Source organism: Actinomadura sp. NPDC049753 (assembly GCF_040674655.1).
GTDB classification, from domain to species: domain Bacteria; phylum Actinomycetota; class Actinomycetes; order Streptosporangiales; family Streptosporangiaceae; genus Spirillospora; species Spirillospora verrucosospora.
The window spans coordinates 1-43,008 of the sequence record NZ_JBFARL010000051.1 but is presented as its reverse complement, the minus strand read 5'-3'; the positions used below and the strand labels follow the sequence as shown (position 1 = coordinate 43,008).

The window sequence follows — 43,008 nt, the reverse complement described above, 5'->3', positions numbered from 1 at the left end:
GCGTAGCCGCGGACCTGGACGTCGCGCTCCTCCAGCACGTTCAGCAGCGCGACCTGGATCCGCTCGGCGAGGTCGGGCAGTTCGTTGATGGAGAACCCGGACGCGCTGGGTGGTCGCCACCGTCGCCGTCGTGCTCGTCGCCGCGGGGGCGGGCGCCGCGGTCCTGCTCAAGGGCGGCACCTCGCTCGGCGGCGCCAAGCAGCCGCCCGAGCCGACGCCCGCGCAGAGCAGCAGCCCGCAGCCGACGCTGCCGGTCGGCGGCGTCGACCCCGGGCCGCTCATCGCCCGCATCGACCAGGCCGTCGCCAAGACGCCCGGCGCGGGCTTCAGCTACCGCCAGACCGGCTGCTGCGGCTTCCCGGTCACCGGCCAGGGCACGATCGAGCTGGTACAGGGCGGCGCCCCGTCCTACACCCTGACGCTGGCGGGGACGGGCTCGGCCCGCAAGCCCGTCCGGGCCGTCATCGTCCAGGACCGGCTGTACGTCCGCGCCGGGAAGAAGTGGCGGCAGTCGCCGCTCGGAGGCCACGGCTACCCGGCCGCCGGCGACCGGGTGCGCCAGGGCGGTTCCGTCGCGAACCTGACCACGCTGCTGCGGTCGGCGACGAAGCTCAGCAAATCTGGAGCGGTCTACGAGGGCGAGGCGCCCGCCGCGAAGCTGGCGCAGGCGCCCGGCGTCGGCCCCCTCTACGCGCAGATGGCGCAGGCGACCGGCGCGCAGCAGATCGCGTTCGCCATCAGGCTCGACGCCGGCTTCCGCCCCGTGAAGTTCTGGGTGCGCGCCGGACCCGAGGACGGCCGCAACCAGATGCAGCGCGGTTCCTACAGCGGCTGGGGCCGCAAGGCCCCCATCAAGGCGCCCCGCTGACGACCGCCGCGTGCGGCCGCCTCGCCGGCGAGGCGGCCGCATGAGCGGCTAGGCGTCCTCGCAGGCGTCCGAGAGGACCTCCAGGAGGCGCAGCGGGTCGGGCAGCGGGCCGCGGGACGGCGGGCGCAGCCACGCCGCCTCGCGCCCGTACGGCAGGACGGACGGCGGCGCGACGACGTAGCTGTCGCGGCAGTGCCACCGCATCCCCGGCGTCTCGGCGACGTCCTCCGGCGAGCAGTCCAGCTGGCAGGACCACCACTCGTCCTCGTCGACGGGCGCGCCGCGCGTGGCGACGAAGAACAGGTGCCGGTCGCCCCCGAAAGACGCGACCGGACCGACGGGGAGGTCGTCCCGTTCGATCCGGTCGAGGGCGATGGTCCCGGCCGCGGCCGGTACGTCGAACACGTCGAACACCCGGCCCGTCGGCAGGATGATGTTGGCCTGCGGCCGCTCCGCCCACCAGCGTTTGATCACTGCCGCGTCGACGCTCGCCTGGTGCGCCCAGGCGGCCGACACCGGATGCGCGCCCGGGTCGGGACAGCCGAGGCGGTCGCACGAACACGCCCGGTCACCGCCCACCGGGGGGTGGGCGCCGGGATAGCAGGGCCACCCCAGTTCGGCGTACTCCCGCGCCGCCGCGGCCATCCGGTCGCGTGCCGCCCGCTGCCGTCTGCTCCCCGAGACCGCCAGCATCTCCGCCCCCCAATACCCAAGGTCGCACGTGGGTTCCTGGTTAACGATGATGCCCGCCGGAGCGAACCCCGGACACGGCAACCCCGAGAAAACGACCCTAAGTGACTAGAGGGCCAGCCGGCGGGCCACCTCGGTGGCCCAGTAGGTGAGGACGATGTCGGCGCCGGCGCGGCGGATCGACACCAGCGACTCCATGATCGTGCGCTCGCGGTCGATCCAGCCCTTCTCGGCGGCGGCCTCGATCATCGCGTACTCGCCGCTCACCTGGTAGGCGACCACGGGGACGTCGACGGCGTCGCGGACGCGGCGGACGATGTCGAGGTAGGGCCCCGCGGGCTTGACCATGACCATGTCGGCGCCCTCGTCGAGGTCGAGGAAGACCTCGCGGAGCGACTCGTCGGCGTTGGCCGGGTCCTGCTGGTGCGTGGACCGGTCGCCGAACTGCGGGGCGCACTCGGCGGCGTCGCGGAACGGGCCGTAGTAGGCGGAGGCGTACTTCACCGAGTACCCCATGATCGCGATGTCGGTGTGACCGGCGCCGTCCAGGGCCTCGCGGATCGCGCCGACCTGGCCGTCCATCATCCCGGACGGGCCGACGACCGCCGCGCCCGCCTCGGCCTGGGCGAGGGCGATGGAGGCGTACCGCTCCAGCGTGGCGTCGTTGTCGATCTCGCCGGACTCGGTGAGGATGCCGCAGTGCCCGTGGTCGGTGTACTCGTCCAGGCACAGGTCGGTCATGACCACGGTCGCGTCGCCGAGGTCGGACCTCAGGTCGCGCAGCGCCCGCTGGACGATGCCGTCCGGGTCGTCGGCGGCGGACCCCGTGCCGTCCTTCACGGCCGGGACGCCGAACAGGATGAGGCCGCCGACGCCGGCCTCGGCCGCCTCGTGGGCGGCCTTTCGCAGGCTGTCGCGGGTGTGCTGGAACACGCCCGGCATGGACGCGACCGGCTGCGCCTCGGAGATGCCCTCCTTGACGAACACGGGCAGCACCAGATCCGCTGGGCTGAGCCGGGTCTCGGCGACGAGCCGGCGCATCGCGGGCGTGCGCCGCAACCGCCGCGGACGTGCGACGGGGAACTGTGCAGACATATCCCTCTGTGTCTCCGCTTCGGGGTCTACTTCCGGCGCCGGGCGCCCCGGCGCATCTGGCTGGGCTTGCGGAGCGGGTCGCCCGCCTCGATCTGGGCCGCCCTCCGTCCGGCACCGTACTCCGCGAGAGCCTCCGCGAGAGCCGACACCGACGGAGTCTCGGCCATGACGTCGACGCGCAGCCCGTACTCCTCCGCCGTCTTGGCCGTCTGCGGCCCGATCACGGCGATCACGGTCACGTTGTGGGGCTTGCCCGCGATCCCGATCAGGTTCTTCACCGTGGAGGACGAGGTGAACAGGACGGCGTCGAACCCGCCGCCCTTGATCGCCTCACGGATCGGCGCGGGCGGCGGCGCGGCGCGGACCGTCCGGTAGGCGGTCACGTCCTCGCACTCCCAGCCGAGCTCGGTGAGCCTGGCGATGAGCACGTCGGTGGCGATGTCGGCGCGCGGCAGCAGGACCCGGTTGATGGGGTCGAGGTCCTCGTCGTAGGGCGGCCACTCGCGGGCCAGGCCCTCGCCGGACTGCTCCCCGGACGGGACCAGGTCCGGGTGGACGCCGAACTCCACCAGCGCGGCGGCGGTCTGCTCGCCGACGGCGGCGACCTTCAGCCCGGCGAACGCGCGGGCGTCCAGGCCGTAGTCGGTGAACTTCTCCCGGATGGCCTTGACCGCGTTCGTGGAGGTGAACACCACCCACTCGTACCGGCCGGTGACCAGGCCCTTCACCGCCCGCTCCATCTGCTGGGGCGTGCGCGGCGGCTCGACGGAGATCGTCGGGACCTCGTCCGGGACGGCCCCGTACCCGCGGAGCTGGTCCGACAGGGAGGCGGCCTGCTCCTTGGTGCGCGGCACGAGGACCCGCCAGCCGAACAGCGGCTTCGTCTCGAACCAGGACAGCTTGTCGCGCCAGTTCACCACGTCCCCGACGATGATCAGGGCGGGCGCCTCCATGCCCTTGGTGTCGGACGCCAGCCTGCCCAGCGTGGAGACGACGGTCTCCTGCTCGGTGGTGGTGCCGAGGCTCGTCATCGCGGCCGGGGTGGAGTCGGGCCGTCCCGCCGCGACCAGGCCCTTGGCCAGCTCGGCGACCGCGCCCTCGGCGCCGAGGACGACCAGGGTGGCGTCCGGGGCGGCGAACCGCTCCCAGTCGACGCCGCCCTCGGAGGCGTCGACGACGCGGATCTCGCGGTTCGCGGCGTCGGTCAGCGGGATGCCCGCGTACCCGGGCACGGCGGTCACGGAGGACACGCCGGGCACCACCTCGAACGGGACGCCCGCCTTGGCCAGCGCACCGCCCTCGGCGGCGTAGTTGCAGGCCACTCCGGGGTCGCCGCGGAACAGCCGGACGACCCGGCGCCCCGCCTTGGCGGCCCGCGCGGCGAGCTTCACGGGGTCGCCGTCCGCCGTGTCGAGGATCTCGGCGTCCGGGCGGCAGTGGGTCAGGATCTCGGCCGGGCAGTGCGCGCGGCTCACGACGACGGTGTCGGCGCGCTCCAGCTCGGCGGCGGCGCGCAGGGTCAGCAGGCCGGGGTCGCCCGGCCCCATCCCGACGATCGCGACCGTCCCCGGGCCGGCCGTCCGGCGCGGCGCGGCCGGAGCCGCGCCCCTGGCGGGCCTGCCGGTCTTCGCGGCCTTCACGGGCCGGACGGTGCTGTCGGCGGTGGTCTCGTCGGCGGCGGTCGGGTCGGTCTTGCTCTCGTCGGCGGCGCTCTTCGCCGTGGCGCTCTTCGCGGCGGGGCTCACTCGCGTTCCCCCATCAACTGGTCGGCCCCCTGCGCGAGCAGCCGGTCCGCGAGATCGCGTCCGAGCTGCTCCGCGGCGTCCGGGTGGCCGCTTGCGGACAGCCGCACCTGCCTGCTGCCGTCGTACGCCGCGACGGTCGCCGTCAGATGCAGCCTTTCATCTACTTCGGCAGCGTATGTTCCCACGGGCGCGGAGCAGCCCGCCTCCAGCACGGCCAGCACCGTCCGCTCGGCCGTGACGGCGCGCCGGGTCGGGGCGTCGTCGATCGTCCCGAGCAGGGCGCGCAGGTCGTCGCGGTCGGCGCGGCACTCCAGCGCCAGCGAACCCTGCCCCGGGGCGGGCAGCATCTGGTCGGGGTCGAAGACCTCGCTCACGGCGTCCAGCCGGCCGATCCGCTTCAGGCCCGCGTGCGCCAGCACCACGGCGTCCAGCTCGCCGTCGGCGACCTTGCGCAGCCGGGTGTCGGCGTTGCCGCGGATCGGGACGATCTCCAGGTCCGGCCGGAGCGCCCGCAGCTGCGCCACGCGGCGCGGCGAGCCCGTGCCGATCCGCGCGCCGCGCGGCAGGTCGGCGAGCTTCGCGGGGCCGCACAGGGCGTCGCGGGCGTCGTCGCGGGCCGGGGTGGCCGCGAGAACGATTCCGGGCGTCTCGGACGTCGGCAGGTCCTTCAGCGAGTGCACCGCGAAGTCCACCTCGCCCGACAGGACCTTGTCGCGAAGCGCGTTGACGAACACGCCCGTCCCGCCGATCTGGGCGAGCAGGGCCTTGGAGACATCACCCTGCGTCGTTACCCCGACAAGCTCCACCGCATGCCCCGTGAGCCGCGACAACGCGTCGGCGACGCCCTGCGACTGGGTCGTCGCCATCAGGCTCTTGCGGGTGCCCAGCCGGAGCGGGCTCCTGCTCCCGGTACTCACGCTTCGTCTCCTTCGTGCGCCGGGACGGCGTCGCGGGCGCTGACCGCCCGCACGCTCGCGGCCTGCGCGTTCACCGTCTCGACGTTCACGCCGTCCGCGGGCGGCTCGGTCATCGCCTCGGACACGGCGTCGGGCATCGCCTCGGACAGGGCGTCGGGCATCGCCTCGGACAGGACGCCCTGCCCCGGCGCGGACGCGGGGCTGACGCAGTCGGCCTCCGCGCAGTCCGGACTCGGGTCCCAGGCCGTCGCGCCTTCGCGGACGTCGGCCTCTCCCATGTCCGCGCGGGCCACCGCCTCGGGGGCCTTCGGGTCCAGGTCGAACAGCTCGCGCAGCGCGTCGGCGTAGGAGTCGCCGCCCGGCGCCGCCGCCAGCTCCTTGACCTTGACGGTCGGCGCGTGCAGCAGCTTGTCCACCACGCGCCGCACGGTCTGCTCGATCTCCTTGCGGGCCCGGACGTCCATCTCCGGCACCCGCCCGCTCAGCCGGTTCAGCTCGGCCTCCACCACCCCGGCCGCCTTGCTGCGCAGCGCGACGACGGTGGGCGCGACGGCGGCGGCGCGGGCGGCGCTGAGGAACGCCTCGACCTCCGTGCACACGATCCGCCGCACGGCCTCGACCGCCTCCGGGCCCACGGCCTGCGCGGCCTCCTGCGCGGTCCGCAGGTCGTCCAGCCCGGCCAGCTCGACCTCCGGCAGGTTCCGGACGGCGCGCTCCACGTCGTGCGGGAGCGCCAGGTCGAGGAGGAAGCGGCGCCGTCCGTCCGTCCCGACCCCCTGGGCCGCGAGCTGCTCGGCGGTGATCACGAGGCCGGCGGCGCCGGTGCACGACACCACGAGGTCGGCCTCGGCGAGGGCCGCGTCCAGTTCCTCCAGCCCGATCGCGCGGGACGGGACGTCCAGCGACCCGGCGAGGCGCGCCGCACGCGCGGGGGTCCGGTTGGCGATCGTGATCTCGCGCGCCCCGGCGCGGCTCAGCGTCGCGGCGGCCAGCGAGCTCATCGAGCCGGCGCCGACCACCAGCGCGCGGACGTCCCGGAGGGGGCCGATGTGCCGGACGGCGACGTCCAGGCCCACGCTGACCAGCGACGCGCCGGCCTTGTCGATCCCGGTCTCGTGGTGGGCGCGCTTGCCGACCCGCAGCGCCTGCTGCAGGACGTCGTGCAGGTCGCGGCCGAGCGTGCCCTCCTCCTGGGCCAGCCGGAACGCCTGCCGGATCTGCCCGAGGATCTGCCCCTCGCCGACGACCATCGACTCCAGCCCGCACGCCACCGCGAACGCGTGCTGGACGGCACGCTCCTCGTAGTGGACGTACAGGTGCCGCGACAGGTCGTCCATCGGGACGCCGGAGTGCAGAGCCAGCAGCTCCGAGATCGCCGAGACGCCGCCGTGGAACTTGCCGACGACCGCGTAGATCTCGACCCGGTTGCAGGTCGAGACGATCGCGGTCTCGGCGACGTTCGGGGAGGCGTGCACGGCGTGCAACAACTTGACGAGATCGTCACCGGCGACCGCGGCCCGCTCCAGCACCGCCACGGGCGCGCTTCGGTGGCTGAGGCCTACGACCAGAATGCTCATTCGCCGTCTCCAGCATCTTCCGAGTCTCCGCCCACCCGCGCCGTGCGAGCTCCTGCTGAGAAGGGGCCGTCCGCGGTCCCTCGGTCCGCTCCACTCCTGGCCGTCGGTCGAAAGGGGGCGATCCTCCCCGCCCCCGCGCTTGTCCCCCTCATGCTTCCACCGTTTCCACGTAGTGCGCAGCACCGGCCGGCGTCTCGCCGGCCGCCAGCGGGGCGAAGCCGTCGGGCCCGCCCGCCTTGCGCTGCTCGTGGAACGCGAGGATCTGCAGCTCGATGGACAGATCGACCTTGCGCACGTCCACCCCGTCGGGCACCGACAGCACCACCGGGGCGAAGTTCAGAACGCTCGTCACGCCGGCGGCGACCACGCGGTCGCACACCCCCTGCGCCGCGCCGGCCGGGGTCGCGATCACGGCGATGGACACCCCGTGCCCGGCGATCATGTCCTCCAGGCGGTCGATGTGCTCCACCGTCATGCCGGAGATCTCCTGCCCGACGATGGACTCGTCGGCGTCGAGCAGGCCCGCCACGCGGAAGCCGCGGGACGCGAAACCGCCGTAGCCGGCCAGGGCCCGGCCGAGGTTGCCGACGCCGATGATGGCGACGACCCAGTCCTGGGTGAGGCCGAGCTCGCGGGAGATCTGGTAGACGAGGTACTCCACCTCGTAGCCGACGCCGCGGGTCCCGTAGGAGCCGAGGTGGGACAGGTCCTTGCGGAGCTTGGCCGAGTTGACGCCGGCCGCGGCGGCGAGCTCCTCGGAGGAGACGGTGGCGACGCCGCGCTCCTGGAGCCCGGTGAGGGCGCGCAGGTAGACCGGGAGCCGCGCCACGGTGGCTTCGGGGATTCCGCGGCCCGCGCGGTCGCGGTGCCGGTTCTGTCGAGGTGTCACGGCCTGCTCTTCGGCTCGACGGTGTGTCCCCCAGGTTAAGCCCTTGTGAATACGCGCACAAAGTGGGTCCCCGGTTCGGCGGACCGCGAGCGTTCGGGACGACGTCCCGGAAAGGACGTCAATCAGGGGCTTTTCAGCATACGGGCGAAGTGCTAGGAAGCAGCCGGGTGTGACCGACCAGACATGCCCGGGCACGCGCGCGGAGGGCGGCGCGGGAACGGTCCGGTGCGGGCGGCTAGCGAAGGTCCGCGATCGCCGCGCGCAGGCGGGCCTCGTCGACGCGCCAGAAGTCGTGCTGGACGCCGTTGATCAGGGTGACCGGGATCTGCTCCCAGTACTGCTCGGTGTCCTGCTCGGAGAGCGTGATGTCGCGCTCCTCCCACGGCACGTCCAGGTCGCGGGCGACCCGCTCGATCACCGCGCGGGCGTCCTCGCACAGGTGGCAGCCGGGCTTGCCGAGCAGCGTGATCATGATGTCGCGCGCCATGTCACCTCCCGGGGAACTCCGGCGCCGGGAGCGGCACCTTGGCGGGGCCGAGCTTCAGCTCGATCACGTTCGTGGCGATCACGTGGGTGCGCGACTCGGCCAGGAAGCGCTGCAGGTGCGGCCGGCGGCGGTGCGCGGCGAACGCGGCCTCGTCCCGGAACAGCTGGTAGAAGATCCGCTGCGTGGGGCCGCCGACCACCTCGTGGCAGGCGAAGATCAGCGTTTCGGGCTCGGCCGCCAGCGCGGCCTTCACCAGGTCGGCGGCGAGACGGTCGAAGGCCTCCTCGCGGCCGTCCAGGAGCGTGTAGACGGTGATCTGGCCGCACGCGTTCGCCAGGTCGCCGCCGAGCGCGCCGGGCTTGGCGAGACCGGCGAGCGGGGACCGGTCGAGCGGGCCGCCGAGGGGGCCGGGGAGCGGGCCGCCGAGGGGACCGTCGACCGACGTGGCGCCCGCCGGATCGGCGCCCGCCGGGAAGGCGGGCGGTGCCGGGATGCTGGTGTTCTCGGGGTAGCGCAGCTCCTCCGAAGCCGGCTCCGGGAAGCGCAGCTCGCCGCGCCGGGATTCGGGGGACGGGGTCGGCGCCGGGACGGGCTCGGCCTTGGCGCCCTGCGCGTAGCCCTGCTCCTCGTAGCCCGTGGCGGGCTCGTCCCCGTACTCGTCGTAGCCCTCGCCGTCCTCGTCGTAGACGGGGATCGTGCGCATCGAGCCGTACCAGACGAGGCCGGCGGCCGCGCCGAGCGCGATCACCGCGAGCGGCGCGGGCAGGAAGCCGCGGGTGCCGCTGACCACCAGGACGCCCGCGAGGGCGACCAGCGCCACCGGGATGAGCAGCTCGGCGGCCTCCTGGTCGCGCTTGCTGGCCAGCCAGGCGGTCACGCCGGTGCACCCCGCCAGCGCCAGCACGGCGACGACGTGCGCGCCGTCGATCAGCAGCAGCGGCAGCGCGTCGTAGGTGGCGCTCGGCTTCGGCAGGCTCTTGCCGAGCGTGCCCTTCAGCGGGTCCAGGATCAGGATCACGATCGCGACGACCGTGTAGGAGATCGTGAAGAGCCAGGCGCCGAACCGGACCTGCACGTACCGCGCGATCAGCTCGATCATGCCGAGCGCGAGCCACACCGGCCCGATCAGCGCGGCGCCGAGTTCCATGATGCGGAAGAAGGCGCCGTTGAACCCCATCATGAAGCCGAGGCTCATGGACAGCAGCGCGAGCGTGAGCCCGACCTGCGTGAACGACCAGGCGATCAGATAGAGCAGCCGGTCCTTGGAGGCGCGCTGAACCAGCAACCCGGTGGCCGCCAGGGCACCAAGGGTCGCCAGCAACGCGAGAAGAGCATCGACCATCGCGCACCCATGGTGCCCGATCCGGGGGGTTGACGGGTAACCGCGGCCAAGGAACGCACCATTGCCTCGCGTACCTTTCGGTATCTAGAGTGGCACTTCACGCCGGAGGTCGCGTAAGCCCCGAGGAGAACTGCATGAGCAGCTTGACCCTCGATGCCGGGGTCATCCCACTTCCTCGCCATTCCCGAGGCCCTCTCGCGCGTCCGGCCGACCGGGCCGGGGACCGCACCGCCGACCGCGCCGCCGACCAGGCCTCCGAGCGGGCCGAGATGCTCAAGGCGCTGGTCCTGCGGGCGCGGGACGGCGACGCCGAGGCGTTCGGCTCCCTCTACGACCACTACGTCGAGCTCGTCTACCGGTACGTCTACTACCGGGTCGGCACGCACCAGCTCACCGAGGACCTCACCAGCGAGACGTTCCTGCGCGCCCTCCGCCGCATGTGCGACTTCCACTGGCAGGGCAAGGACTTCGGGGCCTGGCTGGTGACGATCGCCCGCAACCTGGTCGCCGACCACTTCAAGTCCGGCCGCTACCGGCTGGAGGTCTGCACCGCCGAGCTGGTCGAGCCGGACCGCCCGCAGGAGGGGCCGGAGCGGGCCGTCCTGGACGCGATGACCAACCGGACCCTGCTGCGGGCCGTCCAGCGGCTGAACTCCGAGCAGCAGGAGTGCGTCGTGCTGCGCTTCCTGCACGGCCTGTCGGTCGCCGAGACCGCGTTGATCATGGGCAAGAAGCCGGGCGCCATCAAGGCGCTGCAGTACCGCGCGGTCCGCTCGCTGGCCCGCATGCTCCCTGACGACCTGCGCGGATGACCGGGTCGCCGCGCCCCTGCGGTGCCGCGCGCCCCTCGGATAGTTTATTAATGAACTTTCGGGCCGTAACCCGGCCCACCTACCGATCGTTCAAGCGGGCAGGAGCGCGCTCGCGCCACGAGTCCGCAAGGGAGCGGCCAGTGAGAACCCGGTGTTGACGAGGCGAGCGAAGATCGCGGAGCAGGGGACCGCGCTGGCCCGGCTGCGGGAGAGCGCCGCGGGGCCGGACCCGCGGTTCCGCGCCGTGCTGCGCGAGCGGCTGATGGCGGCCGCGAGCGACAGGAGTGAGGACTGTCGCAATCACGGCCGCGGGGAGGGCCGCGAAGAGGCGGTTGACTAGGCTTCGCCTCATGCGGCGATTCTGGCAGTCCGGATTCTGGGGACGCGGCAGGGACGAGGACCACAAGAGCGCGGGGCAGGTGGCCGCCGCCGCGGCGGCCGAGCCCGCCCCCCTCCCCGCCCCCGACCCAGCCGCGGCGGCGTTCTTCGACGTCGACAACACGATGATGCGCGGCGCGTCGATCTACTACTTCGCGCGCGGTCTCGCCGCCCGCAAGCTGTTCACCATGCGCGACCTCGCCATGTTCGCCTGGGGGCAGGCCGCGTTCCGGATGCGCGGCAGCGAGAACTCCGAGCACATCGGCAGCGCCAAGGAGGCGGCGCTCGCGTTCGTCGCCGGGCAGAAGGTCAGCGCGATCGTCAGGCTGAGCGAGGAGATCTACGACGAGGTGATGGCCGACCGCATCTGGCACGGCACCCGCACCCTCGCCCTCCAGCACCTCGACTCCGGGCAGCAGGTGTGGCTCGTCACCGCCACGCCCGTCGAGGTCGCCCGGACGATCGCGCACCGGCTCGGCCTCACCGGCGCGCTCGGCACCGTCGCCGAGACCCGCGACGGCCTCTACACCGGCCGGCTCGTCGGGAACCTGCTGCACGGGCCCGCCAAGGCGGAGGCCGTGCGGGCCCTCGCGCAGCGCGAGGGGCTCGACCTCGCGCGCTGCTCGGCCTACAGCGACTCGATCAACGACCTGCCGCTGCTGACCGCCGTCGGCCACCCGCACGCCGTGAACCCGGACGCCGAGCTGCGCGCCCACGCCCGGGACCACGGCTGGCCGATCCACGACTTCCGCACGGGCCGCAAGGTCACGATGGTCGCGCTGCCCGCCGCCGCGGGCGCCGGGGCCATCGCGGGCGGCGTCGCGGCCGGCATCGCGCTGCGCCGCCACTACCGGACGAGCTGACCGCCGTCCCTCCCCGCCGTCGAGCGGCGAACGCGACCTAACGCGTTCGTCCCCCACGTCCTACCCTGTCCCCGTGACCGTGGAGCTGAGGGTCCTGTCCGGGGTCGCCTGCCGGGGGCGGGACGTCACGAGCCCGCGCCTGCGCGGCCTGCTCGCGCTCCTCGCGGGCGAGCCGCGGGCGGGCGTGTCCGTCGCCCGGCTGGTGGAGGGGCTGTGGCCCGAGGAGCGCCCGGAGAATCCGGCCAAGGCGCTCCAGGTCGTCGTGTCCCGGGCGAGGTCGCAGCTGGGCGCGGACGTCGTCGCGAGCACGCCGACCGGGTACCGCATCGGCCTGGACGAGTCCGCGGTCGACGCCTGCGCGGTGGTGCTCGCGGCCTCCGCGAGCGCGCGCCGCTCCCGCGACGGCGACCACGCCGGCGCGCTCTCGCACGCCGAGGCGGGACTGGCGCTCTGGGAGGGTCCGCCCGAACCGGACGACGCGGACGACCCGGTGTCCGTCCTGCGCGCGGCCCGGATCCCGACCTACTGGACGCTGGCGCGAGCCCGCGCCCTGGCCCTCGCGCGGCTCGGCCGGCACGCGGAGGGCTTCGAGGCGCTCGCCCGCGCCGTCCGGGAGTACCCGCGCGACGAGGAGCTGTTCGCGGAGCTGCTGCGGTGCGAGGCCGCGACGGCCGGGCCGCCGGCGGCGCTGGCGCGGTACGAGTCCTACCGGCGCTCGCTGCGCGACGAGCTCGGCACCGATCCGGGAGGCGCGCTCCAGCGCGTCCAGCGGGAGCTGCTCCAGGACGAGGCGCCCGCCGTCCGGCGCGGCGTGGCGCACGAGCCGAACCCGCTGCTCGGCCGGGCCGGGGACCTCGCCGCCGTGCTCGACCTCGTGCGCGCGTCCCGCGTCACCTCGATCGTCGGGGCGGGCGGGCTGGGCAAGACGCGGCTGGCGAACGCCGTCGCGCGCGAGGCGCCGCAGCGGGCGGTGCACTACGTCCCCCTCGCCGGCGTCGCGCGGGACGAGGACGTGGCGGGCGAGGTCGCGTCCGTCCTCGGGGTGGGCGAGTCGCCGAGGGGCCACGGACGCGTCGGCGGGCCCTCCGACCTCGTCTCGGCGATCGCGGAGGTGCTCGGGCCCGGCTCGGTCCTGCTCGTGCTGGACAACTGCGAGCACGTCGTCGCGGGCGCCGCCGAACTCGCCGGCGCGCTGGTGGCGATGACGCGGGACCTGCGGATCCTCACCACGAGCCGCGCGCCGCTCGGGCTGTCGTCGGAGTCGGTGTACCCGCTGCCCGCGCTGGACCCGGCGACGTCGGCCGAGCTGTTCCGCAGGCGGGCGCACGCGGCTCGTCCCGGTGCCGGCCTGCCCTCCGGCGCGGTGGAGGAGCTGTGCCGCCGCCTGGACGGGCTGCCGCTCGCGATCGAGCTGGCGGCGGCGCGCGTCCGCGTCATGTCCGTGCCCGAGATCGCCCGCGGCCTGGACGACCGGTTCGCCCTGCTGCGCGGCAACGCGCGCGACGCGCCGTCCCGGCACCGGACCATGCGCGCGGTCGTGGACTGGAGCTGGAACCTCCTCTCCCCGCATGGCCGGGCGGCCATGCGGGCGCTGTCGGTCTTCCCGGGGGGCTTCACCGCGGACGCGGCCCGCCACGTCCTGGGCGGCGGCGACGCGCTGGAGGTTCTGGAGGACCTCGTCGACCAGTCCCTCCTGGAACCCGTCGAGGGCGGCCCCGGGACCCGCTTCCGGATGCTGGAGAGCGTCCGCGAGTTCAGCGCGGCCCACCGGGAGGCCGAAGGGGAGACCGGCCGCGCGGTGGGCGGCCTGCTCGCCTGGGTGCGGGAGTTCGGCGCGGCGCACCACGACGCCCTGTTCGGCGCCGACCCGTTCGCGCCCGTCGAACGGGTGCGGGTGGAGCAGGACAACCTCCAGCAGGCGCTCCGCCACGGCCTCGACCGCCGGGACGGCCCGGCCGTCGCGGCGGTGACCGCCGTCCTCGGCGGGCTGTGGACCCTGGAGGCGGCCTACAGCCGGCTGGCCGTCCTGGCGGCGGAGACCGCCGGGCTCCTGAGCCGCTTGCGCCCCGGTCCCGGGGACGTCGAGGTCACGCGGACGGCGCTGGCGCTCAACGTGCTCGCGACGGGCCTGCTCCAGGGGCCGCAGGCGACCCGCGCGCTCGTCGCGCTGCGCCGCCTCCCGCCCGCGCCGCCGGACGGCCTCGTCCCCGCGATGGCGACCGTGCTGGCCGCACTGCCGGAGATCCTCGCGCCCGGCGGCTCCGTTCTGGAGGAACTGTGCGGCCGGGACGAGCCTCTCGTCGCCGCCATCGCGAACTGCGCCGCCGGATACATCCGCGAGCGGGACGGGGACGTGGCGGGCGCGCTCGCGGTGACCGAGGCGATGATCGGGGCCACCTGCGCGCCGGACATCCCCTGGTGCCGGCTGCTCGCCCACTCGCGCCTCAGCGAACTGCTGATGCAGCTCGACCAGGCCGACCGGGCCCTGCACCATCTGCGGATATCGCTGGAACTGCTGGAGCGGTACCAGTGGCCCGACATGTTCGGGCTGATGTGGGCGCTCGCTTCGGCCCACGTCGCGGTGGGCGAGTACGACGAGGCCGAGCGGTGGCTCGACCAGTCGCTGGTCCACGGGCCGGACGAGTCCTTCGGCACGGCCACCTTCAACCTGGGAGCGCGCGCGGAGATCGCCCTCGGCCGCGGCGACGCCGACACCGGTCTGCGCCTCTGGCGGGAGGCGGTGGAGCGGCTCGCCGCCGAGGACCGCCCGATGGCACCGACCGGCCTCGACCCGTGGACGCTGGAGGCCCACTGCGTCACCGTCGTCGCGCACGCCCGGCACGGGCGCGTCGAGCTGGTCGAGGACATCGTCGCCGGGCTCCCCGCCAAGCTGGCGACGCTCGTCGACGGCCCGCCGTTCCCGATGCCCGCCTTCTACATGGACCTGCCGGTCACCGGCGGTCTGCTGCTCGCGCTCGCCATGGTCGACCTGGCCCGTCCCGGCGCCGCGCCGGACGTCCGCAGGCGGGCGGCGCGGGCGATCGCGCTGGCGCGGCGCCTCCACCACGTCCGGTCGTTCCAGCCGACGATGTCCTCGGCGGCGGCCGGCCGCGCCGCCGAGGAAGCCGACGGGCCGGCGTACTCCGACGCGGTGTCGGAGTTCGCCGGCCTGGGCCGTGCGGAGCTGCTGGCCTCCGCCCGCGAGCTTGCCCGCGGGTTCGCTCGGGGCCGGCGGGGCTAGCGGGGCGCCTTCCGGTCGAACAGCACCTTGGAGGAGGTGTAGCCGACGACGGCGAGGCCGACGCACCAGGCGACCGACACCGCCGCGTCCTGCCCGCTCGGGGTGCCGGCCAGCAGCCCCCGCAGCGTCTCGATCATCGGGGTGAACGGCTGGTACTCCGCGAACCACCGGATCCCGGCCGGCATCGACTCCGGCGGGACGATCGTGCTGCCGACGAACGGCAGGAACTGGATGATCAGCGGCGTGTTGCTGGCGCCCTCCGGGTTCTTGGCCAGCAGGCCGAGCATGACCGCGACCCAGGTCAGCGCGAACGTGAGAAGCACCAGCAGGCCGGCGGCCGCGAGCCAGTCCACCGCGCCGCCGCTCGTCCGGAAGCCCATCGCGACCGCGGCGGCGACCACGGCGGCCGTGCTCAGCAGCGTCTGGATCATGCTGCCCGCGACATGCCCGGTGAGCAGCGACGACCGTGAGATCGCCATCGTCCGGAACCGGTCGACGATGCCCTCGGTCATGTCCACGCAGACCGACACCGACGTCGCCATGCAGCCGGACGCGACGGCCATCAGGATGATCCCCGGCGCGACGTACTGGATGTAGTCGCCCTTGGCCGCGCCGCCGACCCCCTCTCCGAGCGCGTTGCCGAACACGCCGACGAACAGCAGCATGATCAGGATCGGCATCATCATCCCGGCCATCGTCAGCGACGGGTAGCGCAGCGCGTGCCGCAGGTTGCGGCGCAGCATCGTCGCGGAGTCGGCCGCCGCGTGCGTGAGCGTGGTCATCGCGAGGTCACCTTCTCGTGGTCCGTGCCGGTGAGGGCGAGGAAGACGTCGTCGAGGTCGGGCGTGTGCACGGACAGCTCGGCGACCTCGACCGAGGCCGCCTCCAGCCGTCCGAGAAGCGTCCGCAGGGAGGCGACGCCGCCGTCCCCGGGCACCTGGAGGGCGAGCGAGTCGTCGTCCCGCGTCACCGAGCCGAGCGTCCGCGCCGCCGCGTCGAGCGCGGCCAGGTCGGCGAACCGCAGCCGGACGTGCCCGCCCGGGACGAGCCGCTTCAGCTCCTCCGAGGTCCCCTCGGCGACGAGCCGTCCGCCGTCCAGGACCGCGATCCGGTCCGCGAGGTGGTCGGCCTCCTCCAGGTACTGCGTGGTCAGGAAGATCGTCACGCCGCCCCTGACCAGGCCGCGGATGAGCTCCCACATGGTCCGGCGGCTGCGCGGGTCGAGCCCGGTCGTCGGCTCGTCCAGGAAGATGATCTGCGGGGCGCCGATCAGCGTCATCGCGATGTCGAGCCGCCGCCGCATCCCGCCCGAGTACGTGCCGGCCTTCCTGCCGGCCGCCTCCACCAGGTCGAACCGCTCCAGCATCTCGTCGGCGGCCCTCCGCCCGGCGGCCTTGCCGAGCCGGTGCAGGTCCGCCATGAGGATCAGGTTCTCCCGCCCCGTCAGCAGCCCGTCCACCGCCGAGTACTGCCCGGTCACCCCGATGGCCCGGCGCACCCCGTCGGGGTCCCTCCGCAGGTCCCGCCCCGCGACGCTGGCCTCGCCGCCGTCCGCGCGGAGCAGCGTGGACAGGATGCGCACCGCCGTCGTCTTCCCGGCCCCGTTCGGCCCGAGCAGCGAGAAGACCGTCCCGCGCGGCACCTCGAAGTCGATCCCGTCGAGGACGGTCGTGTCCCCGAACGCCTTGCGCAGCCCGGTCACCTGGATGGCCGTCTGCCCTGCCTCGATGTTCATGCCCCGAAGCGTGCGCGCCTCCGCCTTCAGCCCGCTTTCACCCCGGTTTCGACCAGTCCGGGCGGCTGAAAGTCACCAGGCCAGAGGCAGTGTGTCCAGTCCCAGGACGAGGCTCGCGTGCTCGACGGGCTCGGCACCGGGGGCGACGCGGTAGTCCGGTATCCGGGCGTGCCATTCGCGTAGCGCGATCTGGAGTTCGAGCCGGGCCAGGTGCGCGCCGAGGCAGCGGTGCGGTCCGGCGCCGAAGGCGAGGTGGCGGGCCGGCGGGCGGTCGATGTCGACGGTGGAGGCGGCGGGCACGGCGCGGGGGTCGCGGGTCGCCATGGCGGTCGGGAGCATGACCATCTCCCCCGCCTTCATCGGGCAGCCGCGCACCTCGACGTCGCGGGTGAGCTTGCGGGCGGGCAGGACGGGCGCGTAGACGCGGAGGAACTCCTCGATCGCGTCCGGGATGGCGTCGGGGTCGGAGGCGATGCGGGCGCGGTCGGCGTCCTCCCTGGCCAGGTGCCAGAAGGTGTAGGACAGCTGGGCGGCGACGGTGTCGAGACCGGCCAGGAAGAGCAGGACGCACAGCTGGAGCAGCTCGTCGTCGGTGACGGGCCGCCCGTCGACGGCGAACCTGGTCGCGGCGCTGACCAGGTCTTCGCGCGGACGGGCGCGGCGGTCCCGGATGAGTTCGCCGAGGCAGGCCGTCAGCGCCGCCATGGCCTCGGCCCGGCCGCCGGTGGAGGGCCGCGAGTGCAGGATGGCGCGCTCCCACCCCAGGAACTCCTCCAGCCGCTCGGTGGGCAGGCCGACCAGTTCCAGGAAGATGGCGGTGGGGAAGAGGCGCGCGAAGTCCGTGACGAAGTCGCACGAGCCGCGGGACGCGAAACCGTCGATCAGGGCGGCGCAGTGCCGGGTGATCCGCTCCCGGAGCACGGCGGCGGCCACGGGGGTGAAGAACGGCCGCAGTAACCGCCGCCACGTCGTGTGCAGCGGCGGGTCCAGCATGACCGGGATCCACTGGTGCGCCGGGTCGGGGTCGATGACGGCGATCGCGCGGCTGGAGAACGTCGCCGGGTCCTGGAAGGCGGCGAGGATGTCGTCGTACCGCGTCAGCACCCAGAACCCCGTCCCGGCGGTGCTGCGGAACGCCGGACGCGTCTCGCGCAGCTCGTCCATCCGCGCGTGGGCCGTCCCGGCGGGCCGCGGCCCGGCGAACGGATCGAAGTCCACCTGCGGGCAGCCTGCCTTACCGCGTTCCGTCCCGTCCTGCATCACGGCCTCCCACGGAGTGTGTCCCGCAGGCCAGGATGACACGGGTCGTCCGGGACGGCCCGCCCGTCAGGAGGAGGACAGTTCGGCGGCGAAGAGGGCGCGGACGCGGGACCAGGAGTCCTCTGCCGCGGGCTTGTCGTACGGCTCGCGGCCGGGGAAGAAGAAGGCGTGCCGGGCGCCCGGGTAGACGACCTCCTCATGGCGGACGCCGGCCGAGGTGAGCCCGGCGGCGATCTGCTCGCGCTGCTCCGCGTCGATGACGTGGTCCAGTTCGGCGAAGAACATGACGACGCGGGCGCCGATCTTCCCGGCGGCGTCCAGGAGGGGCTCCGGACGGCTCAGCGCGGTGCCCGCGAACGGCAGCCAGCCGGGGTAGTAGACGGCGGCCGCGGCGAGGTCCAGGCGGGTGGCGGCGAAGAACGCGATGTGGCCGCCGAGGCTGAAGCCGAGGACGCCGGCCTTCCCGGTGGCGTCCTCGTGCTCGCGGACGTGGGCGAGGCAGGCGCGCAGGTCGGCCTCGACGCCGTCGCGGGTCAGCTGCGCGAGCAGCCCGAAGGCGCGCTCGCGGTTGGCGTCGCTCTCGGCCATGCCGTGCGCGGTGTCCGCGCCGAGGCGGTGGTAGAGGTCCGGTGCGATGGCGACGTGGCCGAGGGCCGCGACCTGCCGGGCGACGTCGCGGACCTCGCCGGTCAGGCCCCACAGCTCCGCGCAGACGAGGACCGGCGGGTGGCCGCTGGGCTCCGCGGGACGTGCCACGAACGCGGTCATCGGCGCGGCGCCGTCCACCGCGATCTCGACTTCGTGTGACGTGACTTCTTGCGACATATCAACCCCCGTCGTTGATCAACTCGGTGATCCTACGTCGGTGGCGCGGGCCTCAGCGCGGGACGGGCGAAAGAGGTGGCGAGGAGGAGGGCCAGGAGCGCGGCCATCAGGAGGAGGGTCCCCGGAATGCCCAGGGCCGGGGCGGCGAAGATCGTGAGGAGCACCAGGACGGCCGCGGCGACGAGGAGCCCCGGATGCGTGTTCATGCGCCGCATCGGGGCGTGCAGCGCCCACAGCATGACCAGGACGACGGCGACGGGGACGGCGACGGAGGCGGCCACCAGCCGGGGGCCCGCCTCGATGTGATGACCGGAGGAGGCCACCGCGGTCTCCAGGCCGGCGCCGATGGCGGCGAGCGCGGCGAAGACGAAGTAGTGGCCGTATCCCCACAGGAAGGACCGGTCGCGGCGCCGTTCCAGGCCCTCGCCCGCGGGCTCGGAGAAGTAGATCCACCAGAGCGCGAACAGGATGGCGAGCCCGGCGAGGGCGATCGTGACGAGCTCGCCGCCCACGCCGTGCTCCACGGCGTCCTGCACCGCGTTGGTGGAGGCGAGCACGCTCTCCCCCAGCAGGATGATGGTGAACAGCCCGTACCGCTCGGCGATGTGGTGCGGGTGCCAGGTCGTCATGCCGGGCCGCTCCGCGACCAACGGGACGGACAGGTCGAGCGCCGCGCAGACGAAGAACACCCACGTCGGGCCCTGGGCCGGCAGGGCGAGCCGCGACACCCAGAACACCTGGACGACGGACAGGCCGATCGCGTACCGCAGGGCCGTGGCCCGGCCCTCGGGATGCGCGGCGGCCGCGCGCAGCCAGAGGGCGACGAGGCCGACGCGCATGACGAGGTAGCCGATCGTCACGGTGGCGAAGTCGCCGTCGAACGCGTCGGGCACCCCGGCCGCGAGGACGAGGACGCCCGCCATCTGCACGAACGCCATGAGCCGGTACGGGACGTCGTCGACGTCGTAGGCGGAGGCGAACCACGTGAAGTTCATCCACGCCCACCAGATCGCGAAGAACGTCATGAGGAACGGCGCGAGCGAGTCGCCCACGTGGCCGCTCTCGATGGCGTGCGCGAACCGTCCGGCGGCCTGGGACACCGCCGCGACGAACGTCAGGTCGAACAGCAGCTCCAGGGGGCTGGAGACGCGGTGGGGTTCGCCCAGGTCGCGAGCGACCATACGGGTGCGGAGCGGCATGGCGCACACTCTAGGGCCGCCCGCGGCCGGTCAGAGAAAGGCGGGGCCCCGTCGCAGCAGCGTCTCGTAGAGCATGTGCTGGACGTTCTCGCGCACATGGTCAGTGATCTCGAAGACCGTCATGGGGTCGTCGGCGGCGTCCGCGTCGTAGCCGTCCAGCGTCATCGGCTCGCCGAACCGGATCACCCACTTGGACGGGAGCGGGACGAGCCCGGCGGGGCCGAGCAGCGGGAACGTCGGCGTGATCGGGAAGTAGGGGAGGCCGAGGAGGCGGGCCAGCGGGCGCAGGTCGGCGATCTTGGGGTAGATCTCCTCGGCGCCGACGATGGCGCAGGGCACGATCGGGACCCCGGCGCGCAGCGCGGTGCCGACGAAGCCGCCGCGGCCGAAGCGCTGGAGCTTGTAGCGCTCGGAGAAGGGCTTGCCGACGCCCTTGAAGCCCTCGGGGAAGACGCCGACCAGCTCGCCCTTGGCGAGGAGGCGGGCGGCGTCGGCCTGGCAGGCGAGCGTGTGGCCGGCCTTGCGGGACAGATGCCCGAGCAGAGGGATCTGGTAGACGAGGTCGGCGCCGAGCAGGCGGACCTGCCGGTCGGCGTGGTCGTGCAGGGCGACCGACAGCATGAGCGCGTCGAGGGGGATCGTGCCGGAGTGGTTGGCCACGAGGAGGGCGCCGCCCTCGGGGATGTTGTCCAGCCCGTCGAGCTCGACGCGGAACCAGTGCTCGTAGAGGGCGCGGGCCAGCGGCAGCAGGACGGTGGAGTTGAACTCGGGGTCGAAGCCGAACTCGTCGATCTCGTACTCGCCCGTCAGCCGGCGCCGCAGGAACGCCAGCCCGGACGCCAGGGCCTGCTCGAACCCGCCGCGCCCGGGCGGCCGGTCCTCGCCGGGCGGTTCCCCGCCCGGGGCGTCCTCGCGGACCGCGGCGAGCCGGATGACCTGCGCGCCCTCGTCGTCCCCGGGGTGCGCCTCGTCCGTCATCTCGGCTCTCCTCTCAGGCGGGTCCAAACGGGTCAGGTCCGTCCCAGCAGGGCCGTCAGGCCGCCGCGGACGAAGCCGCGGGCGGCGGCGAAGTCGGCGAAGGCGGCCTCGGAGCTGTACTTCGGGTGCCACGCGAGCTCGCGCTCCAGGGCGGTGGTGTCGAGGACCCGGCCGTAGGTCAGCCAGCGCAGCAGCTCGGGCGAGAACCCCGACAGGCCGGCGAAGCGGCGCCCCATGTCGCCGAGGACCGCGATGGACGGCGACGGGACCGGCAGGTAGGGCCGCCCGGCGCGGCGCAGGGCCTGCGACAGCAGCAGCACGCCGTCCCCGGCGACGTTGTAGCAGCCGGGGTGGTCCTCGACCGTCATGCGCCGCAGCACCTCGACGCCGTCGTCCTCGTGGACGAACTGCAACCGCGGGTCGAACCCGAGCACGGTCGGGACGACCGGCAGGCGCAGGTACCGGGTGAGGGGCGAGTCGACGCCGGGCCCGAGGAAGTTCGCGAACCGCAGCACCGACACGGCCAGGTCGGAGCGTCGCCGCATCAGCCCGCGGACGTAGCCCTCGACCTCGACGGCGTCCTTGGCGTAGCCGGACCTGGGCGCCTCGACGGGCTCGTCCCGCTCGGTGAACACGGCCGGGTCCATCGGGGAGGAGCCGTAGACGGCGGCCGACGACCGGACGACCAGCTTGCGCATGTCGGGCGAGCGCTGGCAGGCCGCGAGCAGCTGCATCGTCCCGATGACGTTCAGCTCCTTGACCTTCGCCCGCGGAACCGACGAGGACGTCACCAGGTTGAGGTGCACCACCGTGTCCACCGCGGCCGACGAGATGATCTTCGCGATGCCGGGCGTGCGGATGTCGACCCGGACGAACTCGGTGCGGCCGAGCGACTCGGCCGGCGGCACCGTGTCCACCCCGATGACACGCTCGATCCCCGGGTCGGCTTGCAGGGTGTTCGCGACCCGCGCCCCCAGGAAACGGGAGACGCCCGTGACGAGGACGACACGGGCCGCGGCGGCGGGCATGGACGACACTGGGCCCTACCCCTTCACGGCTGGACGGCCGGTGTGGTCGCTACTTCTTGTTGCGGCGCTGGATGCGCGTCTTCTTCAGAAGCTTGCGGTGCTTCTTCTTGGCCATCCTCTTGCGGCGCTTCTTGATGACAGAGCCCACGGAACCTCGCTCGGAGTCTCGGGTGATGTGCAGGAGACGGGCGTGCCGCCGGAGAGCGAGTCTCGGCAAGCGGGCACGGTCCGAGGCCCCAGGGTACCGCTGCGTGGGTGGAGATCATGCCGCGGCCTGCCCCGCGGCCTCGGGACGGCCGGCGCGGACGGCGGCCGGCACCGCGCGTCGCACGGCGCCGGGCACTGTCCCTTCCGGGCGGGCGTGGCCGCCGGCCATCGCCCGTCCGCTCGGTGTCCGGACCGTTCTGCCGGTCCTCGTCCTGCTTCCCCAGCTTCGGGACGGCCCCTCGGGGCCCTCCCGACGCCCCCTGCGCGGCCGGGTGCTGAGTTCGCGGCGGGGTCATGCCCCGCCCCTACCCGTTATCCGGCTTCGATGTACGCGTCGCGCAGGTAATCGTGGACGGCCTGCTCGGGAACCCGGAACGAGCGGCCCACGCGGATCGCGGGGAGCTCGCCCGAGTGGACGAGGCGGTAGACGGTCATCTTGGACACCCGCATCACCGCCGCCACTTCGGCGACGGTCAGGAACCTGACCTCGCTCAGAGGTCGCTCGCCTGAGGTCATCGGACGCCCTCTTCCACACGTGCCGCGCACCGGCCCTTCGGGTGACTTTGATCACGCACGTGTACTTCCTCCAGCGTAAATCGCGTACCGGCAGTCGCAAGAGGGGAGTTCCGCACATTTCCGTACCCGACCTGACCGCGGGGATACAGTGCTGATTCCTTACACAGGGTGGACGCGACGGCACCACGCGTGGCTCGACGAAAATTTGTCAACCGAAACCACGAAACGACCTTCGGTTCCGCAGTGTCAGATGTCTCTCGGCAAGCCCATGCGCCCCGTTACGGCAACCCTGTCACAGGGCGTGACAGGCGAGCGGTCGCCACCCAGGCGTCCCCACGGAGTAAGCCTCCGGATCGGCGCCTCAGCCGGACGGCCGCAGGCCCGCGCGATCAAGGATGTAGGCGGTCAGGGGCGCGTAGTGGTGCGCGGAGACACCGTCGTCGAGCGGGACGACCACGTCGATCTTGCCCTCGGCGGCCCCGGCGAACAGGGCCGGGTCGTTACAGTCCGCGAACCCCACGGTGTCGATGCCCGCCTGCCCGGCCGCTCCGGCCCAGCCGTGGTCGGCTATGGCCAGATCCGGCCAAATATCTGGTTTAGCTTCCGCATTTCTCCCGGACCCGCTATCGGCGAGCTCCCTGAGCATGGCCTCCATCGGGCGCGAGTCGTGCGTGTGGTGCGTGCGGAGATCCTCGCCCTCCAGCATCGCGACACCGGGGGAGGCGTAGACGATGCGGCGCAGCTCCGAGCCGCCGTACCCGGCGTCGACCTCGTAGGTCCAGCCGGCCGCGGGCGTCAGCACCCGGCAGCCCGCCTCCCCCAGCGCCCGCGCGACCGCCTGGTACAGCGGCGTCAGCGTGGACGGATGCCCGGTCGCGAGGAGCACGCGCTCCCCGCGCCGGGCCGCGAGGCCGATGCGCTCCCCCATCGCCTCCAGCGTGTCGAGCGTGATCTCGGGATCGATGGTGTCGTCCCCGTACAGGTGCATCGGATCGGGGTGGACGCCGCACCGCTCGACCATCATCTCCAGCACGGACCGCTCCGACCACGAAGGCTTCAGCTCCAGGCCGAACTGGTAGTACGGGTTGCCGTTGGCCATCCGCCGGTAGTGCAGCAGGTTGTTCTGGCGTGGCGTGGCCACGTCGCCGGCGATCATCGTCCGGACGAGGTGGGCGCGCAGTTCGTCCCTGGTCGGCACCGGACCCGCGGACCCGGGAGCGGGCCGGTTCACTCGTCGGTCATCGGGTCGAGGCCGTGCTCGGGGAACACCGCGCGGCGCGTCGCCAGCACCGCCTGGTCCACGGGGCTGCCGGGGTCGTACCCGTCCCCCCACCTGCTGATCTCCACCGTCTCCGTCCCGTCCGTCATGCGGCGCGGGGCGATCTCCTCGGTCCGCTGCCGGACGAACTCGCGCCAGTCGTCCGGGGTCGCGGTGCCCGGCGGGACGGGGCCGCCCGCCGCCTCGGCGAGCAGGTGCGTCCACGCCCGCGGGACGACCTGGACCAGCTCGTAGCCGCCGCCGCCGGTGAGCACCCACCGGCCGCCGGCCGTCTCGTGCGCCAGCCGGTGCAGCATCGAGTACGCCGTCCGCTGCCCGTCCACGCTGAGGATCAGATGGGCGAGCGGGTCGAGCGCGTGGCCGTCGGCCCCCTGCTGGGTGACGAGGACGTCCGGGCGGAACCGGCGCAGCAGCGGCGGGACGATCGCCTCGAACGCGCGCAGCCACGGCCGGTCGCCGGTGCCGGGCGGAAGCGAGATGTTGACCGAGGTGCCGTCCGCGCCGGTCTCGTCGGGGAAGCCGGTTCCGGGGAACAGCGTCCGCGGGGACTCGTGCAGGCTGATCGTCAGCACGCGCGGGTCGTCGTAGAAGGCGGCCTGGACGCCGTCGCCGTGGTGGACGTCGATGTCGACGTACGCGACGCGCTCGGCCCCGTTCTCCAGGAGCCACGCGATCGCGACGGCCGGGTCGTTGTAGACGCAGAACCCGCTGGCGGCGTCGCTCAGCGCGTGGTGCAGGCCGCCCGAGATGTTCGCGGCGTGCTCGGCGCGGCCCGTCCACACCGCCTCGGCGGCGGCCACCGACGCGCCCGTCACCAGGGCGGACGCCTCGTGCATGCCGAGGAACACCGGGTTGTCGGGGGTGCCGAGGCCGTGCCCGAGCTCCGGCAGCCCGGTGGCGCCGGAGTGCTTGACCGCCGCGATGTAGGACTCCTCGTGGACGAGCCGGAGCAGCTTGTCGTCCGCGGCCTCGAACGCCGAGACCCGCACGTTCGGGCGGTCCAGGACGCCGAGCCCGCGGGCGAGCGCCATCGTCAGCTCGACCCGCACGGGGTTCATGGGGTGGCCGGGGCCGAAGTCGTAGGAGATGAGCCGCTCGTCCCAGAAGATCTCCAGCCCGCAGTTCTCGGGACCGGCGGACTGGGACGAATCGGAACTGCTCATGAACTCACGGTATCGCGCAGGGCATGTGACCTGGCCCACAACGTCCGCCTCGCGGGCGCGGCGCCACCCCCCGCCCCGAGGCCGCCGCCCGCAACTTATCTGTGACGTGAGTTACATGCCGGAAACGGGCATACCGCCAGCAGGCATATATCTCCTCCGGGGGGTGCACATGGACGGCGACCCGAGCGTTCGAAGCCGAGCGATCAGCAACGCGCTCCGTCTGGGCGTCCGCCCGCTCCTGCACTACCTTCCCGGCCACGCCACGAGCATCCGCACCGCGCGCTCGACGGTGGACGCCGCGTCCCTGCTGCTGCGGCACAGCCCCCACGTGCGGGTCGAGTCGCTGAACTCCCCGGCGCCCGGGGACGACGGCGGCCTCCCGGTCAGGGGCGAGTGGATCGTTCCGCGCGACGCCGCGGAGGAGAAAGCCCCCGGAGCCGTCCTCTACCTGCACGGCGGCGGCTACGTCTTCTGCTCGCCCCGCACCCACCGCCCCATCACCTCGCGGCTCGCGCTCGACACGGGCCTGCCGATCCTCGCCCCCCGGTACCGGCTCGCGCCCGAGCACCCGTTCCCGGCACCGCTGGAGGACGCCGTCGCCGCCTACCGCTGGCTGCTCGCGCGGGGCGTGCCGGCGTCCGGCATCGTCCTCGCGGGCGACTCGGCGGGCGGGCACCTGTCCGCCGCGCTGACCGGCGAACTGTGCCGCCAGGGCCTGCCGGGCCCGGCCGGGCTCATGCTGTTCTCCCCGTGGGTCGACCTGACCTGCGAGCTGTCGATGGGCGCCCAGAGCCGCGCCCGCGACCCCTACATCAGCGCGTCGTCGGCGCGCCGGGTCGCCCGCCTCGTCGTCGGTCCGACCGGGTTCGAGGACCCGCGGCTGGCCCTGCTCACCTGCGCCTGGAAGGACATGCCGCCCGTCCTCATCCAGGTGGGCGGCGCCGAGGTCCTGCGCACCGAGGCCGAGGCGTTCGCCGACGCCCTGCGCCGCGCCGGCGCCCACTGCGACCTCCAGATCTGGAAGGGGCAGATGCACGTCTTCCAGATCCTCAACCGCGTCCTCCCGGAGGCGAGCGCCGCCATGCGGGACGCCGCCCACTTCGTCCGGACCGTCACGGGCGGGACGGGCAAGCACCCCCGGGCGAGGAAGCGCTCCAAGGCCGCCTAGTCCCGGCGGTCCCGCCGCTTCGCCAGGAGCCCGGCCAGCAGGGCGGCCGCGTGGTCGGCCATGAAACGCGGGACCCGCGCCCTGAGCAGCGCCCTGTGCAGGGCGGACGCCGGGAGCGGAGTCTCGCTCGGACGTTCGCGCCGTTCATCCATCCGGGCCCCCAGAAATCCAAGATCAAATCGATGGTAGCCGGGCGGGCCCGGCCATGCCGCCGAAATAGTGATCTTTTCCTACGCCGCGCACGGACCTCGTCACGCTCGGTCCGCATCGCGCGGCGCCACTCCGCAGGCTTTCCGCTCGGCGCGCCTTTCCGGTTCCCGCCCAGGCGCTCGCGGCTCAGGGTCAGAAGCGGCCGGCGGGCTCGGGGTCGAGGACCTCGTCGCCCGCACGGCGGCCGCGTCCGGCGGTGAGGAAGCCCACCAGCGCGGCCAGCGCCGCGCCGCCCTCGCCGGCGAGGCTGATCGTCTTTTCGAGGTACCAGACGGGTTCGTGCATGTCCGGCAGCGGGCCGAGCGCGCCCACGTCGACGTAGTAGTAGAGCACGACGGCACCCGCCGCACTGGCCGCGACGAGGAAGGCGAGCGCGTACGCCCAGCGGGTCCCGTAGGTGAGGACGATCACCGCGACCACCCCGGCGACCGCGGCCTGGACGCGGAACAGCAGGTCTCCGTCGACGGAGCCGCCCTGCACGAAGGCCATGTCGGGCGCGAACTTCCAGTGCACGATCGCGTCGGCCGCCAGCCCGGCGGCGACGATCAGGCGGAGTATGAGTCCCATACCTCTTACACGGACGCGGCTCCGGCCCGGCTCAATGCTCGGGGCATTCCCGGAGGCCGTCACGGGATCAGCCGCTCGCGAGCTCGCGCCCCCGGTTGCGGGCCGCCTCGATGGCCTCCAGGACGGCGGCCCTGACGCCGTGCCGCTCCAGCTCGCGGATCGCCGAGATCGTCGTCCCGCCCGGGGACGTCACGGCCTCCCGCAGCAGCACCGGGTGCTCCCCGGAGTCGCGGAGCATGATCGCGGCGCCGACCGCCGACTGGATGACCATCTCCAGCGCGGCGGCGCGCGGCATGCCGAGCAGGATGCCCGCGTCCACCATCGCCTCGACGAGGTAGTAGAAGTACGCCGGCCCGCTGCCCGACAGGGCCGTGGCGCCGTCCTGCAGCGACTCGGGGATGCGCAGCACCTTGCCGACCGGCGACAGCAGCTCCTCGGCCAGCTTCAGGTGCTCCTCGCCCGCGTGCGACCCCGGCGAGATGACGCTCATCGCCTCGTCCACGTGGACGGGCGTGTTCGACATGACGCGGACGACGGGCACCCCCTCCGGCAGCCGCGCCTCGACGAACCCCGTCGTGATGCCCGCCGCCATCGAGATCACCAGCCGGCCGGGCGGCACGTGCCGGCCGACCTCGTCCAGCAGGGCCCCCATGTCCTGCGGCTTCACCGCGAGGACCAGCGTCTCGGCCGTCGCGGCGGCCTCCGCGTTCGACACGACCTCGACGCCGTAGCGCTCCCGCAGCAGCGCCCCCCGCTCCTCCCGGCGCGCGGTGGCGATCAGCTCGGACGGGCGGCGGCCGGCCCGGAGCACTCCGGACAGCAGCGCCTCGCCCATCTTCCCGGCACCCAGAATCGCGATCATCGACATACCTTGACGTGGGGTTCCAAACGACCAGTCCAGCCTATCGCCGGGCCGGCCGGCGCCGCCCCGCGACCGGCCACGGGACCGCCCCCTGGGGCCGCCCTAGGACCGCCCCATGAGGGAGCGCATGAAGAAGCGCAGGTTGGCGGGCCGCTCGGCGAGCCGGCGCATGAAGTACTGGTACCACTCGCGGCCGTAGGCGACGTAGACGCGGACCTGCGCGCCCTCCGCGGCGAGGCGGCGCTGCTCCTGCGGGCGGATCCCGTAGAGCATCTGGTACTCGAAGGCGTCGTCGTCGCGGTCGTTCAGCACCGACAGCGCACCGGCGATCTCGATGAGCCGCGGGTCGTGCGTGGCGAGCATCGGGTACCCCTTGCCTGCCATCAGCACCTTCATGCACCGCACGTACGACCTGTCGACCTCCTCCCTGTCGGTGAAGGCGACCGCCGCGGGCGCCGCGTAGGCGCCCTTGCACAGCCTCACCCGCGACCCCTCGTAGGCCAGTTCCGCGCAGTGTTCCTCTGCGCGACGCAGATACGCCTGGACGACCGCGCCCACGTCCGGGTAGTCCCGCCGCAGTTCGTGGACGACTCCCAGCGTCGAGTCGACGGTCGTGTGCTCCTCCATGTCGAGGGTGACCGTCGTGCCGGCCGAGCGGGCGGCGGCGCACACCCGCCGCGCGTTCTCCAAGGCGAGGCCTTCGTCGAAGGTCCGCCCGATGGCCGACAGCTTGAGCGACACCTCGGCGCGCGTCCCGAGCCCGGCGGCGCCCAGCCGTCCCAGAAGCTCGACATAGTGCGCGGCGTTCGCCTCGGCGCGGCCCTCGTCGTGCGTGTCCTCGCCGAGGACGTCCAGGCTGACGAGCAGGCCCTCGCCGGTCAGCCCGCCGGTGACGCGCAGGGCGTCGTCGATCGTCTCACCGGCGACGAAGCGGCGGACCACGTCGCCGGTGAACGGCGCGGTCTCCACCACCCTGCGCGCGCCGCCGCTGCGCGACGCGACCAGCAACGCCTGACGAAGCACTGTGCGAACCCCTCGTCCCCTGGGCCTACCGTCCCAGGTTATGCCGCCGGGACCCGGGGGCTCACGACACGGTGCCGAGGCTGTTCCCGGCGCCGTACCGCTGCACGTACTCCTTCATCCGCGCGGTCTTGACCGCCTCGAAGAGGGCCTTCGCCTTCGCCCCGTCCAGGAACACGACGCTCTGCCGCTTGCGCATGCCGGTTCCCTTGTGCGGCAGCGTCATGAACATCACGTCGGACGCGCGGACGCTGCGCATGCTGAGCGCCAGCGAGCGCAGGTCGCCCGCCGACACCCCCTCGTCCACGCTGATCGACTTGGTGAGCGCCGACAGGAACCGGTCGAGCTTCAGCGGGTTGGTGAGCGTGCCCCGGTCGGCGGCCTGCTTGGCGAGCGCGCCGAGGAACGCCTGCTGCCGCTTGATCCGGTCGAAGTCGCCGTTCGGCAGGTTGTAGCGCTGCCGGACGAACAGCAGCGCGTCCTCGCCGTTCAGCTTCTGCCGTCCCGCCTCCCAGCGCTTCTTGCGCGCCGGGTCGTACACGCCCTGCTTGATGTTGACCGTGACGCCGCCGAGCGCGTCCGTCATCGACTTGAAGCCCTCGAAGTCGATCGCCCCGTAGTGGTCGATGCGGATGCCGGTGAGGTTCTCCATGGTCTCGATCAGCAGTTTCGGCCCGCCGAACGAGAACGCCGCGTTGATCTTCTGCGGACCGTAGCCGGGGATCTCCACCCACGAGTCGCGCGGGAACGAGACGATGTAGGCCTTCTTCCGGTCCGCCGGAAGGTGCAGCAGCATGATCGTGTCGGTGCGCTGCTGCCCCGGCTTCCAGACCTGATTGCCCTCGCCGGTCGTCGCGTCGGCCCGCGAGTCCGAGCCGACGAGCAGCCAGTTCTCCGTCCCCTCGACGTTCGCGCCCGGGCGGTTCGGGGAGTCGTCCGGCATCACGCCCTTGAGCCGGTCGATGTTGCCGTTGTAGGACGACTGCCGCTGCCACGCCAGCCCGCCGAGCCCGGCCACGACCAGCGCCACGAACACCCCGACCGCGATCAGGACGCGCGGCCACCGCCGCTTGCGCCGCGTCTCGCCGCCGCCGTCCGAGCCGCCGCCCCAGAACGCGGCGTCGGCGTCGCCCCCCGGGGCCTCCGGAGCGCCGGCCCCCGCGGGCGCGGGAGCCCCCTCGCCGGGCCGCGGCGGCACCTCGGGGCCGTGAAGATCTGGGGAGGTCATGGCGCGAAGCTACCAGCCGCACCGGGCAGGGATGGCCGACTTCGGCCCACCTGTCCGGTTGCGGCGTAACCGGTCGTCCGTGTAAACCCGGTCCCCCGTTCGGGGGTCGGACGCCGGGCGCTCACCCGCTCCGGCGGCGGAGGGTCACCGCCCCCAGCAGGAGCGCGACCACCACGAAGGCGGCGATCACGGAGACGTCCAGGGCGAGGGTGCCGGTGAAGTCGGGACTGGCGCTGATCTCCTGCATGCCCTCGACCGCGTAGGACAGCGGCAGCACGTCCGCGATCGCCTGCAGCCAGGACGCCATGTCCCCGCGCGGGACGATCAGGCCGCAGAGCAGCAGCTGCGGCAGGACGAACGCCGGCATGAACTGGACGGCCTGGAACTCGGTCCGGGCGAAGGCGCTGGCGAACAGCCCGAGGGCCATGCCGAGCAGCGCGTCCAGGAGGGAGACCAGGACGAGGGACGCCAGCGAGCCGTTCAGGTCGAGGCCGAGCCACGTCAGCGAGACGGCCAGCACGACGGCGACCTGGACGAGCGCGAGCAGGCCGAAGGCCAGCGCGTAGCCGAGCAGCAGGTCGAGCTTGCCGAGCGGCATCGTCATCAGCCGTTCGAGGGTGCCGCCCGTGCGCTCGCGGAGGGTGGCGACGCTGGCCACGACGAACATGACCGTGAAGGGGAACAGGCCGAGCAGCATCGGCCCGATCCGGTCGAAGACCATCGGCTGGTCGAACACGTACCGCAGCAGGATCATCAGCAGCGTCGGCACGCCGATCAGCAGGGCGAGCGTGCGGTGGTCGTGCTTGAGCTGCGCCAGGATGCGGCGCATCGTGGCGAACGTGATCGCGGCGCTCATGACGGGCTCCCGGCCTTCTCGTGGATCAGGTGGAGGAACGCCTCTTCGAGGTCGGCGGCCCCGGTGCGCGAGCGCAGGCCGTCCGGGGTGCCGTCGGCGAGGACCTCGCCCTCGCGCATCAGCAGCAGCCGGTCGGTGCGCCCCGCCTCGTCCATGACGTGGCTGGACACGACCAGGGTGGCGCCCCGCTCGGCCAGCTCGCGGAACAGCTCCCACAGCTCCTGCCGCAGCACCGGGTCGAGCCCCACGGTCGGCTCGTCCAGGACGAGCAGCTCGGGCGCGCCGAGCAGCGCCACGGCGAGGTTGACGCGGCTGAGCTGCCCGCCCGACAGCGTCGCCGCCGTCTGGTCGCGGCTGCGGCCGAGCCCGACCTCGTCGATGACGCGGGCCACGTCCGAGCGCGGGGCGCGCAGGACGGACGCGAAGTAGCGCAGGTTCTCGGCGACGGTGAGGTCGGCGTAGACGGCCGGCGTCTGCGTCGAGTACCCGACGCGGCGCCGCAGGCCGGGCGACCCGGCGGGCTCGCCGAGCACGCTCACCTCGCCGCTCCGCACGATCTGGACGCCGACGAGCGCCCGCATCAGGGTCGTCTTCCCGCAGCCGCTCGGACCCAGCAGCCCCACGATCGAACCGCGCGGGACGTCGAAGGTGATCCCGTGCAGCACCTCCCGGCCGCCCCGGTCGACCCGCAGGTCGCGCACCTCCACCGCGGCCCCGGACGCGCCCGCCGGTCTAGAACTCATCATGTGTTGAATTTAAGCGGACGCGAGGGCGCGGTCAAGGGGCCGAAGGTCCCGCCGGAAAGGGGAACGCCCCGCCCGAGACGGCGGGGCGGAGAAGGGTGAAGCCTCAGGAGGTGAGGTAGCGCTGGAGGGTCGGGGCCACCAGCTCGATCAGCTCGTCCTCGGAGGCGGAGGCCAGGGGCTCGACGCGCAGCACGTAGCGCAGGATCATCAGGCCGATCATCTGGCCCGCGGCCGCCTGGATCGCGAGCGGCGCCGCCTCCGTGGCCTGCGAGGCCCGCCCGAACAGCGCGGACGTGACGAACTCGCGCAGCAGCACCACCGCCCGCTCGTTCGTCATCGCCGAGCGGAGCATCGCGAGCATCGGGGCGCGGCGGTCCTCGTCCCCCCAGACCTGGAGGAAGATGCGGACCATCGCCTCGCCGATGCGGTCACGGGGGAACGACATGATGCGCGGCAGCAGCACGGACGGATCCACCGGAAACCGCATCGCCTCGACGAACACGCCCTCCTTGTTGCCGAAGAAATGGTGCACCAGCGCGGGGTCGACCTCCGCGGCGCGGGCGATGGCGCGCAGCGACGCGCCGTCGTAGCCCTTCTCGGCGAACAGGTCCCGCGCCGCGGCCAGGATCTTCTCGCGCGTCTCCGTCGGACCGGGCCTGCGCCCCGGGCCCCGCCCCCGCGCCCGGCCCTCCGGGTCGCTCACCGGCGCACGCCCCGGCGGGTGATCTCCCCGGCCGAGGTGACCTCCCAGGTGTGGGCGGCGGCGGCCAGGTGCAGGCGCGCGAACGCGAGGGCCTCGGCGAGGTCCTCCATCCGCTCGATCCGGCTCGACGCGCGCCGCGTGTTGACCTCCAGGACGATGTGCCCCTTGAACCCGCCCTCGGCGAGGTTCTCCAGCATCGTCCCGCACGGCTGGTTTCCCCGGCCGGGGACGAGGTGCTCGTCCTTGTTCGTGATGCCGACCCCGTCGGCGAGGTGGATGTGGCGCAGACGGTCGCCCAGGCTCCCCGCCATGTCGATGGCGTCCGACCCCGAGACGGCGGTGTGCGACAGGTCGAGGGTCACGTGCGGGTAGTCCTGGTCGACGGGGTTCCAGTCGGGCAGGTACATGCCCGCCTCGGCGCCGCGCGCCTTGAGCGGGAACATGTTCTCGACCGCGAACAGCACGTCCGTCTCGTCCTGCATGCGGGCGAGGCCCTCGACGAACTCCTTTGCGTAGTCGCGCTGCCAGCGGAACGGCGGGTGCACGACGACGACCTCGGCGCCCAGTTCCTCGGCGACGTCCTTGGAGCGCACCAGCTTGCCCCACGGGTCGCGCCCCCAGACCCGCTGGGTGAGCAGAAGGCACGGCGCGTGGATCGACTTGATGGGGACCTGGTGGTAGTCCGACAGCCGGCGCAGGACGTTCAGGTCCTGCGACGAGGCGTCCGTCGAGACCATGACCTCGATGCCGTCGTAGCCCAGCAGCGAGGCGATCTCGAAGGCGCTCGGGACCTTCTCCGGGTACACCGACGCTGTGGAGAGCGTGATCGGGGCGTCCGGTACGCGGAGCGCCGGTGAAGGGGCGCCGTTGTGCTGCGGGGCCAAGGCTTCCTCGCCATGAATGATCGCTCGACTGTGTCGTAGAAGAGAGCCTATGCCGCCGCGGCCGTGATGAAACACTCGCCGGGAGTGATCTCGCTTGCTCCGCCTGCGGCGCGGCTACCCTCTGTCTCCGTGGCCGAGATCGCGCGGGGCGCCGTGCCCAGCCCCAACATCTGGAACTCCCCCCAGGTCTACGAGCTGGAGAACCTCGCCGTCGACCCCGACGGCGTGCTGGCCGACGCCATGCGCGCGATCCGCCCCTGGGACGGCGCCGACGTCCTCGACGTCGGCTGCGGCACCGGCTTCCACCTGCCGTTCTTCGCCGAGGACGCGCGCCGGGTGATCGGCGTGGAGCCGCACGCCGGACTCGCCTCGGCCGCCGCGCGCCGCACGCGGGACCTTCCCAACGTCACCGTGCGCACGGGCGCCGCCCAGGCGCTGCCGCTCCCGGACGCGTCCGTCGACGTCGCCCACGCGCGGTGGGCCTACTTCTTCGGCCCCGGATGCGAGCCGGGCCTCGCCGAACTGGACCGGGTCGTCCGGCGGGGCGGCGCGATCCTCATCATCGACAACGACGCCACCCGCTCCACGTTCGGCCGCTGGTTCCAGCGGAGCCTGCCGAAATACGACCCCGCCGCCGTCGAGCGGTTCTGGACGCGGCGCGGCTTCCACCGGGAGCCGCTGACGATCCGGTGGGCGTTCCAGAGCCGCGAGGACCTGGCCGCCGTCCTGCGGATCGAGTTCCCCCGCGATCTCGCGGACGCCTGCCTGCGCGAACACCCCGGCCTCGAGGTGGACTATGCCGTGAATTTGTGGTGGCGTTGCCCCTGAGTTACCAGTCGGTTGGGAATTCGGGAGGAACGCACCATGGGTCGCGCCGCCGCCACGAGCCGAGTCACCGCCGGGAGGGCGCTCGGCGGTCTCCTCGCCGCCACCGCCCTCGGCGCGGCCGGCGCCGGCGCCGGGCTGGTCGCCCAGCGCCGCGCCATGCGCCGCCTGCAACTGCGCCCCGACCCGTTCGCGGGCGAGCCGTTCGGGTCGCTGCGCGGACGCCCGCTGCCCGTCCGCGCCGACGACGGCACCCGCCTGTACGCGGAGATCGACGGGGAGGACCGCACCGACCTCGCCGTCGTGTTCTGCCACGGCTGGACGCTCACCCAGGACTCCTGGCACTTCCAGCGCAAGGCCCTGCGCGGCCTCGGCCGCCTCGTCTTCTGGGACCACCGCGGCCACGGCCGCTCCGACGGCGGCGCCCGCGACGGCTACGCCGTCCCCCGCCTGGCCCGCGACCTCGGCGCCGTCATCGAGGCGACCGTCCCCGCCGACACCCCCGTCGTCCTGGTCGGCCACTCGATGGGCGGCATGACCATCATGCGGTACGCCGACGAGAACCCCGAGCTGGTCGGACGCAAGATCCTCGCGGCCGGGCTGCTGTGCACGTCGTCCGGCGGCCTCGGCGAGATCACGCTCGGCATGCCCGCGCTCATCGCCCGCACCACCCACCGCCTCATGCCCGCCGCCCTCGGCGCGCTCGGCGCCGGCTCGGGCGTCGTCGAGCGCGTCCGCCACCTCGGCCGCGACGCCGCCGCCCTCGTCGAGGACCTGGTCGCCTTCGGCCCGGACGCCAGCCCCGCCGCGGTCGCCTTCGCCGAGCAGATGATGACCGACACCCGCATGGACGCCTTCGTCGACTTCTTCCGCTCCATGATCACCACCGAGGTGATCAGCGAGTGCGCGTCCCTCGGCGGCGCCGACACCCTGGTCATCGGCGCGGAGAACGACATGCTCACCCCGGTCGAGCACAGCCTGAAGATCGCCTCCTGCGTGCCGTCCGGGCGGCTGGAGGTCGTCCCCGGCGCCGGGCACATGGCGATGCTCGAACGTCCGAGCATCGTGTCCGACCACCTCGGCGACCTGATCGAACGGGCCCGCAAGGAGAGCTGACCCACCTCATCCCGCGTGCGGGATGAATACTGTCGGTGCCCGGCTCTACGCTTCCGCGCATGGCGAAGGCGAAGACGGCCAAGGCCGCCTACCGGTGCTCGGAATGCGGATGGCAGACCTCCAAGTGGGTCGGGCGCTGCGGCGAGTGCCAGACATGGGGAACGGTCACCGAGGCCGCGTCGGCGACCCCCGCCCGGGTCGTGTCGGCCGGGCCGGTCAGCTCCCCGGCCCGCCCGATCGGGCAGGTCGACGTGCGGTCCGCGCAGACGCGCCCCACCGGCCTGGACGAACTCGACCGCGTCCTCGGCGGCGGCATCGTCCCCGGAGCCGTCCTGCTGCTGGCGGGCGAGCCCGGCATCGGCAAGTCGACGCTGCTGCTGGAGGTCGCCGCCCTGGCCTCGACGCCGTCCGCCGAGGCCGCGGGCTCCGAAGGGGGCAACGTCCTGTACGTCACGGGCGAGGAGTCGGCCGAGCAGGTCCGGCTGCGCGCCGACCGCGTCGGCGCGATCACCGACCGGCTGTACCTCGCGGCCGAGACCGAGCTCTCCGCCATCCTCGGCCACATCGAGTCGGTCGATCCCGGGCTGCTCGTCGTCGACTCCATCCAGACGATCGGCACCTCCGAGGCCGACGGCGCGCCCGGCGGCGTCACCCAGGTCCGCGAGGTCGCCGCCAACCTGATCAGGGTCGCCAAGGAGCGCGGCATGACCGTCGTGCTGGTCGGCCACGTCACCAAGGAGGGCTCGATCGCCGGGCCGCGCCTCCTGGAGCACCTGGTCGACGTCGTCCTGTACTTCGAGGGCGACCGGCACTCCCGGCTCCGCATGATCCGCGCCATGAAGAACCGGTACGGCCCCACCGACGAGCTCGGCTGCTTCGACCTGTCGGAGGTCGGCATCGTCGGGCTGCCCGACCCGAGCGGCCTGTTCCTCACCCGCCGCGAGGAGGCCGTCCCCGGAACCTGCGTCACCGTCACCCTCGAAGGGCGCCGCCCCCTCGTCGCCGAGGTGCAGTCCCTCGTCGCGAAGTCGCACCTGCCCGCGCCGCGGCGCGCCACCTCCGGGCTCGACACCTCCCGCGTCGCGATGGTCCTCGCCGTCCTCGCGCAGCGCTGCAAGATCTCCATGCACGAGCAGGACGTGTACGTCTCGACCGTCGGCGGCGTCCGGCTCGCCGAGACCTCCGTCGACCTGGCCCTCGGCCTCGCCGTCGCGGGCTCCACCGTCGAGCAGGCCCTTTCCACCAGCCTCATCGCGCTCGGCGAGGTGGGCCTCGCCGGAGAGGTCCGCATCGTGCCCGGCGTCCAGCGGCGGCTGGCCGAGGCGGCCCGGCTCGGGTTCAAGTACGCCGTCATCCCGCGCGGCTCCCTCGAACTGGCCGACGGGCCCCTCAAACGCGCGGATCCGCAGCTCAGCAGCTACGAGGGCATGAAGGTCATGGAGGTCGACAGCCTCCAGCAGGCTCTGCAGGTCGCGTTTACCGCGCCCTGACAGGCGTCCCGCCAGAGTATTACTTCACACAACGCACGCTTGCGACCTGGGGAGGAACCAGTGCGCGGCCCGCCTCGGTAAACTGGCGCCGTCCAGCGACCTCCGGGGGCCAGGTGCCATCACACGACAAGGGTCATGACGAACGACGCCGCGCCACACTGGCCGCGGTGGCTCCCGGCACCCAGATCCGGGACGGACTGGAGCGCATCCTGCGGGGCCACACCGGCGGCCTGATCGTGCTCGGCTACGACAAGCCCGTCGCGGAGCTGTGCACGGGCGGCTTCGAGCTCGACGTCGAGTTCTCCGCCACGCGGCTGCGCGAGCTCGCCAAGATGGACGGCGCGATCGTCCTCGACGACAGCCACACCCGCATCGTCCGCGCCGCCGTCCACCTCGTGCCGGACTCCACCCTCCCCACCGAGGAGTCGGGGACCCGCCACCGCACCGCGGAGCGCGTCGCCCGCCAGACCGGCCTGCCGGTCATCTCGGTGAGCCAGTCGATGCACATCATCGCGCTCTACCTCGACGGCATCCGCTACGTCCTGGAGGACTCGGCGGCCATCCTCTCCAAGGCCAACCAGGCCCTGGCGACGCTCGAACGCTACAAGCTGCGCCTCGACGAGGTGTCCGGCACGCTGTCGGCGCTGGAGATCGAGGACCTCGTCACCGTCCGCGACGTCAGCGCCGTCGTCCAGCGCCTGGAGATGGTCCGCCGCATCGCCGACGAGATCGAGGGCTACGTCGTCGAGCTCGGCACCGACGGCCGCCTGCTGTCCCTCCAGCTCGACGAGCTGGTCTCCGGCGTCGACGTCGACCGGCAGCTGATCGTCCGCGACTACCCGTCCGACGACACCCGCACCCGCGGCGTGGACGCCATCCTGTCGTCCCTCGACACCCTGTCGGCCAACGAGCTGCTCGACCTCTCCACGGTCGCCGAGGTGATGGGCTTTGCCGGCCCGGACGCCCTCGACCTGCCCGTCAGCCCCAAGGGCTTCCGGCTGCTCGCCAAGGTCCCGCGCCTGCCGAGCATGGTCGTCGAACGCCTCGTCGAGCACTTCGGCGGCCTGCAGAAACTCCTGGCCGCCAGCATCGACGACCTCCAGGCCGTCGGCGGCGTAGGCGAGTCCCGCGCCCGCAGCGTCCGCGAGGGCCTCTCCCGCCTGGCCGAATCATCCATCCTCGAACGCTACGTCTGACCCCACCGTCCCCAAACGGCCAGCACAACCAGCGGCGCGGGGCAGCGCAGGCCGCGGGAAGGCCGAGTGGCAGCGCGGGTCACCATATTCGGCGACGCGGGCAGCGCAGCACGAGGCAGCGCAGGCGGCGGGCAGCGCGGTTGCCGGCCTAGACCGGCCCAGCTGGGGGCGGGGTGGTTAGCGGAGGGTGAAGATTTGTTTTCTCGCCCTCGCGCCTTTCAGCGTGGCCACGTAGGTGCCGGGGCGGGCTCGGACGGTGTTCTTGCAGTCGCGTCGGCGGTCCCAGACGACGTCGTCGACGTAGGGGATGCCGCGCCGGAGCGTCGCCTTGGGGGCGTCGCCCTTGCGGCACTTGCCCGACGACCAGACGCGGTCCGCGCCGGAGGTGATGCGGACCTCCAGCGATCCCGTGTCGAACGCGCAGGAGCCGTCGCGCGTGCTGACGACCGTGACCCGGAACTCCGGACGCTCGGACCCCGCGTAGACGTTCTTCGCGGCGGACATGTTGACCACGAGGTCACCGCGGTCGCAGGGGCCGCCGTCGGCTTGCTCCGGCTCGGGCGTGGTCGTCGTGGTGACGGTGACCGTCGGCATCGCGCTCGGCGGCGGGGCGCTCGTGCGCTCGGCCGCGCCCGCGTCGCGGCCCGGCTTCTCCTCCCCGGCGCCTCCCTGGCACGCCCAAGCGAGCAGGCCCACGGCCCCGAGGACGCCTGCCAGGGCCCACACGCGCCGGCGCCAGTATTGATCGAGTCCGGAGCCGTCCTGGTCGCGCTCAGTGTTCGCCCCCATGCGGGCAGTATGCATTCACCCGGGCGGGAAGAGCGGGCGACCCGCCGCGTGCCACAATGGCGGCGCGCCATGAACACCGAATCCGCTCTCACCACGCCGATCCTCGCCTGGTACGACGCGAACGCACGGGACCTTCCGTGGCGGGCGCCGGACGCGACCCCCTGGGGCGTCCTCGTCAGCGAGATCATGCTCCAGCAGACACCGGTCTCCCGCGTCCTGCCCGTCTGGGAGGCCTGGACGACCCGCTGGCCGACGCCCGCCGCGCTCGCCGCCGAACCGTCCGGCGAGGCCGTCCGCGCGTGGGGCCGGCTCGGCTACCCGCGCCGCGCGCTGCGCCTCCACGAGGCCGCCCGCGCGATCACCGAACGGCACGGCGGCGACGTCCCCTCCTCGCACGCGGACCTGCTGGCGCTTCCCGGCATCGGCGCCTACACCGCCGCCGCCGTCGCCAGCTTCGCGTTCCGGCAGCGGCACGCCGTCCTCGACACCAACGTCCGCCGCGTCCTGGCCCGGCTGCTCTCCGGCGCCGAGTACCCGCCGAAGTCCCAGACCAAGGCCGAGGTCGAGCTCGCGGAGAGCCTCCTGCCGCTCGACCCGCCGACCGCCGCCCGCTGGGCCGTCGCGGTCATGGAACTGGGCGCGCTGGTCTGCACGGCCCGTTCACCACGCTGCGTCGACTGCCCCGTCATCGACAGGTGCACGTGGCAGCTGAGCGGCCGTCCCGCCTACGACGGGCCGCCGCGAAGGGGCCAGACGTACGCCGGCACCGACCGGCAATGCCGGGGCCGCCTCCTGGCCGTCCTGCGGGACGCCGAGCACCCAGTCGAGAAACCGGCCCTGGACGTCGTCTGGTCGGACGCCGTCCAACGCGAACGCGCCCTGGACACCCTCATCGCGGACGGCCTGGTCGACCCCTTGGAAGACGGCCGCTACGCCCTTCCCGGCTGAATTTTCGCGGCCGTCCGCAAGGGATCCCTCTTCTCAGGGGAATGGCAGGCCGGCTCTCTGTGCGCGTATTTCAGAGCGGACTAGCTCCAGCAGCCGACCCACCCAGTTGCGGCCTTTGTCTCCGCGCGTGATCCAGTGGTCGGATTCGATCCCGCCATACCCGATGGGGGCGTCTCCCGTGCTGAGAAGAATCTCCGCCAGCTCGGGATGCCGCGCGTATTTCGCGCGCATGAGGCCGGCCATCACCGCCGTCCTGACCTGCGGCCATCCCTGGACGCGGGACGCCTCTTCAGCGAGCTTCCGGGCGTCGTAGGGGCGTTCCGCCGCACGAATCCGCTCCCGGACCTGGGGATCCTCGGTGGACAGGGCCCAGTAGGCGTGCGTGACCGACGGGTAGACGACGCCGCCGGCCTCGATCGGGGCAGGGTAATCGTTCTGCAGGGCGTCGACCCCAGGGTTCTCCGGCCATCCTCGCGGAAACACGCGCCCGCCCAGGTGAATCATCCCGCCCGAGGGTTCCTGGGGATCGTCCCCCGACCTCTTCGATTCGTATTCGACGCGCGCGCGGGCCTCCTTCGCGAAGTAATCCAGAGCCCATTCCCGCATGGCTTCGGTCACCACGTCATCGTCGAACCAACCGCCGATCGGGCGCTCACCGACATCGGTGCAGAGAAAGACCAGCGGCCGGTCCTTGTTGTCCATGTCACCGAGCGAGTAGTGGCGCTTGTGGGCGGGAATCGCCAGGTAGGCCTCGCGCAGCGCCAGCCGGTCGGCCTCGTCCCGCGACTCCAGGTACCGGTCCAGCGCCGCCAGGCAGCGGTCGGTGGAATCCGGCCGGTCGTTCAGCCGCTCGATGTCGTCGGCCACCTCCCCCAGCAGCATCTCCGCGGTGAGGCCGAACATCGGCCCGGCGGCCTTCCACCGGCCGAGCTCGAACGCGCTGATCTCACCGCCGTCGGGTACCTCCGTCACCACCCAGCCGCATTCGAGCTTCTCCCGGAGACCCTTCAGGTCGACCCACTCCCAGCAGTTGATGGCGCCGTCCGCGAACACCAGCAAATTTGTGAGGTGGTAGGAGCCGTTGTGGATGAAGACGGGCCGCGCGACGCCCTCGATGCGCCGCCCGTCCTCTGTCCGGTGGATCCGTAGCAACAGGGAAACTCCTCAATCCTCATTCGGGGAAGCGAAGCGCAGCCGCTCGGCCGCCGTCACCTCACCAGGGGGCCGAACCGCGCGCATTCGGTCGATCTTGGGCCGGTCTTCCCCCGCCGGTCAACGAAAATTCGCTCGTCAGCGCAGGGCTCCGGCTCGTACCGTACGGCAGTGCGCGATCTGCTGACCCTGCCCAAAGCCCACCTGCACGTCCACCTTGAGAGCACCGTCCGCGGCGCCACTCTCCGCGAGATCGGCGCCGCCAACGGCGTGCCGGTCCCCGACGACCTCGGCGCGTTCGGCGACTTCGCCTCCTTCTTCGCGCAGAACGACCTCGTCCGCGCCTGCCTGCAGCGCCCTGAGGACTTCCGCCGCATCGCCTACGAGTTCTGCGAGGACGAGGCGGCCCAGGGCGTCCGGTACGCCGAGGTCTCGTTCACGGCCGCCGCGCACGGCGAGCGCCTCGGGGACCTCGGCATGCCTCTGGCGGCCGTCCTGGAGGGCCTTGAGGCGGGCCAGGAAGCCTTCGGCATCGAGTGCCGCCTGATCCTCGACCACTCCCGTCGCCGCTCCGTCGAGCGCGCCTGGCGGACCCTGGACCTCGCCCGGCGTCACGAGCGCGTGGTCGCCGTGGGCCTCGCCGGCGACGAGGCCCACCCCGGCGACCCGTTCACCGAGGTCTTCGCCGCCGCCCACGACGCCGGGCTCCACGTCGTCCACCACGCGGGAGAGGGTGAGGGCCCGGCCAGCATCCGGCAGGCACTCGGCCCCGGCCGCACCGAGCGCCTGGGCCACGGCATCCGGATCCTGGACGACCCCGACCTGGTGGCCGAGGTCCGCGAACGCGGGATCCCCCTGGAGGTCTGCCCGTCCTCCAACGTCGCCCTGGGATTCGTCCCGTCCCTGGACGCGCATCCCCTCCCCCGCCTCCGCGAAGCCGGCCTGCTGGTCACTCTCAACACCGATATCCCAGCACTGATCAACACCCCCCTCGCCACCGAGTACGCGCACGTCCGCGCCACTTTCGCCTACGACGACCCCACCCTGGCCGACCTGGCCCGAGCATCGGTCACCGCCTCCTTCGCCCCGCCTCAGACCAAGAAGGCCCTCCGAGAGGCGATACAGGACTGGCTCGCCACCCCGCCCCCCTCCCCTTCGAAGTGAGCGGGCGGGATGTTCGGATGGCGATCTGGTCGCGCACTGGGCCTCCCTGAAGTCACCTTCAGGGTTCACGAGAGCGGCGGGCGTCGGAGACCGAACGGCGTTCTGTGGATTAACCCACCGGCGTCTCCGGCTCGCGCGTGAAGAGGCAGAACAGGTGCCCCGCCGGGTCCTGGTAGACCCGGAAGTCGTCACCCGGCTGGAAGTCGGCCAAGACGGCGCCCACTGCCTCGGCGTGCTTTCCGGCGGCGTCCACGTCGTCCACCTCGAAGTCCAGGTGGGCCATCTGCAGCTGGGCGCCCTCCGCGGCGGGCCACGTGGGGGGCTTGTAGAGCGGCTCTGTCTGGAACGACAGGCCGGTTCCGCCGCCGGGGGGACGCAGCTTCACCCAGTCGGGCTCGTCCTGCACGACCGTCCAGCCGAGGAGGCGCTGGTAGAAGTCCGCCAGCACGTGGGGGTCGGGGGCGTCGAGGACGGGGGCGGAGAGGGTCAGACGGCTCATGGCGGCTCCCGAAGACAGTCGATCTTGTGAGGGGAAGCTGCCCAGGAGAAACGCGAACATGCGAGCCGCGAACATGCGAGCCGCGAACATGCGGAAGGCCCGCGACCGGAGGGAACCGGTCGCGGGCCTTCGCGCGCGGGACGTCAGTCCTTGTTGAAGTTGACCGCGCCCTCGATGGGCGGCGGGCTGTCCGGGACGGTCGACGGCTTCGGCACGCCCTTGAAGGTGAACTTGGCGTTCTCGGCCGTGTCGGTGTTGTCGGGGTCGAAGCCCTCGGTGCCGACGATGACGATCTGGCCGGGCTTGAGCTCGTTGTAGAGGATCTTCTCCGACAGGGTGTCCTCGATCTCGCGCTGGATGGTGCGGCGCAGCGGCCGCGCTCCCAGCACCGGGTCGTAGCCGCGGATCGCGAGCAGGTCCTTGGCCTCCTGCCGCAGCTCGATGCCCATGTCGCGGTCGTGGAGCCGCTGGTCGACCTTGGCGATCATCAG

At 73.0% G+C, this 43,008-nt stretch carries 43 protein-coding genes and 1 pseudogene; 12 read left to right on the top strand and 32 right to left on the bottom strand.

What is annotated here, in order from left to right:
* Positions 1-109 precede the first annotated feature (109 nt).
* Entirely contained in the window at positions 110-868 is a 759-nt protein-coding gene (locus AB0K37_RS16210; RefSeq protein WP_363980973.1) for a hypothetical protein, read from the top strand.
* 48 nt (positions 869-916) lie between these two features.
* Here the strand turns inward: AB0K37_RS16210 and AB0K37_RS16205 are convergent, their stop codons facing one another.
* The 8 genes from AB0K37_RS16205 to AB0K37_RS16170 form a co-directional block, all read right to left on the bottom strand.
* Positions 917-1,561, bottom strand: coding sequence for a bifunctional DNA primase/polymerase (locus tag AB0K37_RS16205; protein ID WP_363980970.1), 645 nt, complete (start codon positions 1,559-1,561; stop codon positions 917-919).
* Positions 1,562-1,666: 105 nt separating this feature from the next.
* Positions 1,667-2,653 (bottom strand): porphobilinogen synthase, encoded by a 987-nt coding sequence (hemB, locus tag AB0K37_RS16200; RefSeq protein WP_363980967.1) that lies wholly within the window; start codon positions 2,651-2,653, stop codon positions 1,667-1,669.
* 26 nt (positions 2,654-2,679) lie between these two features.
* Entirely contained in the window at positions 2,680-4,209 is a 1,530-nt protein-coding gene (locus tag AB0K37_RS16195) for a bifunctional uroporphyrinogen-III C-methyltransferase/uroporphyrinogen-III synthase (RefSeq protein WP_363980976.1), read from the bottom strand.
* A gap of 185 nt (positions 4,210-4,394) precedes the next feature.
* Positions 4,395-5,315, bottom strand: a complete 921-nt coding sequence (gene hemC, locus AB0K37_RS16190; RefSeq protein ID WP_363980964.1) for a hydroxymethylbilane synthase — start codon at positions 5,313-5,315, stop codon at positions 4,395-4,397.
* On the bottom strand, positions 5,312-6,892 hold the full coding sequence (locus tag AB0K37_RS16185; protein ID WP_363980961.1) for a glutamyl-tRNA reductase: 1,581 nt from the start codon (positions 6,890-6,892) through the stop codon (positions 5,312-5,314). Before AB0K37_RS16185 ends, hemC begins: the two co-directional genes overlap by 4 nt.
* Before the next feature lie 148 nt (positions 6,893-7,040).
* Positions 7,041-7,781, bottom strand: coding sequence for a redox-sensing transcriptional repressor Rex (locus AB0K37_RS16180; RefSeq protein ID WP_363980958.1), 741 nt, complete (start codon positions 7,779-7,781; stop codon positions 7,041-7,043).
* Between the two features lie 235 nt (positions 7,782-8,016).
* Positions 8,017-8,268 (bottom strand): glutaredoxin family protein, encoded by a 252-nt coding sequence (locus AB0K37_RS16175; protein WP_363980955.1) that lies wholly within the window; start codon positions 8,266-8,268, stop codon positions 8,017-8,019.
* 1 nt (position 8,269) lies between these two features.
* Positions 8,270-9,610: an antibiotic biosynthesis monooxygenase gene (locus AB0K37_RS16170; protein WP_363980952.1), complete on the bottom strand. Its 1,341-nt coding sequence runs from the start codon at positions 9,608-9,610 to the stop codon at positions 8,270-8,272.
* Positions 9,611-9,744: 134 nt separating this feature from the next.
* Between AB0K37_RS16170 and AB0K37_RS16165 the strand changes: the two genes are divergently transcribed.
* The 4 genes from AB0K37_RS16165 (at position 9,745) to AB0K37_RS16150 (ending at position 14,904) form a co-directional block, all read left to right on the top strand.
* Positions 9,745-10,422, top strand: coding sequence for a sigma-70 family RNA polymerase sigma factor (locus tag AB0K37_RS16165; RefSeq protein WP_363980949.1), 678 nt, complete (start codon positions 9,745-9,747; stop codon positions 10,420-10,422).
* Positions 10,423-10,573: 151 nt separating this feature from the next.
* Positions 10,574-10,762 carry a hypothetical protein gene (locus tag AB0K37_RS16160; protein WP_363980946.1) on the top strand — a complete coding sequence of 63 codons (189 nt, stop codon included), beginning with the start codon at positions 10,574-10,576 and terminating at the stop codon, positions 10,760-10,762.
* Positions 10,763-10,772: 10 nt separating this feature from the next.
* The gene (locus AB0K37_RS16155) at positions 10,773-11,663 is read left to right on the top strand and encodes an HAD family hydrolase (RefSeq protein WP_363980944.1); all 891 of its coding nucleotides are present in this window, start codon (positions 10,773-10,775) and stop codon (positions 11,661-11,663) included.
* Positions 11,664-11,736: 73 nt separating this feature from the next.
* Positions 11,737-14,904, top strand: a complete 3,168-nt coding sequence (locus tag AB0K37_RS16150) for a BTAD domain-containing putative transcriptional regulator (protein ID WP_363980941.1) — start codon at positions 11,737-11,739, stop codon at positions 14,902-14,904.
* On the opposite strand, the gene AB0K37_RS16145 is transcribed toward AB0K37_RS16150, so the two are convergent.
* The 11 genes from AB0K37_RS16145 to AB0K37_RS16095 all read right to left on the bottom strand — a co-directional run bounded on the left by AB0K37_RS16145 (position 14,901) and on the right by AB0K37_RS16095 (position 25,094).
* Entirely contained in the window at positions 14,901-15,686 is a 786-nt protein-coding gene (locus tag AB0K37_RS16145; RefSeq protein WP_363980938.1) for an ABC transporter permease, read from the bottom strand. The genes AB0K37_RS16150 and AB0K37_RS16145 overlap by 4 nt on opposite strands.
* Positions 15,683-16,639, bottom strand: coding sequence for an ATP-binding cassette domain-containing protein (locus AB0K37_RS16140; RefSeq protein WP_363980935.1), 957 nt, complete (start codon positions 16,637-16,639; stop codon positions 15,683-15,685). Before AB0K37_RS16140 ends, AB0K37_RS16145 begins: the two co-directional genes overlap by 4 nt.
* 72 nt (positions 16,640-16,711) lie before the next feature.
* Positions 16,712-17,899, bottom strand: coding sequence for a cytochrome P450 (locus tag AB0K37_RS16135; protein WP_363980932.1), 1,188 nt, complete (start codon positions 17,897-17,899; stop codon positions 16,712-16,714).
* 66 nt (positions 17,900-17,965) lie between these two features.
* Positions 17,966-18,724 (bottom strand): dienelactone hydrolase family protein, encoded by a 759-nt coding sequence (locus tag AB0K37_RS16130; RefSeq protein WP_363980929.1) that lies wholly within the window; start codon positions 18,722-18,724, stop codon positions 17,966-17,968.
* 32 nt (positions 18,725-18,756) lie between these two features.
* Positions 18,757-19,923: a low temperature requirement protein A gene (locus AB0K37_RS16125; protein WP_363980926.1), complete on the bottom strand. Its 1,167-nt coding sequence runs from the start codon at positions 19,921-19,923 to the stop codon at positions 18,757-18,759.
* Between the two features lie 30 nt (positions 19,924-19,953).
* Positions 19,954-20,901, bottom strand: coding sequence for a lysophospholipid acyltransferase family protein (locus AB0K37_RS16120; protein WP_363980923.1), 948 nt, complete (start codon positions 20,899-20,901; stop codon positions 19,954-19,956).
* 32 nt (positions 20,902-20,933) lie between these two features.
* Entirely contained in the window at positions 20,934-21,929 is a 996-nt protein-coding gene (locus AB0K37_RS16115; protein WP_345185812.1) for an NAD-dependent epimerase/dehydratase family protein, read from the bottom strand.
* Positions 21,930-21,978: 49 nt separating this feature from the next.
* Positions 21,979-22,077, bottom strand: a complete 99-nt coding sequence (locus tag AB0K37_RS16110) for an AURKAIP1/COX24 domain-containing protein (RefSeq protein WP_018654693.1) — start codon at positions 22,075-22,077, stop codon at positions 21,979-21,981.
* Positions 22,078-22,448: 371 nt separating this feature from the next.
* A complete protein-coding gene (locus tag AB0K37_RS16105) occupies positions 22,449-22,652 on the bottom strand; it encodes a helix-turn-helix domain-containing protein (protein WP_021591693.1) in 204 nt (67 codons plus the stop codon).
* A gap of 361 nt (positions 22,653-23,013) precedes the next feature.
* A complete protein-coding gene (locus tag AB0K37_RS16100; protein ID WP_363980918.1) occupies positions 23,014-23,850 on the bottom strand; it encodes a phosphatase in 837 nt (278 codons plus the stop codon).
* A gap of 29 nt (positions 23,851-23,879) precedes the next feature.
* Positions 23,880-25,094 carry an acetoin utilization protein AcuC gene (locus AB0K37_RS16095; protein WP_363980915.1) on the bottom strand — a complete coding sequence of 405 codons (1,215 nt, stop codon included), beginning with the start codon at positions 25,092-25,094 and terminating at the stop codon, positions 23,880-23,882.
* A gap of 169 nt (positions 25,095-25,263) precedes the next feature.
* Here AB0K37_RS16095 and AB0K37_RS16090 point away from each other — a divergent pair, with 169 nt between their 5' ends.
* A complete protein-coding gene (locus AB0K37_RS16090; RefSeq protein WP_363980912.1) occupies positions 25,264-26,262 on the top strand; it encodes an alpha/beta hydrolase in 999 nt (332 codons plus the stop codon).
* Here the strand turns inward: AB0K37_RS16090 and AB0K37_RS16085 are convergent.
* The 9 genes from AB0K37_RS16085 to AB0K37_RS16045 form a co-directional block, all read right to left on the bottom strand.
* Positions 26,259-26,414 carry a hypothetical protein gene (locus tag AB0K37_RS16085; protein WP_363980909.1) on the bottom strand — a complete coding sequence of 52 codons (156 nt, stop codon included), beginning with the start codon at positions 26,412-26,414 and terminating at the stop codon, positions 26,259-26,261. The two genes, AB0K37_RS16090 and AB0K37_RS16085, sit on opposite strands and share 4 nt — an antisense overlap.
* 190 nt (positions 26,415-26,604) lie before the next feature.
* The gene (locus AB0K37_RS16080; RefSeq protein WP_363980906.1) at positions 26,605-27,039 is read right to left on the bottom strand and encodes a hypothetical protein; all 435 of its coding nucleotides are present in this window, start codon (positions 27,037-27,039) and stop codon (positions 26,605-26,607) included.
* A gap of 67 nt (positions 27,040-27,106) precedes the next feature.
* Positions 27,107-27,901, bottom strand: coding sequence for a pyrroline-5-carboxylate reductase (gene proC, locus AB0K37_RS16075; RefSeq protein WP_363980903.1), 795 nt, complete (start codon positions 27,899-27,901; stop codon positions 27,107-27,109).
* Between the two features lie 102 nt (positions 27,902-28,003).
* Positions 28,004-28,924, bottom strand: coding sequence for a proline dehydrogenase family protein (locus tag AB0K37_RS16070; RefSeq protein WP_363980900.1), 921 nt, complete (start codon positions 28,922-28,924; stop codon positions 28,004-28,006).
* Positions 28,925-28,985: 61 nt separating this feature from the next.
* Entirely contained in the window at positions 28,986-30,149 is a 1,164-nt protein-coding gene (locus AB0K37_RS16065; RefSeq protein ID WP_363980897.1) for an LCP family protein, read from the bottom strand.
* A 121-nt stretch (positions 30,150-30,270) separates the two neighbouring features.
* Entirely contained in the window at positions 30,271-31,005 is a 735-nt protein-coding gene (locus AB0K37_RS16060; protein WP_363980894.1) for an ABC transporter permease, read from the bottom strand.
* Positions 31,002-31,751, bottom strand: a complete 750-nt coding sequence (locus tag AB0K37_RS16055; RefSeq protein ID WP_363980891.1) for an ABC transporter ATP-binding protein — start codon at positions 31,749-31,751, stop codon at positions 31,002-31,004. Before AB0K37_RS16055 ends, AB0K37_RS16060 begins: the two co-directional genes overlap by 4 nt.
* A 103-nt stretch (positions 31,752-31,854) precedes the next feature.
* Complete coding sequence (locus tag AB0K37_RS16050) at positions 31,855-32,454, bottom strand: TetR family transcriptional regulator (RefSeq protein WP_363980888.1); 600 nt, start codon at positions 32,452-32,454, stop codon at positions 31,855-31,857.
* Positions 32,451-33,338, bottom strand: a complete 888-nt coding sequence (locus AB0K37_RS16045; protein WP_345185728.1) for a sugar phosphate isomerase/epimerase — start codon at positions 33,336-33,338, stop codon at positions 32,451-32,453. Before AB0K37_RS16045 ends, AB0K37_RS16050 begins: the two co-directional genes overlap by 4 nt.
* Positions 33,339-33,467: 129 nt before the next feature.
* Here AB0K37_RS16045 and AB0K37_RS16040 point away from each other — a divergent pair, with 129 nt between their 5' ends.
* The 4 genes from AB0K37_RS16040 to disA all read left to right on the top strand — a co-directional run bounded on the left by AB0K37_RS16040 (position 33,468) and on the right by disA (position 37,965).
* A complete protein-coding gene (locus AB0K37_RS16040) occupies positions 33,468-34,166 on the top strand; it encodes a class I SAM-dependent methyltransferase (RefSeq protein ID WP_363980885.1) in 699 nt (232 codons plus the stop codon).
* A gap of 36 nt (positions 34,167-34,202) precedes the next feature.
* Positions 34,203-35,279: an alpha/beta hydrolase gene (locus AB0K37_RS16035; RefSeq protein ID WP_363980882.1), complete on the top strand. Its 1,077-nt coding sequence runs from the start codon at positions 34,203-34,205 to the stop codon at positions 35,277-35,279.
* A 59-nt stretch (positions 35,280-35,338) separates the two neighbouring features.
* On the top strand, positions 35,339-36,769 hold the full coding sequence (radA, locus tag AB0K37_RS16030) for a DNA repair protein RadA (RefSeq protein ID WP_363980879.1): 1,431 nt from the start codon (positions 35,339-35,341) through the stop codon (positions 36,767-36,769).
* 113 nt (positions 36,770-36,882) lie between these two features.
* A complete protein-coding gene (gene disA / locus AB0K37_RS16025; RefSeq protein WP_179845771.1) occupies positions 36,883-37,965 on the top strand; it encodes a DNA integrity scanning diadenylate cyclase DisA in 1,083 nt (360 codons plus the stop codon).
* A 177-nt stretch (positions 37,966-38,142) separates the two neighbouring features.
* On the opposite strand, the gene AB0K37_RS16020 is transcribed toward disA, so the two are convergent.
* A complete protein-coding gene (locus tag AB0K37_RS16020) occupies positions 38,143-38,754 on the bottom strand; it encodes a hypothetical protein (RefSeq protein ID WP_363980876.1) in 612 nt (203 codons plus the stop codon).
* A gap of 69 nt (positions 38,755-38,823) precedes the next feature.
* Between AB0K37_RS16020 and AB0K37_RS16015 the strand changes: the two genes are divergently transcribed.
* Positions 38,824-39,702, top strand: a complete 879-nt coding sequence (locus tag AB0K37_RS16015) for an A/G-specific adenine glycosylase (protein ID WP_363980873.1) — start codon at positions 38,824-38,826, stop codon at positions 39,700-39,702.
* Positions 39,703-39,735: 33 nt separating this feature from the next.
* Here AB0K37_RS16015 and AB0K37_RS16010 read toward each other — a convergent pair whose 3' ends face one another.
* A complete protein-coding gene (locus tag AB0K37_RS16010; RefSeq protein ID WP_363980870.1) occupies positions 39,736-40,854 on the bottom strand; it encodes an NADAR family protein in 1,119 nt (372 codons plus the stop codon).
* A gap of 171 nt (positions 40,855-41,025) precedes the next feature.
* Here AB0K37_RS16010 and add point away from each other — a divergent pair, with 171 nt between their 5' ends.
* Positions 41,026-42,018, top strand: coding sequence for an adenosine deaminase (gene add / locus AB0K37_RS16005; RefSeq protein ID WP_363980867.1), 993 nt, complete (start codon positions 41,026-41,028; stop codon positions 42,016-42,018).
* 109 nt (positions 42,019-42,127) lie between these two features.
* Here add and AB0K37_RS16000 read toward each other — a convergent pair whose 3' ends face one another.
* Positions 42,128-42,517 carry a VOC family protein gene (locus tag AB0K37_RS16000; RefSeq protein WP_363980864.1) on the bottom strand — a complete coding sequence of 130 codons (390 nt, stop codon included), beginning with the start codon at positions 42,515-42,517 and terminating at the stop codon, positions 42,128-42,130.
* Between the two features lie 143 nt (positions 42,518-42,660).
* Positions 42,661-43,008, bottom strand: a pseudogene (locus tag AB0K37_RS15995) (NDP-hexose 4-ketoreductase); the annotation flags it as partial.

Coding starts and splice junctions, on each gene's coding strand:
- AB0K37_RS16095 (WP_363980915.1), bottom strand. CDS start 25,094: ATGAGCAGTTCCGATTCGTCCCAGTCCGCCGGTCCCGAGAACTGCGGG.
- AB0K37_RS16105 (WP_021591693.1), bottom strand. CDS start 22,652: ATGACCTCAGGCGAGCGACCTCTGAGCGAGGTCAGGTTCCTGACCGTC.
- AB0K37_RS16000 (WP_363980864.1), bottom strand. CDS start 42,517: ATGAGCCGTCTGACCCTCTCCGCCCCCGTCCTCGACGCCCCCGACCCC.
- AB0K37_RS16145 (WP_363980938.1), bottom strand. CDS start 15,686: ATGACCACGCTCACGCACGCGGCGGCCGACTCCGCGACGATGCTGCGC.
- AB0K37_RS16185 (WP_363980961.1), bottom strand. CDS start 6,892: ATGAGCATTCTGGTCGTAGGCCTCAGCCACCGAAGCGCGCCCGTGGCG.
- AB0K37_RS16115 (WP_345185812.1), bottom strand. CDS start 21,929: ATGCCCGCCGCCGCGGCCCGTGTCGTCCTCGTCACGGGCGTCTCCCGT.
- radA (WP_363980879.1), top strand. CDS start 35,339: ATGGCGAAGGCGAAGACGGCCAAGGCCGCCTACCGGTGCTCGGAATGC.
- AB0K37_RS16175 (WP_363980955.1), bottom strand. CDS start 8,268: ATGGCGCGCGACATCATGATCACGCTGCTCGGCAAGCCCGGCTGCCAC.
- AB0K37_RS16120 (WP_363980923.1), bottom strand. CDS start 20,901: ATGACGGACGAGGCGCACCCCGGGGACGACGAGGGCGCGCAGGTCATC.
- hemB (WP_363980967.1), bottom strand. CDS start 2,653: ATGTCTGCACAGTTCCCCGTCGCACGTCCGCGGCGGTTGCGGCGCACG.
- AB0K37_RS16130 (WP_363980929.1), bottom strand. CDS start 18,724: ATGTCGCAAGAAGTCACGTCACACGAAGTCGAGATCGCGGTGGACGGC.
- AB0K37_RS16125 (WP_363980926.1), bottom strand. CDS start 19,923: ATGCCGCTCCGCACCCGTATGGTCGCTCGCGACCTGGGCGAACCCCAC.
- AB0K37_RS16205 (WP_363980970.1), bottom strand. CDS start 1,561: ATGCTGGCGGTCTCGGGGAGCAGACGGCAGCGGGCGGCACGCGACCGG.
- AB0K37_RS16065 (WP_363980897.1), bottom strand. CDS start 30,149: ATGACCTCCCCAGATCTTCACGGCCCCGAGGTGCCGCCGCGGCCCGGC.
- AB0K37_RS16015 (WP_363980873.1), top strand. CDS start 38,824: ATGAACACCGAATCCGCTCTCACCACGCCGATCCTCGCCTGGTACGAC.
- proC (WP_363980903.1), bottom strand. CDS start 27,901: ATGATCGCGATTCTGGGTGCCGGGAAGATGGGCGAGGCGCTGCTGTCC.
- AB0K37_RS16170 (WP_363980952.1), bottom strand. CDS start 9,610: ATGGTCGATGCTCTTCTCGCGTTGCTGGCGACCCTTGGTGCCCTGGCG.
- AB0K37_RS16135 (WP_363980932.1), bottom strand. CDS start 17,899: ATGCAGGACGGGACGGAACGCGGTAAGGCAGGCTGCCCGCAGGTGGAC.
- AB0K37_RS16155 (WP_363980944.1), top strand. CDS start 10,773: ATGCGGCGATTCTGGCAGTCCGGATTCTGGGGACGCGGCAGGGACGAG.
- AB0K37_RS16165 (WP_363980949.1), top strand. CDS start 9,745: ATGAGCAGCTTGACCCTCGATGCCGGGGTCATCCCACTTCCTCGCCAT.
- AB0K37_RS16020 (WP_363980876.1), bottom strand. CDS start 38,754: ATGGGGGCGAACACTGAGCGCGACCAGGACGGCTCCGGACTCGATCAA.
- AB0K37_RS16055 (WP_363980891.1), bottom strand. CDS start 31,751: ATGATGAGTTCTAGACCGGCGGGCGCGTCCGGGGCCGCGGTGGAGGTG.
- AB0K37_RS16080 (WP_363980906.1), bottom strand. CDS start 27,039: ATGGGACTCATACTCCGCCTGATCGTCGCCGCCGGGCTGGCGGCCGAC.
- AB0K37_RS16140 (WP_363980935.1), bottom strand. CDS start 16,639: ATGAACATCGAGGCAGGGCAGACGGCCATCCAGGTGACCGGGCTGCGC.
- AB0K37_RS16085 (WP_363980909.1), bottom strand. CDS start 26,414: ATGGATGAACGGCGCGAACGTCCGAGCGAGACTCCGCTCCCGGCGTCC.
- AB0K37_RS16090 (WP_363980912.1), top strand. CDS start 25,264: ATGGACGGCGACCCGAGCGTTCGAAGCCGAGCGATCAGCAACGCGCTC.
- AB0K37_RS16035 (WP_363980882.1), top strand. CDS start 34,203: ATGGGTCGCGCCGCCGCCACGAGCCGAGTCACCGCCGGGAGGGCGCTC.
- AB0K37_RS16060 (WP_363980894.1), bottom strand. CDS start 31,005: ATGAGCGCCGCGATCACGTTCGCCACGATGCGCCGCATCCTGGCGCAG.